The organism is Acidithiobacillus sp. IBUN Pt1247-S3, assembly GCF_041146875.1.
Taxonomy (GTDB): Bacteria; Pseudomonadota; Gammaproteobacteria; order Acidithiobacillales; family Acidithiobacillaceae; genus Igneacidithiobacillus.
In genome coordinates, this window is the sequence record NZ_JBFRXP010000002.1 from 148,376 (window position 1) to 194,557 (window position 46,182).

The 46,182-nt window shown below is 57.5% G+C and carries 52 protein-coding genes and 1 tRNA gene; 38 read left to right on the top strand and 15 right to left on the bottom strand.

The window, feature by feature from the left end; genetic code table 11:
- Positions 1–194: 194 nt before the first annotated feature.
- The 5 genes from AB4090_RS02660 to AB4090_RS02680 all read right to left on the bottom strand — a co-directional run bounded on the left by AB4090_RS02660 (position 195) and on the right by AB4090_RS02680 (position 3,638).
- Entirely contained in the window at positions 195–632 is a 438-nt protein-coding gene (locus tag AB4090_RS02660) for a hypothetical protein (protein ID WP_369572307.1), read from the bottom strand.
- A 277-nt stretch (positions 633–909) separates the two neighbouring features.
- Complete coding sequence (locus tag AB4090_RS02665; RefSeq protein ID WP_369572308.1) at positions 910–1,458, bottom strand: inclusion body family protein; 549 nt, start codon at positions 1,456–1,458, stop codon at positions 910–912.
- A gap of 387 nt (positions 1,459–1,845) precedes the next feature.
- A complete protein-coding gene (locus tag AB4090_RS02670; protein WP_369572309.1) occupies positions 1,846–2,190 on the bottom strand; it encodes a hypothetical protein in 345 nt (114 codons plus the stop codon).
- 395 nt (positions 2,191–2,585) lie between these two features.
- Positions 2,586–3,170, bottom strand: a complete 585-nt coding sequence (locus AB4090_RS02675; protein ID WP_369572310.1) for an acyl-homoserine-lactone synthase — start codon at positions 3,168–3,170, stop codon at positions 2,586–2,588.
- An 87-nt stretch (positions 3,171–3,257) separates the two neighbouring features.
- Positions 3,258–3,638, bottom strand: a complete 381-nt coding sequence (locus AB4090_RS02680; protein ID WP_369572311.1) for a DUF4902 domain-containing protein — start codon at positions 3,636–3,638, stop codon at positions 3,258–3,260.
- Between the two features lie 634 nt (positions 3,639–4,272).
- On the opposite strand from AB4090_RS02680, the gene rfbA reads away from it, so the two are divergent.
- The 4 genes from rfbA to rfbB are packed head-to-tail and all read left to right on the top strand — an operon-like array spanning position 4,273 to position 7,707.
- Complete coding sequence (rfbA, locus tag AB4090_RS02685; RefSeq protein ID WP_369572312.1) at positions 4,273–5,151, top strand: glucose-1-phosphate thymidylyltransferase RfbA; 879 nt, start codon at positions 4,273–4,275, stop codon at positions 5,149–5,151.
- Positions 5,151–5,699 (top strand): dTDP-4-dehydrorhamnose 3,5-epimerase, encoded by a 549-nt coding sequence (rfbC, locus tag AB4090_RS02690; protein ID WP_369572313.1) that lies wholly within the window; start codon positions 5,151–5,153, stop codon positions 5,697–5,699. Before rfbA ends, rfbC begins: the two co-directional genes overlap by 1 nt.
- A gap of 9 nt (positions 5,700–5,708) precedes the next feature.
- The gene (gene rfbD / locus AB4090_RS02695; protein WP_369572314.1) at positions 5,709–6,590 is read left to right on the top strand and encodes a dTDP-4-dehydrorhamnose reductase; all 882 of its coding nucleotides are present in this window, start codon (positions 5,709–5,711) and stop codon (positions 6,588–6,590) included.
- Positions 6,583–7,707, top strand: a complete 1,125-nt coding sequence (rfbB, locus tag AB4090_RS02700) for a dTDP-glucose 4,6-dehydratase (protein WP_369572315.1) — start codon at positions 6,583–6,585, stop codon at positions 7,705–7,707. The genes rfbD and rfbB overlap by 8 nt, the downstream gene beginning before the upstream one ends.
- Positions 7,708–7,838: 131 nt before the next feature.
- Here the strand turns inward: rfbB and AB4090_RS02705 are convergent, their stop codons facing one another.
- Positions 7,839–8,393: a YbhB/YbcL family Raf kinase inhibitor-like protein gene (locus AB4090_RS02705; protein WP_369572316.1), complete on the bottom strand. Its 555-nt coding sequence runs from the start codon at positions 8,391–8,393 to the stop codon at positions 7,839–7,841.
- 195 nt (positions 8,394–8,588) lie between these two features.
- On the opposite strand from AB4090_RS02705, the gene AB4090_RS02710 reads away from it, so the two are divergent.
- The 14 genes from AB4090_RS02710 (at position 8,589) to dcd (ending at position 20,456) form a co-directional block, all read left to right on the top strand.
- The gene (locus tag AB4090_RS02710; protein ID WP_369572317.1) at positions 8,589–9,485 is read left to right on the top strand and encodes a magnesium transporter CorA family protein; all 897 of its coding nucleotides are present in this window, start codon (positions 8,589–8,591) and stop codon (positions 9,483–9,485) included.
- Positions 9,482–10,417, top strand: coding sequence for a magnesium transporter CorA family protein (locus AB4090_RS02715; protein WP_369572318.1), 936 nt, complete (start codon positions 9,482–9,484; stop codon positions 10,415–10,417). Before AB4090_RS02710 ends, AB4090_RS02715 begins: the two co-directional genes overlap by 4 nt.
- The gene (locus AB4090_RS02720; RefSeq protein ID WP_369572319.1) at positions 10,408–11,364 is read left to right on the top strand and encodes a CorA family divalent cation transporter; all 957 of its coding nucleotides are present in this window, start codon (positions 10,408–10,410) and stop codon (positions 11,362–11,364) included. The genes AB4090_RS02715 and AB4090_RS02720 overlap by 10 nt, the downstream gene beginning before the upstream one ends.
- 9 nt (positions 11,365–11,373) lie before the next feature.
- A complete protein-coding gene (locus tag AB4090_RS02725) occupies positions 11,374–12,288 on the top strand; it encodes a CorA family divalent cation transporter (RefSeq protein WP_369572320.1) in 915 nt (304 codons plus the stop codon).
- 75 nt (positions 12,289–12,363) lie between these two features.
- Positions 12,364–12,600 (top strand): 50S ribosomal protein L28, encoded by a 237-nt coding sequence (rpmB, locus tag AB4090_RS02730; protein ID WP_369572321.1) that lies wholly within the window; start codon positions 12,364–12,366, stop codon positions 12,598–12,600.
- A 10-nt stretch (positions 12,601–12,610) separates the two neighbouring features.
- On the top strand, positions 12,611–12,766 hold the full coding sequence (gene rpmG / locus AB4090_RS02735) for a 50S ribosomal protein L33 (RefSeq protein ID WP_308389239.1): 156 nt from the start codon (positions 12,611–12,613) through the stop codon (positions 12,764–12,766).
- A 79-nt stretch (positions 12,767–12,845) separates the two neighbouring features.
- Entirely contained in the window at positions 12,846–13,880 is a 1,035-nt protein-coding gene (hrcA, locus tag AB4090_RS02740) for a heat-inducible transcriptional repressor HrcA (RefSeq protein ID WP_369572322.1), read from the top strand.
- Between the two features lie 55 nt (positions 13,881–13,935).
- Positions 13,936–14,457, top strand: coding sequence for a nucleotide exchange factor GrpE (gene grpE / locus AB4090_RS02745; protein ID WP_369572323.1), 522 nt, complete (start codon positions 13,936–13,938; stop codon positions 14,455–14,457).
- Positions 14,458–14,499: 42 nt separating this feature from the next.
- A complete protein-coding gene (dnaK, locus tag AB4090_RS02750) occupies positions 14,500–16,413 on the top strand; it encodes a molecular chaperone DnaK (RefSeq protein WP_369572324.1) in 1,914 nt (637 codons plus the stop codon).
- A 66-nt stretch (positions 16,414–16,479) separates the two neighbouring features.
- Positions 16,480–17,613, top strand: coding sequence for a molecular chaperone DnaJ (gene dnaJ / locus AB4090_RS02755; protein ID WP_369572325.1), 1,134 nt, complete (start codon positions 16,480–16,482; stop codon positions 17,611–17,613).
- Between the two features lies 1 nt (position 17,614).
- Positions 17,615–18,439, top strand: a complete 825-nt coding sequence (gene dapB / locus AB4090_RS02760) for a 4-hydroxy-tetrahydrodipicolinate reductase (protein ID WP_369572326.1) — start codon at positions 17,615–17,617, stop codon at positions 18,437–18,439.
- Positions 18,440–18,469: 30 nt separating this feature from the next.
- A complete protein-coding gene (locus tag AB4090_RS02765; RefSeq protein ID WP_369572327.1) occupies positions 18,470–18,775 on the top strand; it encodes an antibiotic biosynthesis monooxygenase in 306 nt (101 codons plus the stop codon).
- Positions 18,776–18,804: 29 nt separating this feature from the next.
- Positions 18,805–19,881 (top strand): iron-sulfur cluster carrier protein ApbC, encoded by a 1,077-nt coding sequence (apbC, locus tag AB4090_RS02770; protein WP_369572328.1) that lies wholly within the window; start codon positions 18,805–18,807, stop codon positions 19,879–19,881.
- An 8-nt stretch (positions 19,882–19,889) separates the two neighbouring features.
- Positions 19,890–20,456 (top strand): dCTP deaminase, encoded by a 567-nt coding sequence (dcd, locus tag AB4090_RS02775; protein ID WP_369572329.1) that lies wholly within the window; start codon positions 19,890–19,892, stop codon positions 20,454–20,456.
- A 10-nt stretch (positions 20,457–20,466) separates the two neighbouring features.
- Here dcd and AB4090_RS02780 read toward each other — a convergent pair whose 3' ends face one another.
- Genes AB4090_RS02780 through coaBC form a run of 3 tightly spaced genes read right to left on the bottom strand, consistent with a single transcriptional unit; the run spans position 20,467 to position 22,694 of the window.
- On the bottom strand, positions 20,467–21,027 hold the full coding sequence (locus tag AB4090_RS02780; RefSeq protein ID WP_369572330.1) for a YqhA family protein: 561 nt from the start codon (positions 21,025–21,027) through the stop codon (positions 20,467–20,469).
- Between the two features lie 8 nt (positions 21,028–21,035).
- On the bottom strand, positions 21,036–21,488 hold the full coding sequence (dut, locus tag AB4090_RS02785; protein ID WP_369572331.1) for a dUTP diphosphatase: 453 nt from the start codon (positions 21,486–21,488) through the stop codon (positions 21,036–21,038).
- Positions 21,489–22,694, bottom strand: coding sequence for a bifunctional phosphopantothenoylcysteine decarboxylase/phosphopantothenate--cysteine ligase CoaBC (coaBC, locus tag AB4090_RS02790; RefSeq protein ID WP_369572332.1), 1,206 nt, complete (start codon positions 22,692–22,694; stop codon positions 21,489–21,491).
- 56 nt (positions 22,695–22,750) lie between these two features.
- Between coaBC and radC the strand changes: the two genes are divergently transcribed.
- From radC to AB4090_RS02825, 7 genes are all read left to right on the top strand, one after another.
- Positions 22,751–23,425 carry a DNA repair protein RadC gene (gene radC, locus AB4090_RS02795; protein ID WP_369572333.1) on the top strand — a complete coding sequence of 225 codons (675 nt, stop codon included), beginning with the start codon at positions 22,751–22,753 and terminating at the stop codon, positions 23,423–23,425.
- A complete protein-coding gene (locus AB4090_RS02800) occupies positions 23,422–23,805 on the top strand; it encodes a diacylglycerol kinase (RefSeq protein ID WP_369572334.1) in 384 nt (127 codons plus the stop codon). The genes radC and AB4090_RS02800 overlap by 4 nt, the downstream gene beginning before the upstream one ends.
- A 42-nt stretch (positions 23,806–23,847) precedes the next feature.
- The gene (locus AB4090_RS02805) at positions 23,848–24,201 is read left to right on the top strand and encodes a hypothetical protein (protein WP_369572335.1); all 354 of its coding nucleotides are present in this window, start codon (positions 23,848–23,850) and stop codon (positions 24,199–24,201) included.
- A gap of 34 nt (positions 24,202–24,235) precedes the next feature.
- A complete protein-coding gene (locus AB4090_RS02810; protein WP_369572336.1) occupies positions 24,236–24,601 on the top strand; it encodes a YtxH domain-containing protein in 366 nt (121 codons plus the stop codon).
- A 96-nt stretch (positions 24,602–24,697) separates the two neighbouring features.
- On the top strand, positions 24,698–25,075 hold the full coding sequence (locus AB4090_RS02815) for a DsrE/DsrF/DrsH-like family protein (protein ID WP_369572337.1): 378 nt from the start codon (positions 24,698–24,700) through the stop codon (positions 25,073–25,075).
- Between the two features lie 9 nt (positions 25,076–25,084).
- Positions 25,085–25,642, top strand: a complete 558-nt coding sequence (locus AB4090_RS02820) for a hypoxanthine-guanine phosphoribosyltransferase (RefSeq protein ID WP_369572338.1) — start codon at positions 25,085–25,087, stop codon at positions 25,640–25,642.
- The gene (locus AB4090_RS02825; protein ID WP_369572339.1) at positions 25,635–26,480 is read left to right on the top strand and encodes an S-methyl-5'-thioinosine phosphorylase; all 846 of its coding nucleotides are present in this window, start codon (positions 25,635–25,637) and stop codon (positions 26,478–26,480) included. Before AB4090_RS02820 ends, AB4090_RS02825 begins: the two co-directional genes overlap by 8 nt.
- Positions 26,481–26,482: 2 nt before the next feature.
- Here AB4090_RS02825 and gorA read toward each other — a convergent pair whose 3' ends face one another.
- The 4 genes from gorA to mfd form a co-directional block, all read right to left on the bottom strand.
- Positions 26,483–27,841, bottom strand: coding sequence for a glutathione-disulfide reductase (gorA, locus tag AB4090_RS02830; RefSeq protein ID WP_369572340.1), 1,359 nt, complete (start codon positions 27,839–27,841; stop codon positions 26,483–26,485).
- Between the two features lie 55 nt (positions 27,842–27,896).
- Positions 27,897–28,640: a glutathione peroxidase gene (locus tag AB4090_RS02835; RefSeq protein ID WP_369572341.1), complete on the bottom strand. Its 744-nt coding sequence runs from the start codon at positions 28,638–28,640 to the stop codon at positions 27,897–27,899.
- Between the two features lie 85 nt (positions 28,641–28,725).
- Complete coding sequence (gene serB / locus AB4090_RS02840; RefSeq protein ID WP_369572342.1) at positions 28,726–29,838, bottom strand: phosphoserine phosphatase SerB; 1,113 nt, start codon at positions 29,836–29,838, stop codon at positions 28,726–28,728.
- 8 nt (positions 29,839–29,846) lie between these two features.
- Positions 29,847–33,290, bottom strand: a complete 3,444-nt coding sequence (gene mfd, locus AB4090_RS02845; RefSeq protein WP_369572343.1) for a transcription-repair coupling factor — start codon at positions 33,288–33,290, stop codon at positions 29,847–29,849.
- A 113-nt stretch (positions 33,291–33,403) separates the two neighbouring features.
- On the opposite strand from mfd, the gene ispD reads away from it, so the two are divergent.
- The 4 genes from ispD to AB4090_RS02865 all read left to right on the top strand — a co-directional run bounded on the left by ispD (position 33,404) and on the right by AB4090_RS02865 (position 36,177).
- Positions 33,404–34,111, top strand: a complete 708-nt coding sequence (ispD, locus tag AB4090_RS02850; protein ID WP_369572344.1) for a 2-C-methyl-D-erythritol 4-phosphate cytidylyltransferase — start codon at positions 33,404–33,406, stop codon at positions 34,109–34,111.
- A gap of 9 nt (positions 34,112–34,120) precedes the next feature.
- Positions 34,121–34,600, top strand: coding sequence for a 2-C-methyl-D-erythritol 2,4-cyclodiphosphate synthase (gene ispF, locus AB4090_RS02855; RefSeq protein WP_369572345.1), 480 nt, complete (start codon positions 34,121–34,123; stop codon positions 34,598–34,600).
- Positions 34,593–35,654 carry a tRNA pseudouridine(13) synthase TruD gene (truD, locus tag AB4090_RS02860; protein ID WP_369572346.1) on the top strand — a complete coding sequence of 354 codons (1,062 nt, stop codon included), beginning with the start codon at positions 34,593–34,595 and terminating at the stop codon, positions 35,652–35,654. The genes ispF and truD overlap by 8 nt, the downstream gene beginning before the upstream one ends.
- Before the next feature lie 82 nt (positions 35,655–35,736).
- Entirely contained in the window at positions 35,737–36,177 is a 441-nt protein-coding gene (locus AB4090_RS02865) for a heavy metal-responsive transcriptional regulator (protein ID WP_369572347.1), read from the top strand.
- Positions 36,178–36,189: 12 nt separating this feature from the next.
- Here AB4090_RS02865 and AB4090_RS02870 read toward each other — a convergent pair whose 3' ends face one another.
- A complete protein-coding gene (locus AB4090_RS02870; protein WP_369572348.1) occupies positions 36,190–36,585 on the bottom strand; it encodes a Smr/MutS family protein in 396 nt (131 codons plus the stop codon).
- Between AB4090_RS02870 and AB4090_RS02875 the strand changes: the two genes are divergently transcribed.
- Positions 36,570–36,737, top strand: a complete 168-nt coding sequence (locus tag AB4090_RS02875; RefSeq protein WP_369572349.1) for a hypothetical protein — start codon at positions 36,570–36,572, stop codon at positions 36,735–36,737. The genes AB4090_RS02870 and AB4090_RS02875 overlap by 16 nt on opposite strands.
- A 37-nt stretch (positions 36,738–36,774) precedes the next feature.
- On the opposite strand, the gene trxB is transcribed toward AB4090_RS02875, so the two are convergent.
- Positions 36,775–37,728, bottom strand: coding sequence for a thioredoxin-disulfide reductase (gene trxB / locus AB4090_RS02880; protein ID WP_369572350.1), 954 nt, complete (start codon positions 37,726–37,728; stop codon positions 36,775–36,777).
- Between the two features lie 193 nt (positions 37,729–37,921).
- Here trxB and AB4090_RS02885 point away from each other — a divergent pair, with 193 nt between their 5' ends.
- The 8 genes from AB4090_RS02885 (at position 37,922) to AB4090_RS02920 (ending at position 46,052) form a co-directional block, all read left to right on the top strand.
- Positions 37,922–40,243 carry a DNA translocase FtsK gene (locus AB4090_RS02885; protein ID WP_369572351.1) on the top strand — a complete coding sequence of 774 codons (2,322 nt, stop codon included), beginning with the start codon at positions 37,922–37,924 and terminating at the stop codon, positions 40,241–40,243.
- Positions 40,218–40,883 (top strand): outer membrane lipoprotein chaperone LolA, encoded by a 666-nt coding sequence (gene lolA / locus AB4090_RS02890; protein ID WP_369572352.1) that lies wholly within the window; start codon positions 40,218–40,220, stop codon positions 40,881–40,883. Before AB4090_RS02885 ends, lolA begins: the two co-directional genes overlap by 26 nt.
- Positions 40,884–40,895: 12 nt before the next feature.
- The gene (locus AB4090_RS02895) at positions 40,896–41,996 is read left to right on the top strand and encodes an OmpP1/FadL family transporter (protein WP_369572353.1); all 1,101 of its coding nucleotides are present in this window, start codon (positions 40,896–40,898) and stop codon (positions 41,994–41,996) included.
- A 9-nt stretch (positions 41,997–42,005) separates the two neighbouring features.
- Positions 42,006–43,298, top strand: a complete 1,293-nt coding sequence (locus AB4090_RS02900; RefSeq protein ID WP_369572354.1) for a replication-associated recombination protein A — start codon at positions 42,006–42,008, stop codon at positions 43,296–43,298.
- A gap of 3 nt (positions 43,299–43,301) precedes the next feature.
- Positions 43,302–44,576, top strand: coding sequence for a serine--tRNA ligase (gene serS, locus AB4090_RS02905; protein WP_369572355.1), 1,275 nt, complete (start codon positions 43,302–43,304; stop codon positions 44,574–44,576).
- Positions 44,566–44,811: a Rho-binding antiterminator gene (locus AB4090_RS02910; RefSeq protein WP_369572356.1), complete on the top strand. Its 246-nt coding sequence runs from the start codon at positions 44,566–44,568 to the stop codon at positions 44,809–44,811. The genes serS and AB4090_RS02910 overlap by 11 nt, the downstream gene beginning before the upstream one ends.
- Complete coding sequence (locus tag AB4090_RS02915; RefSeq protein WP_369572357.1) at positions 44,795–45,847, top strand: L,D-transpeptidase family protein; 1,053 nt, start codon at positions 44,795–44,797, stop codon at positions 45,845–45,847. The genes AB4090_RS02910 and AB4090_RS02915 overlap by 17 nt, the downstream gene beginning before the upstream one ends.
- Before the next feature lie 128 nt (positions 45,848–45,975).
- Positions 45,976–46,052 (top strand) — tRNA-Met (locus AB4090_RS02920).
- Positions 46,053–46,182 lie beyond the last annotated feature (130 nt).

A 46,182-nucleotide genomic window follows, 5' to 3' on the forward strand; every position in this document is an offset into this window, starting at 1 on the left:
TACGTTCTGCTGAGTAATGTTTCATCTCGATAATCCACTTTCCGCCCCCACCCTACGCCTGACTCCATTTCAGAGAGGCGACAACTACCCTGACACCGGGGGGACTCCTATTGCTCTCATAGTGAGGAAAACCCCCCACTATGGCACATCCATGCCGTTACGGGGTGGGGATTCCCATCCCATTGCTTACCAGACTACGACGGAATTTTGTCTTGCCCGATCACGAATATCGCGATGCCACGACTAGAGTTGTTTCCGAAGTCCTTGATAGACAAATTGTTTGAACCAGTAGCTTCTTGATCGGGATTGGTGTTGCTTTCCCGGATCAAATTAGTGAATGGAGGATTGCTGCTATATTCCAAGGTTGTAGTTACCTGGACCGTAAGTCCTGTCCCTGCACAATAAAAGTGCATAGTAGCGTTAATAGACGGAGTACTTTGCATAATATAGATGGCGGTGGGGTTCACACTAAAAAAACCATCCTGCTCAAACTCAACGTACCCAGGACCGCTGGCATCCTGAGCTGGAATGGTTGATGGCCATGCATCATCCAAATTTTCGCTATTTACAGAGTCAAGCGTCATCTTGTAGGGAGTGCAGTTATATATTTGAAAAGTCTGGTTAAACGACATTGTGTTTTCTCCTTTAAGTATGGCTGCGGTTTACCATTAAAAACGTACAGAAATGCTTGTTCTCAATATGGTTGTAAACATATCGTTGTTATGACAACAACATAACAGATTAAACCAGTAATGCTAGACAAATAATCATAGCAAAATCCATGGCTTGATGTCACTTCGCGCAACCTGCTCTTCGAAATGATCTGCAATACCATGAAATAAACATTTCTTACAACTGTTATCCTATCAGCCCATCGCCAGATGGCGATGGGCTTGTTGCATAGCAGGCTTACTTGACGCAGATACTCGGATCCCAGTAAAAATATCCGAACAACCTCTGGTTTTCCCCGTCCACTAGCTGATAGAGACCAAACTGGACGTAGAAATTTTCGGTACCCGACTGTTTCACCTTGGAATCGAAACTGGTGAAATTTTGGGGAACATTCAATACCGGTAGCCCGTTGGAAGTGTTCGTATCTGGCTGAGCTGCACCATTGCGCCGCACCAGATTAGGGACAAACTGGTTGAATACGCTATCGCCTTTCCAGTATTTTATGCCATAGACGACAACTGCATCGTCAGAGTTATCGTAAATTGAAACACCGGCGAAGGACACAAGATCACCTGGGAGAGCGGTGAATTGCAGGTCTGCGGTACCCTGATTTACGATCCCGCCACGTGGGTCAGTGCAGATCATGAACTGGCTGTTGTGATCAATACCAGTGGGGTTATTGGGATCCTTGCTGGGATTTTGATAGTGTACCTTGACGTAGTCAGTATCAATGACAATTAGGACGTTTATTTGCTCTGCACTGGATTCAAGTTCTGGAGATGACATATTATCAGATTCCTTTTAGTATGCTTCTGTTCGAGAATTTCCGTTGACACCTGTCCGACGGAGGCAGGTTATACAATGGCTTTCTGTTTACATGGAGCTACAGGCTCTGCAGCATGTAAAGTTTATCATTGGCCTATAATTTATTGGTACCTGACATGTTTAACAGGTGCCCAATCGTCGGTGGGATGATCTCCATTCCGGAGAATGGCGGTAACGGGAAGTGTGCGTTCCCCGTGGGGCACTTCGAATAACGGGATACGAGTTTATTTCATGCTCTGGTAGAGTTTATTATGACAGTGTTCGGTATATGCTCGGCGTACACCCCAACCATCAGCGGCTCGCGCCATTGGCGCGTCCGCTGGATGATTTTGTTAAGCCTAATTGGTATTAGCAAGAACCAATTATTGTTCCAGTATAAATTGCCGACCCGTTAAGATAGACAGTGGCTTTTAATCCGGTAGGGATAAACGCGCCACAGGTGCTGGCACATACTTTCAGTTCCGCACCTACAGGGATAGAAATAGGCGACGTAATGCATATATCTCCATAAATTGGGACGCTAAAGCAGATCTTATTTGTGGACGGATTGTAACTTGCACCGACACAAACAGACATTTTTAATGCTTTTAAATCTTTTAACTGTGCATGCGCAGCTGTTAACTGAGAAGATGGCCCATCAAAACCAGATACGGTAAAATCAGGAACCACGGATTGATTTGTTTCCTTACACATAACATTTCCTCCTCTGTTTGATCGCCGATGAAAGAAGATGAAGAGACTTGCGATCAGAGCCTCTCATCACAACCTAATTATGAAGCCCACAAAACAAAAGTACTGTTCGTGTATTCTTCTAGTTTGCATGTGTTGACTGGTTTTTAGGCATTATTTTCTTGTCTATGCGGAATAAAACGGCAAAGCAAATGACAGAAGCCAACTGCAGCCGTTAGAAATAATATAAGAAAACAAGGAAACTCCACGCTAACAATAATTTCCTGCGATCTTCCATCACTAGGTGCAAGCGCTAAATCAGCTTCTGCTATCACAAAGATTTGGCTTCATAGAAGCCAAAGCCATTAATGCCAGTAAAATAATACTTAAATGCGTTCGTGCGGTATTTGTCGACATTCTTAGCATGTAGAATGTGTATGCCAATTTTGGTTTTTTAGTTCAATCCAACAGGCAAATATTGGGTATCCGTCTATGATCATGGGCGGACCAGCACGATGTGAATTTATTCCGGATCGGGACAATAATCGTTCAACACCTATGGGTGACACCGTGATCAACCGTTTGGCGCCACGCGTGGCTGCACACCCAATAGATTCTTCCAGCAGTTTTCTGGCGACGGGCGAGGAGAACTGCCCCGATCTTGCGCTTTTTTTTTGGACATCTACTGCCGCAAAACGGGACAGTTCCCACACATCCGGGGAGTTAGGCGGCGGCAGTCCGTTGAGCAGTTGCGGAAACACCTCCCCGAGGAGATACGGTTTGGTGGTGGGCAGAAGGCGGGCGCAGCCGATGATGTTGGCGTGATCGTCTTCCGCCATGACATAGACTGTATCCGACCGGTCGAACTGATCTGCTTCTCTGCCACTTTCTGTGCGAAGATCCTCCCACCCCAGGTATTCTACAAACACCTGGTGGCGATATTCCGCCAGCCTCGAGTATTGCCCCTCTGCCAAGCCTTCTGCTGCTCCAGATACCAGTCGCATGACGCCCTCATCAAACAAACTCTGTCGGGGGCTAAATTAGCAGTACTCGAATTCTCGCAACACTGGCAAACCTGTCAGGTTGGCGGATCATTGGTATCTCTGAGTTATGATGCAGTGAACCACCCTCTGCCAGCTCAACGCATTGATGATCTTCTCCAGAATAGCCTCGGTTCTGGCTGGACCCAGATCGACATGCTGGTCATCCACGAACATGATGTTGCTCCGTGGCGCGCTCGTCCGCAGGTAGCGCAGCTCCCCGGACTCGCTGTCTAGCCGCCAGTCCCATCCCACTGTGATCACTGGAGGCTGATCGCTAACCCATTCGGTGTATCCGGCGATGCACGTTTGGGTTGCTCCCAAGGAGTGGTCTTTGTCTTCCTCTTGGTCGAGACCGGAAATCAGGTGAATAAGCGGGGTATTCACCATCTCCTCCGGCGTTATCCGGATATAGCCGTCTTGTGATAGCATCCTGGCTCCCCATGCATGCGGGTGCATTACTGTTTTTCCGTAGCAGTCCATCATAGTTCCCCAACAAGGTAAAACTAGAGGTTATCTGAACTATCATTAGTGTGATAATGTCAACTTTCGCAGGCCGAATGGTCAATTCGGCTACAATTCGTTGCTACCAGAGGCTATCGGAATGGAGACAGCATACCACTCGGAATGCGCAATGGTGTACAGATGGGAGATGAGGGCGAGATAGAGGCGGATAGAATGGGCGGCACGTGGAATGGGTAGCATGGCCGTGAGGAACGAGGAAGGCAGGGAAGGGGGATATCCCGGTAAATGGTTCTACAACGGAAAAAATGGCATTGATTATCAAGGGATATATTTTTTGCGAACATGCCGATTTGTAGAAGTCGTGATTTTGTAAAGCGGTTACGAAACAATGGGTAAGGTCTTACATATTGTTTAGAATGGGGTTCAGGTGGTCGGAGGTTCAAATCCTCTCGCCCCGACCAAAAAGTCTAAAATATCTGTTCCATCGCTCGCCAAGCTAACGATCATTCTGTCTACTCGCTCTAAATACCTAGACGCTGACAACGCAATTGGTTAGCCTTGCGCATCCGCCTCGGGCAGTCTCCGCGAAAGGACGAATCATATGCGCAAAGGCATCATTCTGGCGGGGGGGTCGGGCACGCGCCTGTATCCACTCACCCAGGTACTGAGCAAGCAGCTCATGCCCATCTACGACAAACCTCTCATTTATTATCCGCTGTCTACCCTGATGCTCGCTGGTATCCGGGAGTTTCTGGTGATTTCCACTCCTAACGACCTGCCGCATTTCCAGAAGCTGTTGGGCGATGGTTCGGCCTGGGGGCTAGATTTTCAGTATGCTGAGCAGCCACGCCCCGAGGGGCTGGCGCAGGCATTGATTATTGCCGAAGAGTTTTTGGCGGGGGCGCCTTCGGCACTAATTCTTGGCGATAACCTCTTCTATGGCCACGACCTGAGCGAGGGTCTCCAGGTAGTCAATCACCAATCAACGGGTGCGACAGTCTTTGCCTACCACGTCGCCAACCCGCGTGCCTACGGAGTGGTGGAATTTGATGCCAAGGGGCGGGCGGTGTCACTGGAGGAAAAACCGATCAAGCCGCGTTCCAGCTACGCCGTCACGGGACTGTATTTTTATGACTCGCGGGCCAGCCAGATGGCCCGCGAAATTCAGCCCTCCGCACGTGGCGAATTAGAGATTACGGAGTTGAATGCCCGCTACTTGGCGGCAGGGCAGTTGCAGGTGGAGATTCTCGGGCGTGGCACCGCTTGGCTGGATACGGGCACACACCAAGATTTGCTCAATGCCGGCGAATTTATCCGTACCTTAGAACAACGCCAGGGCCTGAAGGTAGCCTGCCCGGAGGAGATTGCTTGGCGCATGGGCTATATTGACGAAGAACAAATACGTCGCCTGGCGGAGCCGCTGCGCAAAAGTGGTTACGGCGAGTATCTCTTGCGCTGCCTGGAACTGGAGGAACGCTAATGGAATTGCAACGCTTGGCCATCCCCGAGGTCTGTCTGCTGACGCCTCGGGTCTTTGGCGATGCGCGCGGGTTTTTTCTGGAGAGCTGGAATCGCAAGACCTTTGCCGATCTCGGCTTGGATTTGGACTTTGTGCAGGACAACCACTCGCGCTCGGCGTCTGGGGTCTTGCGTGGCCTGCATTATCAAATCCAGCAGGCGCAGGGCAAACTGGTGCGGGTGGTAGAAGGGGAAGTCTTTGACGTGGCGGTGGACCTGCGCCAGAGCTCGCCAACTTTTGGCTGTTGGGTAGGCGCGACGCTGTCTGCCGAAAACCATCAGATGCTCTGGGTACCGCCAGGCTTTGCCCACGGCTTTGTGGTACTGAGCAAGTTTGCCCAGTTCCTCTACAAAACCACGGACTATTACCTGCCCGCTGCCGAGCGTTGCCTGCTTTGGAATGACCCGGCCCTGGGCATCGACTGGCCGATGCCGGTGGGAGAGGCGCCCCTGCTGGCGGCGAAGGATGCGGCCGGCCTGCCACTCGCGCAATGCGAATGTTTTGCGTGAGGAGGTAACATGCGCCAGGTTTGTATCCTGGGGGCAGGCGGGCAGTTGGGACAGGAGTTGCAGCGTCGCTGTCCGGCGGGAGTTAGCTTGCATGCTATTGATCGTGTCGCTGCCGATCTTACCCAGCCGGCGCAGATTCGCGCAGTGCTCGAGCGCCTGCAGCCCGACATCATCATCAACGCGGCTGCCTATACGGCGGTGGATCGTGCCGAGTCCGAGCCGGAGCTCGCCCATGCCGTTAACGCGGGAGCGCCCAGAGTGCTGGCGGAATGGGCACAAGGGCATGCTGCGCGCCTGCTGCAAGTATCGACGGACTTTGTCTTTGACGGCAGCCAGGGACGGCCCTATACCCCCGCCGATCCCATCGCCCCGCTGGGAGTCTATGGCGCAAGCAAGGCGGCGGGGGAAGAAAACATCCGTAACACACTTGGTGAAACCGCGCTCATCCTGCGCACCGCTTGGGTGTATAGCCAGTTTGGCAACAATTTTGTCAAGACCATGCTGCGCTTGATGGCGGAGCGCGAGAGTCTTTCCGTAGTGGGCGACCAGATCGGTACTCCCACCTGGGCGGGTGGCCTAGCAGCGGCCCTCTGGCGGGCTGTAGAGCAGCCAGAGTTTACCGGCACGCAGCACTGGACCGATGCCGGGGTAGCGTCTTGGTACGATTTTGCCGTGGCAATTCAGGAAGAGGGGCTGCAACATGGCCTGCTGGCGCGGCAAATCCCCATCCAGATGATTCCCGCTACAGCCTATCCCACGCCCGCCCAGCGCCCGGCCTGCGCGGTGTTGGATAAAACGGGCAGCTACGCGGCCTTAGGGGCAGCGCCGCACTGGCGCGTGCAGTTGCGACAGATGATGAGCGAATGGCAAGAAGGAATACACAATGGTTGAAAAATTGGCAGCGGCAAAGATGCGGCTTTTGGTGACCGGGGGCGCGGGCTTTATTGGTGCCAATTTCTGTCATTACTGGCGCTGTCGCTATCCCCAAGGCACGCTCGTAGTACTTGATGCCCTGACCTACGCTGGTAACCGCGCCAGCCTCTCGTCCCTAGAAGGGCAGGCTTGTACCTTTGTCGCCGGTGACATCAACGACACGCCCTTGGTTGAGAAACTGCTGCAGGAGCACGAGCTCAATACCATCGTGCATTTTGCCGCCGAGAGTCATGTCGATCGCTCCATTCACGATCCTGACGCCTTTCTGAACACCAACATCCTTGGCACCCATAGCCTGTTGCGCGCGGCGCGCAAGCAATGGCTGGACGGGCCGCAGGGAGTGATTCCGCATCGCTTTCACCACATTTCTACTGACGAGGTCTACGGCACCCTGGGGCCGCAAGATCCGGCGTTTCGGGAAGATACTCCCTATGCCCCCAACTCGCCTTATGCGGCGAGCAAGGCAGCTTCCGACCATCTCGTGCGTGCCTACCAGCACACCTACGGCCTGTGTACGACGACCAGTAACTGCTCCAACAACTATGGGCCGTATCACTTCCCGGAAAAGCTGATTCCCCTGGTCATTCTCAATATTTTGCATGGCCGCCCCTTGCCCATCTACGGTGACGGCCAGCAGATCCGTGACTGGCTCTTTGTCGAGGACCACTGTCAGGGGATTGCCCTGATTCTGGAGCAGGGCGTAGAGGGGGAGAACTACAACATTGGCGGCCACAATGAATGGGCGAACCTCGACATCGTGCGCTTGATTTGCCGTTTACTGGATGAAGCCTTTGCCGCAGACGCAACGCTAGCAGAACGCTACCCGCATGCCGCGCCCTCACAGGGAAAGCCAGCCGAGAGCCTGATTAGCTACGTTAAGGACCGTCCCGGTCATGACCGCCGCTATGCCATCGACGCCAGTAAGATTGGGCGTGAGCTGGGCTACACGCCGCAACACAGTTTTGAAGAGGGGATTCGCAAGACGGTGGACTGGTACCTGCAGAACACCGGCTGGTGGCAGCCCCTGCTCGGCGAACAGTATGCACAGTGGGTACAGAAGCAGTACGCGAGCTGAGGGTCGAGCCACTTATATTTTTCGCCACAGTAATCTGGTTCCATCATTGGGGCAGAGGGAAGGGCAAGCATAGTCTCCCCCGCCTAGGCCAAGCGGGAAAGCGGGTACGATGCGTTAGTGGAGCTGCTCGGTTATTGAGCCGGCTTGTCCGTATCCAACGCAAAATGCCCACTAAATTCGGCCCGATCAATCACATGGCCTAGGGGGTGAAACTCCACAGCTTGTGGATCGTCTGCTGGCGGTGGGGCGATATCGCCGGGATCGCGCTGCTTCCGCAGTTTTTCCTTGACCGCTGCCCAGCTTGCCCCTTCTGCAAGACCCAGGCTCGGCAAATCACAGGCCAGCAGGTGGAAGTCATAATACTGCAGCTCATGGTCGGGCGAAGCGACCGGAGGATGGTAGCTACTTGCGCCAAAATCATTTTTCCCCGTTTGGGCACCTTCGGGGATGGGCCCACCCTCGGGAATGCCGGAAGCTCTTGGCGGAATATCGTAGACCAGCCAGTGTACGCGTTGGCTGGCTGTGCCGCTGCGGTGCTCCATGAGCAATATCAGGCTCTTGGTGTGCTCCGGCAGATGCAGCCAACTAATGGGTGGGATCATGCCCTCGCCGGGCTGGGCAAAACGCTGGGGAATCCAGTCTTCTGGGTCGATACCGGTGCTGAATACTTTCATTTCGGCCGTCATCGTTATCTCCTTTGCTTTGGATGAAGGTACAGAAATAACCCTTTTTTTAGTGTAGACGATGCGTGTTGGTTCTGCGTCCCGCGCAGCAGGGCTTGGGCGGCCTGTTGCGGCTGCAGTACCGGAATCCCCGCCGCAGCTTCCACTGCCATCGCCGCCTGTGCTATAAACTCGCCGAATCGGCAGGGGTGACGACGTATGGCGAGTACGATCCTGAGAGACGCCGGGAGTGGCGTGGAACAACTCTGGTTTCACCAGCATGCGCCGAGCGTGGGGGCGTTGGATGCGCTGCTGCACAAACTTGATCTGCCCGACGATCTCTTTGAAGACCTTTTGATACCGGAGCAAAGCCCGCGTCTGGAGCGGGTGGGCTCTTTCCTCCTGCTGGTCATGCAGTTTCCCTGGCGCAGTGATGGCTCTGAAGGGGAGTGTGTGCTGCGCCCGTTCGCCTTGCTTTGGGGGGAGGGTCGTCTGTGGAGCTTTGCGGAAGTCGAGTGGCCCTTTCTTGGGCAATGGAACGCGCGCAAATTTGAAGACCCGCGCCAAACTCTGATCTGGATCTTGCAGGTTCTTGCATCGAGCTACCAGCACACGGTGGAACGACTGCGACGCGAGATTCTCGAAGTGGAGTCGCGTCTGGATGAAACGCAGCGCACCGAGGATTTTTATGAGCTACTGGCCGTGAGCAAGGCGCTCACCCGTTTTTATGTGACTCTGGCGAGCAACATCGTGGCAGTGTTCAAGGTCTCACGCAGTGCGGCGCTGCGCTGGGGGGATGAAAACCGCTCGGCGCTGAACCGCGCCATTGCCGACCTGCAGCACGCCCGCGATCGCGCCGAGATTAGTGCCAATACCGCGAATGACATGATGGACGCTTATGCTGGCATGGTGCAGATCAACATCAATCACGGCCTGAAAGTGCTGACCGTGATTGCCCTCGTTCTCTATGTGCCCAGCCTGGTTGCTACCGTTTTTGGCGTCAACGTGCCGCTATTGGAGCAAAGGAGTCACTGGACCGTGTGGGTGGCGATAGGTGTTGCCTTTCTGATTTCGATTGCCATGACCCTGCACTTCAAGCGTCGAGGATGGTTATGAAGAGTATGCGTGCAGCTCGCGTTATCGCCATTCGCGGCGAAGGACGCCGAACTTATCACTGGACCAGTGTTGTGGCTCCCGACGCCCAGCAGGTTGCCGAGCTTACCCAGCGTTTCCAGATTTACGAAGAATTCTTTCAGGATGTTCAGGACCTTGATGAACGCCCACGTCTGGAAAAAGAGGCCAACAACATCCTCGTGATCCTGAAGATTCCGGTCGCGCGCAGCGATCCGGATTCCGGTCGCCCGAGCTTTGCCGTGATCCCTCTAGGGATCGTTTTTGGCCGTGAGGAAATCCTGACCGTGAGTTCGGAAGAGTTGCCGCTGCTGCGCGCCATTGAGGCACAACTGTCGCAAGAAACCGACGAGCTCGACCCACGCTGGCTGACGGTGGAAATGATCCAGCGCATGGCACGCGCCTTTCTCGATGCCCTGCGGGTAATCAATGGCGAAATCGTCCATACCGAAGCGCGTCTGCATGACTCGCAGAGCAACGACGAATTCTTCAGTATGCTCAGCCTCAGCAAGATCCTCATCCGATTTACTTCGGCCCTGCGCGGTGACATCTCCGTTTTGCAACAACTGTTGCGCTTGCCGGTCATTACCCAGGATGAAGAGGACTCCGAAGACCTCGCCGATGCCCTGATCGACCTGCAGCAGGCACGCGACATGACGGAAATTTACACCTCCACCATCACCAACATGATGGACGCCTATGGTGGCGTGCTGCAGACCAACATCAGCAATACCCTGAAAGTGATCACCGGCTGGACGGTGATCATCGCCATTCCCGCTACTGTGGCCACTATTTACGGCATGAATGTACCCTTACCCATACAGAATTGGCCGTATGCCTGGCCAACACTCATGGGCGGGGGATTTTTTGTCTCCCTGCTCACGGTGCTGTGGTTTCGGAGTCGTCATTGGATCTGAACCCGTGGCTCTGGACGCGCTGGCGTACCCCTGCCGCGATGCCGGCGACAGTACCAGTGCGCGGTGCTTTTATTCTCGGCGCCGATGCGCAGGAGGGCTGGCGCGGTTATGCACAGGCCCTGGGCCTCTCTCCAGCCTGGTTTGTCGCGCCGCGCGCCGATGAACTGCTGGCCACTTACGGCGCGCGCCTGGAACAGCCGAGCAGTGGCGTGTGGCACCTGCATCTGCCCTACGTCTACGATTTGGCGGATGCCGAGCAGGGCGAGGAGCGCCTGATGGAGTCTGTGTTAGGGGTCATTGTTGGGCCGCAGAGCCTGTGGGTGCTTTCCCCCGGCGAAGGGCTGGAAGCAGTCTATCATGACGTAGAAGAAATGAGCGATCCGGATAGCCGTGAACAAGCCTTGTTACGCATGGTGTTGGTAGCTATCCACAGCCATGATATGGGCGCGCAACGGATCGTACAGCGACTCAAAGAGCTGCGCACGGCTTTGCGGAAGTCGATGACGAATCGTGAGTTGCGGGAAATCGTCAAACTCAATCGCAGTATGGGAGATCTGGTCGTGTCCTTGCGGGATCTCGGTCATACCTTACGCACTTGGCTCTGGGAGCTGGAAGAAACTGATCAGCTGCTGCCCATTGTCGAGGAATTGCAGGCCGAACTGCGGCGAGTAGAAGATGGCGTCACGCTGGTCTGGGAACGCTATACCTCGGTAACCAATTGTTACACCGGTATTGTACAGAACAATTCCCACTCGGTGATGAAGGTGATGACTCTGTGGCTGGCGCTATTGATGATCCCCATTGCCCTAATCATGCCCTTTCATATGGAAACCCATCTGCCCTTGGGGCACTGGCACTTCACTTGGTATTTTCTGCTCGCCTACGGCTTTGGTGCGTCCCTGTTTATGGCGTGGTGGGGACGGCGTCATGGCTTCTTCGACATCTGAGGGGACGGCATGCTAGAGCGAGTTCTAGGCGCCTTTCTTACCGGCAATGGTCGCAGCCGCGACTGGTTGCAGCTTCTTGCTCCCAGTGATGAAGAGCTAGAGCAGGCTGCTGCCAGTCTTGGGGTTCCCGAACCCTTCTTGCGGCGGCGTTTGGAAGATAAACCGGCGCGCCCCTTCGTACGCGAACACGGCTTTTTAGCCCTGCAATTTACCGTCCCGCACCACCATGCGCCGCATTCCAGTACCTTTGATTTGCTGCCCCTGACCGTGATTCTGGTACCTGGATATCTCGTTACCCTGAGCCAGGAGCCAGTGCGATTTCTAGACGAGCTGCTCGATCCTGCGGCACCACGCAAGCGCTGGGAGCTGGTCTTGCAAATCATTCACGAAATCGCTCGCCGCTACGTGCGCATGTCCCGCGACGTAGGACAGGAATTGGGGCAGATCGAGAAGGAGCTGCGTCGGGCACAACGGGTGAACATTATTTATCAGGCACTGGAGGTTAATGATCGCTTGCTCGACCTTGACCTGGGCCTTTTGCAACTGGAGCATTTGCTGGAAGAACTGCGTCCGTGGTTACCGAAAGACTCGGCGGATTTTCAGGAGTACTACGAAGACAGCCGCATCGAGCTGCGTCAGGCGCGCGAGCAGGTCGACACCGAGCAAGAAACCATCAACAGTCTGCTCAACGCCTACACTTACGTGGTGAACAACAACGTCAACAATATCTTCAAGTTCATGGCCGCCCTAATTATTTTGGCGACTATCCCACTCTTTATTCCTGGCGCCGCAGCCATGAATGTCCCCTTGGGACCGCTTCCGGATTCCCACTCTGCCTTCTACCTGATCACTGGTGGTCTGATTCTAGTGGAAGTTACCACGGGATTAATTTTCTACCGTATTGGCTGGCTGCGGCTGCGCTAAGGACGCGCTCCACCAGTAGCATTCCCCCGTCAAATCATGGTATAAAGCGCCTCTTTTCTGTGGGGGATAGTGGTTATGTCCAGAGTTTGCAAGGTTACGGGCAAGAAGCCCATGGCAGGGAACAATGTCTCCCATGCCAACAACAAGACGCGTCGGCGCTTTCTGCCGAATCTGCAATACAAGCGCTTTTGGGTCGCGAGCGAGAATCGTTGGGTACGGCTGCGGATCAGCACCCAGGCGATTCGTACCATCGACAAGAAGGGCATCGATGCGGTCCTGGCGGATCTGCGTGCTGCTGGCGAGAAGATCTGAGGACTGAACAATGCGTGACAAGATCAAGTTGGTTTCTACCGCGGGCACCGGGCACTTCTACACCACTACCAAGAATAAGAAGAACACCCCGGACAAGCTCGAGTTCGTCAAGTACGATCCCAAGGCGCGCAAGCACGTTGCCTATCGGGAAGACAAAATCAAGTAATTCTCTGGTCTCTTGGCACTCTCTGCGCTAGAGTGCCAAGAAGACGCCCGGAGTGGGCGTGTCCTGGAGGCAACACAAAATGGATGCGCGTGCCCGTCATTTACTGAAATCGCTTATTGAGCAGCACATCAGCAGCGGCCAGCCTGTGGGCAGCCGGCAGCTGGCGCGTGATGCCGGCTTGGCTATCAGTCCGGCCACTGTGCGCAACGTGATTGCCGATCTCGAAGATGAAGGTTACGTCATCTCGCCGCATACCTCGGCGGGGCGTATCCCCACGTCCAGCGGCTACCGATTTTTTGTTGACTCTCTCATCCATGTGGCACCGTTGTCTGGGTCTGCGCAGCGCGTGCTACTGCAACGCATCGGCGCGCGCGTGCCCGATGCCGAAGAGGTGTTGCATGCCGCCACCGAGGCCCTCTCGGAGATGACGCGCATGGTCGGCTTCATCCGCGTGCCCAAACGAGCGACGCAGACCTTGCGTCATGTCGATTTTATTGCCTTGCGCGAGCGTGAGGTCTTGGCCATCTTCGTTACCGACAAAGGCGAGGTCGAAAACCGCCTGATTCGCGTCGAGACGCCCTTGAGCGCTGCGGCGCTAACCCAGGCCGCGAATCGTTTCAATGCCAGTTATGGTGGACGTCCCCTGCAAGAGGTGATGGCTTTGCTCGACGAGGACCTGCGCCAGTCGCGGGCGGAGATGGACCATATCCTGCGCAATGCCATGGAGTTGGGCAAGGAGATGCTGGCGGCCGATCAGGAGCGCATGCTCATCGAGGGCGAATTACAACTGCTCGATTTGCCCGATTTTGCCGTCAATGAACGCTTGCGTGAGTTGCTTTCAGTGGTGCGGCAGAAGCGCGAGCTGGTCATGCTCCTTGATCAGAGTATGCGTGGCAGTGATGTGCGTCTCTTTATTGGCGGCGAGTCCGGTTTCGCGCCCTTGAGCGACTTCACCCTGATCTCTGCCCCCTACCAGATTGACGGCGAGCCGGTGGGGGTGATTGGCGTGCTCGGCCCCATGCGCATGCCTTATCAGGATATCATTCCCTTGGTAGATGGCACCGCACGTCTGCTCGGGCAGGCCCTTTCCCACAGCGAAATGATCTCCTCTTGAAATGGCAGCGGGTCCACCCCATCTAAGGGTTGGACGAAGCTTGAGGAAGTACCCAATGAGTGAAACAGAACAGCATCCACAGGCCACGGAGGCGCCAGCAGAAGAGGGTGCCGCGCTTGCAGAAACCGATTGGCAGGCACAGGCAGAGAAGTTCCGTAACGACTATTTGCGTTCCCTGGCCGACATGGAAAACCTGCGCAAACGCATGGAAAAGCAGATGGAAGATGCGCGCAACTATGCCGTCGAACGCTTTGCCCGCGAGTTGCTGCCAGTTGCCGATAGCCTGGAGATGGCCTTGGCAACGCCCAATGGCGAGGACGAGGCAATGACGCAGTTCCGCCAGGGAATTGAGAATACCTTGAATCTCTTTGTCGGTGCCCTGGGCAAGGCCGGGGTGCGGCCAGTGGAAGTTGAAAACGGCCGCTTTGACCCCAATCTGCATCAAGCGATTGCCATGGTAGAAGGTGAGGGTGAGCCGAACCGCGTTCTGGCAGTACACCAGAAAGGATATTTGATTCACGACCGTTTGTTGCGGCCCAGCATGGTGTCGGTCTCCAAGGCCGCCAAGCCGCAGTAACGATCGCGGGTATTGCAAATTTAACTTGTAGGAGATGGAATAATGGCTAAAGTTATTGGTATCGATTTGGGAACCACCAATTCCTGCGTCGCCGTCATGGAAGGTGACAAGGTCAAGGTGATCGAGAATAGTGAAGGTAAGCGCACTACGCCTTCCATTATCGCCTTCAGCGAAGACGGCGAAGTTCTGGTTGGCGAGTCCGCCAAGCGCCAGGCGGTGACCAACCCGGAAAACACCATCTACGAGGTCAAGCGCCTGATCGGTCGCAAGTTTGATGATGCAGAAGTGCAGAAAGACATGAAGCACGTCCCCTATAAAATCGTCAAATCCGATAATGGCGATGCCTGGGTAGAGGCGCGTGGCAAGAGCTATTCGCCGCAGCAGATTTCTGCTTATATTTTGCAGAAGATGAAAAAGACTGCCGAAGATTATCTCGGCGAGACGGTTACTGAGGTGGTGATTACCGTGCCCGCGTACTTCAACGACGCGCAGCGCCAGGCAACCAAGGATGCCGGTCGCATCGCCGGCCTGGAAGTAAAGCGCATCATTAACGAACCAACGGCAGCGGCCTTGGCTTTTGGTGAAGACAAAAACCCCGGCGACAGCAAAATTGCAGTCTATGATCTGGGTGGTGGCACCTTCGACGTGTCCATCATCGAAATTGCCGAAATGGACGGCGAGCATCAATTTGAAGTGCTCTCCACTAACGGTGATACCTTCCTCGGTGGCGGTGACTTTGATAACCGCATCATCAATTATCTGGCAGATTCCTTCAAAGCCGAGGCGGGGATTGACCTGCGCAGCGATCGTTTGGCCATGCAGCGTCTGAAGGAAGCAGCAGAGAAGGCAAAGATCGAGCTTTCCTCGTCCGCGCAGACCGACGTCAACTTGCCCTTTATCACTGCCGATCAGTCTGGTCCCAAGCATCTCAACATGAAACTGACCCGGGCCAAGCTGGAGTCCTTGGTGGAAGACCTGATCGATCGCAGCATGGCACCGTGCAAGGTGGCTATGACGGATGCCGCGCTCAGTTCCAGCCAGATTTCCGATGTGATTCTCGTGGGTGGACAGACCCGCATGCCCAAAGTGCAGGACAAGGTCAAGGAGTTCTTTGGCAAGGAGCCGCGTAAGGACGTCAACCCCGACGAGGCAGTGGCGATTGGTGCTGCAGTCCAGGGTGCTGTGCTTTCCGGTGACAAAAAAGATGTGTTGCTGATGGACGTTACGCCCTTGTCTCTCGGTATCGAGACCCTGGGTGGGGTAATGACGAAGCTGATCGAAAAGAACACCACGATTCCTACGCGTAAGTCGCAGGTTTTTTCGACCGCCGAAGATAATCAGTCGGCAGTGACGGTGCATGTGTTACAGGGCGAGCGGGAACTGGCACGCGACAACAAGTCTCTGGCGCGCTTTGATCTGACGGATATCCGTCCGGCGCCACGTGGTATGCCGCAGGTCGAGGTCACCTTCGACATCGACGCCAACGGCATCCTGCATGTCTCGGCCAAGGATAAGGAGACCAACAAGGAGCAGTCGATCAAGATTACCGCCAGCTCTGGTCTTTCCGAGGCAGAGATTCAGCGCATGATCAAGGAGGCCGAGGCCAACGCTGCCGACGACAAGAAGGCGCGTGCCCTGATCGAGGCGCGCAATGAGGCAGATGGCAGCGTGCATGGGGCGCGCAAGGCCCTTGGCGAACATACGTCGGCTCCGGCAGAGGTTCGCAGTAAGGTGGAAGGCGCTGTTAGCGCCGTGGAAGCGGCGGTGAAGGGCGAGGACCCCGAGGCGATCAAGGCGGCGGTTGCCACCCTGATGACCTCTATGTCAGAGCTCCTGCAGCACGCCTCCCCGGCCGGGCAAGCTGGGCCTGGTGATGCTGCGGGCGCTGGTGGTGCGGATCATGCCAAAGACGATGATGTGGTCGAAGCCGAGTTCGAGGAAGTCGACAAGAAGTAAGGCCGCGATCACCCCAGGAGGGCAGGGAAGCATCCCTGCCCTTGCCTGTTTCTGGAAATGGATGCGATGAGCAAACGCGATTACTACGAAATTCTGGAAGTCACCCGCACGGTGGATGACGGTGAGCTGAAAAAGTCTTACCGACGCTTGGCGATGCGTTATCACCCCGATCGCAACCCTGACGACCACACAGCGGAAGAGCGCTTCAAGGAACTCAGCGAAGCGTATGAGGTTTTGTCCGACCCGCAAAAGCGTCGCGCCTACGACCAGTTTGGTCACGCCGGTGTGCAGGGTGGTGGCGGAGGAGGTGCTGGCTTTGGTGGTTTCGGTGGAGCTGGCGGTTTTGGCGATATTTTTGGCGATATTTTCGAGCAATTCAGCCGCGGCGGCTTTGGCTTTCAGCAAGACGCCGGTCGCGGCAGCGACTTACGCTATCGCCTTGATCTGAGTCTGGAGGAAGCGGCGGCCGGCAAGACCGTTGAACTTGACATCCCCAGTTCGGTGGCCTGTGAGTCCTGCCATGGCACAGGGGCGGAAGCGGGGACTGATGTCGAGGACTGCCGTACTTGTGGCGGGCATGGACAAGTGCGTATGGCACAAGGTTTCTTCTCGGTTACACGCCCCTGCCCCAACTGCGGGGGAAGTGGCAAGGTGGTCAAGAATCCCTGCAAAACCTGCAAGGGCCAGGGACGAGTCAAGAAAAATCGGCAGGTAGAGGTCAAGATCCCCGCGGGTGTGGATACCGGAGATCGCATTCGCCTGAGCGGTGAGGGCGAGGCTGGTGAGCGCGGCGCATCACCCGGCGATTTGTATGTCGAGATCCAGGTGCGACCGCACAATCTCTTTGAGCGCGATGGTGATAACCTGCATTGCGCCGTGCCGGTAAGCTTTACTACCCTGGCTCTTGGCGGCGAACTCGAGGTTCCCACCCTGAGTGGTCGCGCCAAGATCCAGATTCCTGCTGGCACCCAGTCGGGTAAGGTTTTTCTGCTGCGCGGCAAGGGCATCCAAGGGGTGCGCAGCCGCATGACCGGTGATCTCCATTGTCGAGTACAGGTAGAGGTGCCCGTCAAACTCTCCGAACGGCAACGGGAACTCTTACAGGAATTCGCCGCCGAAACCGGAGAGGCGGCGCAGCATCCGCAGCAGGAGAGTTGGTGGGCCAAGGCCAAGGATTTTTTTGAGCGTATAGGGAGTTGAGATGACGATTCGCGTAGCGTTGGCCGCGGCAGCCGGCAAAATGGGCAAGGCGATTGTTGCCGCGCTGAGCGAGCAGTCCGATTTGCAACTGGTTGCCGCTCTGGGGCGCCCCGGGGCGTCTGCGCTCGGCGAAGATGTCGGTCGTCTCGCGGGGCTTGCGGAACTGGGCGTCCCGCTGTCTGCGCAACTGGCTGAGGCCCTGGCGCAGGCTGACGTCCTGATCGACTTCAGCCCGGCCGATGCCGCCCTCTGCCACCTACGTGCGGCGGCGCAAGTCCAGCGACCGGTGGTCTTGGGCAGCACCGGGTTCAGCGCCGATCAGCAAATGGAGTTGCAGGAATTGAGTCGCCAGATTCCTTTGCTTGCTGCACCCAACATGAGTGTGGGCATCAATGTCCTGCTGGCTCTCTTGCCGCGGGTGGTTGCCAGCATGGGCGAGGACTATGACATCGAGATCATCGAGGCGCATCATAGTCAAAAGCGCGATGCCCCATCGGGCACGGCCCTCGCCTTGGGACGCGCTGCGGCTGCGGGGCGCAATGCCGAGCTTGATGAGCTCGCCTGTTGGGATCGCAACGGTGTCTCCGGACCGCGCGGCAAGGGTAGCATCGGTTTTGCTACCCTGCGTGCCGCCGATGTGGTCGGCGAGCATAGTGTTTGGCTGGCTGGTGCCGGGGAGCGTCTGGAGCTTACCCATCGCGCCAGTAGCCGCCGCAATTTTGCTGAAGGCGCGTTGCGCGCGGCACGTTGGGTGCACGGGCGAGCGCCTGGTCTCTATGACATGCAAGACGTTCTTGGTCTGCACAGCGTAGCTGCCGTAGAATGACTGTATTAGCACAATCTTTTGGAGGCGACGATGCAATATGTAGTAGCCAACCGGGTGCCCGTAAAGCCAGATTTTCATAGCGAATTTGAAGAACGTTTCCGCAAGCGCGCCGGCGAGGTGGAAAAACAAGCGGGTTTTGTACGTATGGAGATCCTGCGTCCGGTCGACGATAACGGCGTCTATGTCGTGCTCACCCATTGGGCAGACAAGGCGGCCTTTGACTCCTGGTTGCGTAGTGATGACTTCAAGGCGGTACACAAAAATCCCTTGCCCAAGGAGGCCTTTGGTGAGGGCGGCGGGCTGGAGCAGCACGAGGTTATTATTGCCGCCGGCTGAGCCCGGGGCGAACGGAGAAGGCAATTGCCATGGCAGAGTTAGAAAAGCAGCAGGTAGAGCAGGCCCTGAGCAGCATTCACGACCCCTATCTCGGCAAGGATCTTGCCGCTGCCGGGGTCTTGAAAGCGGTGGAGGGGCAGCGCATACGGATTGAATTGCCCTATCCGGCGCAGGGTATCGCTGGCAAGTTTGGCGAAGAGATCGCGACAGCCGTCCAGAAAGTTACCGGCGTAAAAGCCGATGTTGAGGTGCAGCAGAATATTCGCACACATCAGGCGCAGCGTGGCGTCAAACTGCTGGATGGCATCAAAAACATCATCGCCGTTGCCTCGGGTAAGGGTGGCGTTGGCAAATCCACCACCTCCGTCAACCTGGCCTTGGCCCTCGCGCAAGAAGGCGCCACGGTAGGGATATTGGACGCCGACATTTATGGCCCCAGTCAGCCGCGCATGCTGGGCATCGAAGGCAAGCCGACCAGTAAGGATGGAAAAAAGATGGAGCCCATGGAGGGGCACGGCATCAAGGCCATGTCCATCGGCTTCCTGATCGATGAGGAAACCCCTATGGTCTGGCGTGGCCCGATGGTTATGCAGGCCCTGGAGCAACTGCTTTCGGACACTCGCTGGGGCGAACTTGACTACCTCGTCATCGACTTGCCGCCAGGCACCGGCGATACCCAGCTCACCCTGGCGCAAAAGGTGCCGGTCTCTGGTGCTGTCATCGTCACCACGCCACAGGATATCGCCCTTCTGGATGCCCGCAAGGGTTTGAAAATGTTTGAGAAGGTCGGTGTTCCCATCCTTGGCGTCATCGAGAATATGAGCTTCTACATTTGTCCCAAATGTGGCAATGAAGATGACATCTTTGGCCATGGCGGTGGTGCGGCGATGGCCGAGCAGTATGGGGTGGAGTTCCTGGGTGCGGTGCCCCTTGATCGTCGCATCCGCGATGAGGCCGATAATGGCGCGCCGACCGTGGTGGCCGCGCCGGACTCTCAGCTGGCCAAGATCTATCGCGAACTGGCACGGCATGTGGCTGGCCGCATTGCCTTGCAGGCAGTGGACCACAGCCGCAAATTCCCCAAGATTGTGATCGAGAACCGCTAGGAGCTGGGATGGCCATCAAGTCCGACCGCTGGATTCGGCAAATGGCCGAAGAACAGGGCATGATCGAACCCTTTTCGCCGCAGCAGGTGCGGCAGATCGAGGGGCAGCCAATCATCTCTTACGGGCTTTCCTCTTACGGCTACGACATTCGCTGTGCTGGTGAATTCAAGGTCTTCACCAATGTGCGCAGCGCCATTGTTGACCCTAAAAACTTCAGCGAAGACTCTTTTGTAGACTTCACCGGTGATACCTGCGTCATCCCCCCCAACTCCTTTGCCCTGGCGCGGACGGTGGAATATTTTCGCATCCCGCGCAATGTGCTCACCATCTGCCTAGGCAAATCCACCTACGCGCGCTGCGGCATCATTGTCAATGTCACCCCATTCGAGCCGGAATGGGAGGGCTATGTGACTCTGGAGTTCTCCAACACCACCCCACTACCGGCCAAGATCTACGCCAATGAAGGAGTGGCGCAGGTGCTGTTTTTCGAGTCCGACGAGGTCTGCGAGGTCTCTTACGCCGACCGCAAGGGCAAGTACCAGGGGCAGCACGGCGTTACCCTACCGCGCGCCTGACTTTCTGCTACTAATGCCCCTCGCCGCTGGCCTCGTTCTCGGCGCGGGCGTGGCTGCCCTTATGGGTAAGAAAGAGCGCCAGGGCGACCAGGGCGATACCGAGGGCCAGGTAGAGCAGATCCAGAAAGTTGTTCACATGCATCGACAGGGAGCGCTCAAAGAAGCTGACGATCAGGATCATCAGGATGACTTTGGCGAGGCGGTCCTTGAGATCGTCTAAACTGCGGATAAACAGCACGCGCGAGCCCTTGGATTCGCCTGCGACATCGATCTTGCTGATAAAGAGCTCATACAGGCCGAGAGAAAAGATTAGCAGGATAGTCGCCAGCAGGTAGCCATCGACAATGCTGACGGCGTGGGCGACCACTTCCAGATGAAACTCACTGCGTGCCGCGCTGGACAAGCTTGGGCTGGCATACTCGAAGATATGGCCGACCAGGTGCCAGGCGTCGACCGAGGTCATAAAAAATACCGCAAAGGCCACGAACATGCTGGCGATGACCGCCAGCAAAACAACAAAGCGGCTATTCCACAGCAGCCACTCAAATACCGCCTCAATTTTTTCGCCCATTCTGTGCCTCAGTGTTTTCCGGTGCTGCCAAAACCACCCTCGCCGCGCTCCGTCGCAACAAATTCTTCGACCACGTGCACTTGTGGGCGGAGCACTGGCACCAGGATCATCTGCGCTACCCTCTCGCCTACGGCAATCGTGAAGGGTTCCCGGCCGCGATTCCACAGGGAAACTTTGAGTGGCCCTTGGTAATCGGCATCAATGAGGCCAACTAGATTGCCTAGCACGAGTCCCTTATGCCCGAGTCCGGAGCGAGGAAGGAGCAGGGCGGCAACGCCGGGATCGCCGATGTGCATGGCGAAGCCCGCTGAAACCAGGGCCGCTTCTCCCGGAGCCAGGGTTAGGGGCGCGTCTATGCAGGCACGTAAGTCCATGCCCGCCGCGGCATCACTGGCGTAGTGGGGAAGGGGCCAGTCCTGGCCGAGGCGGGGGTCGAGGATGCGAATAGCGAGCTTTTCCATCTAGTTCCTTCCGTGCAAACAGGTGGCGAGATGATGCAACAGGGCGCGCGCCAGGTCGAGCTTGTTGCTGCGGGGCAGCTCCCAGCGCCGATCTGCGCAAAAGAGCACGGCGGCATTTTCTGTGCCGCCCATGGCACCGCTGCGCAGGTCATTGACGACGGCAAAATCCGCCCCCTTGGCACGTAATTTGGCTACGGCGCGCTCCTCGTCATTATGTGTCTCGGCGGCAAAGGCCAAAATATAGCGCGGGCGTTGTGGGTCGTCGTGCAGGCGGTGGACGATGTCTGGGTTGGCGAGCAGAAATAACTGCTCAGGTAGTTCGCCTTTGCTCTGTTTTTCCGCAGACGTTTTCGCTGGCCGATGATCAGCAACGGCAGCATTGGCCAGCAAGAGATCAATGCGCGCTGTCTGGACGATGCCCTGGCAGACTGCGAGCATCTCCTGCGCTGATTCGACTTCAATCCTCTCAACCCCAGTGGGGCAGGTCAGGGCGTTGGGGCCGCTGACTAGGGTCACTCGGGCGCCGCGTTCAGCAGCCGCCTGGGCAAGGGCATAGCCCTGGCGGCCGCTCGAACGATTGCTGAGCCCCCGCACCGGGTCCCAGGCCTCCCAGGTCGGCCCAGCAGTGACCAGCACATTCCAGCCTGCCCAGGGTTTGGGCGCGAGGGCTAGACGCAGTTGATCGACGACCTCGATCAGTTCCAGCAAGCGCCCGGCGCCGGTTTCGCCACAGGCGAGATCACCACTCTCAGGTCCAAAGAACGTCACCGCATCGTCACGCAATTGCCGTACATTGCGTTGTGTCGCGGTGTTCTCCCACATAGCGGTGTTCATCGCTGGCGCCAGGAAGAGAGGCGCGCGGCTGGCAAGCACGATGGTGCTTGGCAGGTCATCGGCGAGGCCCTGCGCCAGGCGTGCCAGGCCGCTCGCCGAAATCGGAGCGTAGAGCACCGCATCCGCCCAGCGCGCCAGCGCGATATGGTCCATCGCCGCCTCTTCGACGGGAGAGAACAGCGACTGGCGTACCGGCTGCCCACTCACTGCCTGCAGGGCCAGTGGCGCAACAAAATCGGCGGCGTGGCTGCTCAACGCCACGCGCAGTTCCGCCCCGCAGCCGCGCAGCAGGCGAATCAGCTCCGGGGTTTTGTAGGCGGCGATGCTGCCGCCAATCAACAGAAGAATTTTCTTGCCCGCCAGAGGGTCCATCTTGCCTCGCTTTCTATTACACTACAGGCAACTAGGATACGAAAAAGAGGGAGCGTATGGCTATCACCGATTGGCCTGCGGACGAGCGTCCGCGGGAGCGTTTGTTGGCAAAAGGGGCGGAGAGTCTTTCCGATGCGGAATTGTTGGCGATCTTTTTGCGGGTTGGTGTGCGCGGCAAAAGCGCCGTCGAGCTCGCGCGGGACCTCTTGCAGCGTTTCGGCGGCCTGCGCGGTTTGCTGACTGCACAGCGAGAGGCCTTTTGTGCCGAGCACGGACTCGGCAACGCCAAGTTTGCGCAGTTGCAGGCAGTTGTGGAGATGGCACGGCGGCACCTGGCCGAAAGCTGGAAGCGGGGCGAGGCCCTCGAATCGCCAAGCCGGGTAGCGGAGTACTTGCGCTCCAGCCTGCGCGATCGCGCACGGGAGGTCTTCGCCGTACTATTTCTCGATCAGCGACATCGCGTCCTGCGCTTTGAGGAGATGTTTCAGGGTACGATCGATAGCGCCAGCGTGCACATTCGCGAGGTCGCCAAGCGCGCCCTAGAACTCAATGCTGCCGCTCTGATCGTCGCGCACAATCATCCTTCGGGGGTCGCCGAACCCAGTGTTGCCGACCTCCAGCTCACCCGCCGCTTGGAGGAGGCCTTGCGCCTTTTTGATCTGCGCTTGCTGGATCACTTCATCATCGGTGATGGTGAGCCGCTTTCTCTGCGTGAGGCGGGTGGCTGGTGAAGAAAAATGTACCTCTCTGGCAGCGTGGACGCTATGCGCTCGCTGGTTTGGCGCGTGCCCTGCGCGGGGAGGCCAGCTTTCGTACGGAGATTGGTGCCAGTGTTTTGGGCGTCGCCCTGCTGTTAGTTACCCGCGCGCCAGTTCTGTGGTGGGCCATGCTCATTCTGCTCATGGCGGCAATTCTCGCAGCCGAGCTGCTCAATACGGCAATTGAAACTCTGGCTGATCGCGTCAATCCAGAGGTGGATCCGCTCATTGGTTATGCCAAGGACCTCGGTGCAGCAGCGGTATTTGTACTCAGCGTTGCCGCTATTCTCCTTGCCATTTGTTTGCTTTGGAGCTTTTTTCACGGAGCCGGCGGTTTTGCGCCTCCTCCCTGATCCGTTTATAGTGAGTATAGGAATTTTGGGATAACGCAATCTATGGGTATCAACGCGTCACTTACCATCATTGCGATCGCAGCGATCATCGGGCTATTAATTTTTGCGGTGGTCGCGGGGGTCATCGTACGCACCTTCCTGCGACTGGAGAGGGTGCTTGCGCGAATGGAGCAGGATTTTGCGCCATTGCTTTTCGACGTCAAAGTGATGCTCGTCGAGTTGCAAAAGATCGTGCGTGGTGGTGGCAAGCAGATGGAACGCGTCGAGTCGACCCTGCGTTATATTGATCGGGAGCTGCGTGCCAGTGTCGATACACTCACCGTTCCTATTCAGGAACTTGGACTGTGGGCGCGGGCCGTGCGTGCGGGATGGCGCTACTTTGCGCGCCGTCGATGACGCTCCCCATTTCAGCAACGTTTGGAGGGTACAGATGAAAAACTCAGCAGCAGGTTTTGTGATGGGCTTATTGGTTGGAGCAGCGGCCGGTGTTCTGTTGGCCCCGGCCAGTGGTGCGGAAACGCGCGACGACCTGCGCCGCAGTATGCAGCGCGGCAGGGAACAACTGCGAGAACTGGAAACTCTGGCGGAAGAGCGTATTACCCGGCTCATCGACGAGATTCAGGAGAAAACCCAGCAGTTGCTTGCGTCGGGTGGTGAGTTGATGGATGCCAAGCGCCAGGATTTGCAGGAAGCTATTCAAGTCGCGAAGCGGGCCTTGGCGGAAGAGCGCGAGATCATGCTGCGTTCGCGGCGCGAGCGGCAACTGGAAGCGGAAATCGACCAGTCCGAGGACTAAGCGCGCAGTTTTTTATGCGGTAATCAATCAAATCATGGTGCAAGGGGCTTCCAGCGTCGTTAAGATAGCGCCAGTTTTCTGTCAAGGAGTAGTACAATGGCTGATAAATTGCTGATGGTTATGGTCAACACCGATCCTTCCAATCCACAGGAACTGGGTGCACCTTTCTTCCAGGCCACGGTTGCCGCGGCGATGGACTTTGAGGTGGAAGTAGTTCTCACCGCCCGCGCTGGCGAACTGGCCAAGAAGGGTGTGGCTGACAAGATGTTTGTCATGCCGGGAAGCCCCAAGAGCGTCCACGATTTCATCAAGGATGCGCACGAGGCTGGCGTGAAGTTCTTCGTTTGCACCCCGACCCTGGAGTTGTGGGATTGTACGAAGGAAGACCTTATCCCCGAGGTGTCGGACGTGGTCGGTGGCGCCTATGTCATCGAACAGGCCATGGACGACGATGTCGTTACCTTTACGTATTAAGTTGACGTCATGACGCCGACCCATCTGGGACCCGCTGAACAGTTGTTCAGCGCGGAGGCGGTGCAAGCGGCCATCCAGCGGATGGCCGTTGCTATTAATGCGGATCTCGAACCACTGGTACCGCACCGCCCTGTCGTTGTGCTGTCCGTACTGTCGGGTGCCATTGTTGTCGTCGGGCAGTTACTTCCTCTTCTGCATTTTCCTCTGCACCTCGATTGTGTACAGGTGAGCCGCTATGGCGACAAGACCCGCGGTGGGGATTTGTTATGGCGCTTGACGCCGCGCGAGAATTTGCTTGATGCCACAGTACTCATCGTTGATGATATCCTCGATGAGGGGGTGACTCTGTTGGCTTTGCGGGACTATTGTTTTTCGCAAGGAGCGACGGCAGTGCGTATGGCAGTAATGGTGCGCAAGGATCGTGAGCGCCAGCAGGAAGTGCCCGTCGACTATATTGGTTTGGATGTGCCAGATCGTTTCGTCTTTGGCTTTGGCCTTGATGCCCGTGGCCTTGGGCGCAATGCGCCGGGAATATTTGCTCTGTTAGAGGAAGACGCCCATGGGTAGTGTTGGCATCATTGGTGGTAGTGGCCTAACCAAGTTGAAAAATCTGGAGATTCGTCATCGCCGTGTCATTCGCACTCCTTTCGGCGAGGCGTCCGGGCCTCTTACCTTTGGTGTGCTGAATGGGCGAGAGGTGATCTTCCTTGCTCGTCACGGCTATGGCCATACGATCCCCCCGCATCGGGTCAACTACCGCGCCAATATCTGGGCCTTGCATCACGTTGGTGTCAGCCATGTGGTCGCGGTCACTGCGGTGGGCGGAGTGACGAAGACAATGCAGTCCGGTCTCCTGGTCGCGCCGGACCAGCTCATCGATTACACCCACGGTCGGCCGAGCACCTTCTTTGAGGGTGGCGATGCGCAGCAGGTGATTCACATCGACTTTTCCGAGCCCTATTGCGTTAACGTCCGGCAACGTCTTTTGCAGGGGGCAAAGACGGCGGGAGTGGCCCTGCACGACGGCGGTACCTATGCCGCCACACAAGGACCGCGTCTGGAGACGGCAGCAGAAATCCGCCGCATTGAACGCGATGGCGGCGATCTTGTTGGCATGACTGGCTGCCCGGAAGCCGTGTTGGCACGCGAGATTGGCCTGTGCTACGCACCCCTGTCGCTGGTAGTGAATCCGGCGGCGGGCAAGTCCGCCGAGCCGATCACTATGGAAGGTATCGACGCGGTAATGCATGAGGGCATGGAGCGCGTCCGTTCGGTCCTTGCTGCCACGGTGCCGCTGCTGGCAGATTGCCCGCCTTGTGATTGTGGTATGGCGGTCGGACCCGAGGCCCTCAAGGCCTTGCATCAGGCGCCGCAGGCGCGCAGAAAGACTGCAGTTCAGGGCTAAACTCAACGCATCGTCACAAACTCTTCGCTACTCGTGGGGTGGATAGCGATAGTGTCGTCAAAATCCTGTTTGCGCGCCCCCATGCGAATGGCAACGGCAAAACCCTGTAACATCTCATCCACGCCGTCGCCAATGGCGTGTAGGCCGACGATGCGTTCGTCGTGGCCGACGGTCACCAGCTTCATGGCGGTGCGCTCGGGCTCCGTTGCGAAGGCGCGCAACAAGGGTACGAAGCGGGGCTGGTAACATTTTATCTGCTCGTCCCCGTAGCGTTCCCGCGCTTCGATTTCGCTCATGCCCACGGTTGCGATGGGCGGATGGCTAAAAATCACCGTCGGCGTGAGGCTGCTGTCCAGATGACGTTCGCTCTGCCCGCCGAAGATACGGTCGGCCAAGCGGCGGCCAGCGGCAATGGCTACTGGGGTCAGGGCCGGCGCGCGAGTGATGTCACCTACGGCATAGATGCCATCCACCGCAGTGTTCTGGTATGGGTCGACGGCAATATATCCGTCGCTGTCAACTTGGAGTCCCGCCTCTGCCAGCCCCAAATCCTGGGTCAGGGGGCGACGACCAATAGCCCAAACGACAGCGTCGAGGCCGCCAAGACAATCGCCCTGCACAAAATCCAGGCAAAATCCTCTATCTTCCCTGCGCAATTGTGTTACCTGGCGCTGGGCCAGGAGATTGATGCCTTGGACTTGCATAATCTCCATCAGATGCTCGCGGAGCATGGGTTCAAAGCCATTGAGAAAATGGTTGCGCCGCATTATCAGTGATACGTCGCTGCCGAGCGCGCGGAATACGCCGGCTAGTTCGACGGCAATATACCCAGCACCAACCACTGCTACCCGGCGCGGTTGTTGTTCGAGGGCAAAAAAACCATCGGAGTCGATGCCCAACTCGGCACCGGGGATTTCCGGCCAGATCGGAGTGCCACCAGTGGCCAGCAAAATCTTTGGCGCTTTGAGCAGGGTGGTGTTATCGACGCTGACCTGATCCTTGCCTTGCAGCCGACCGTGGCCGCGAAAAAGCTCTACCTTGTTGTTGTTCAGGCCTTCGGCATAGCGGCTGTTGAGCCTTTGGATATAGGCATCGCGTCGCTCTTTGAACTGGGCCCAGTCAAATTGCCAGGCTTCCCCAGTAAGCCCATAGCCGTGCGTCAGCTCGTGGCTTGTTGCCAAATGGGCGGCATTCCAGAAGAGCTTTTTGGGTACACAGCCCACATTGACGCAGGTACCGCCGAGCGGTCCCTCGGCTACTAGCGCCACTCGAGCGCCGTAGGAAGCGGCGCGGTTGGCGGTAGCGATACCGCCGCTGCCGCCACCGATGACGATTAAATCAAAGCTTGGTTTTATAGACATATAGCGGCTTCTCCAGGCGGCAGCACAGGGCTGCCGCTATCACCGTAACGAGCCTTTAGTTGGCGCCCAGGTGCTTGGCAAGATCATCAGCGCCACCGATGTGCTTGCCACCGATAAAGACCTGTGGCACCGTCGAACGCCCAGAAACAGCCCGCACCGTGCGCGAGCTAACCCCCGTGCCCATGCCGGTGTGGACTTCCTCATAGGCCATGTTGCGCTCCTGCAGCATGGCCTTGGCGCGTGCGCAGTGGGGGCAGCCTTCGCGGGTGAAAAGGGTGATGAATGCCGGGTCTTGGGCGTTGGGGTTGATGTAGCGCAGCATGGTGTCGGCATCCGAAACCTCGAAGGGGTCGCCAGGCTTGTCCGGTTCGATGAACATCTTCTCGACCACACCATCCTTCACTAACATCGAGTAGCGCCAGGAGCGCCGACCAAAGCCGAGGTCGGCCTTGTCCACCAACATGCCCATGCCCGCAGTAAATTCGCCGTTGCCGTCGGGAATAAGCCGCACATTTTCTACTGCCAGTTCCTTGGCCCAGGCCTCCATGACGAAGGCGTCATTCACCGAAATACAGAGAATGCTGTCAACACCATTTTCGCGTAGCACCGGAGCCAATTCGTTATAGCGCGGCAAATGGCTCGAAGAACAGGTGGGAGTAAAAGCGCCGGGCAGGGAAAAGACGACAACGGTTTTACCGGCAAAGAGTTCTTTTGTGCTGACGTCTTTCCACTGATTGTTTTCGCGGGTGCGAAAGGTGACTTGGGGTACGGCTTTTCCTTCCATATTGCTGAGTTTCATGTGCTCGTCCTTGCTTAGGCCATCACCATTGATGTTTTCCTATATTAGATTAAGTCTAATTATTGTGCAAGTGTTGTATGGGCTCTCAAGCAAGGCCAAGAATGCTCGCAGCGACTTCCAAGCCCCCCTGGCGGATTTGATAATTTGCCTGCGCACGCACGGCGGCTTTGGCGCGATAGGCGATCCCCACACCCGCCTTGCGCAACATGGGCAGATCATTGGCGCCATCGCCAATGGCAACGCAGTGGCTCGCATCGGTACCGGCGGCAATGGCGAGTAGGTCGAGGATGTCGGCCTTTGCTGCGGCATCGACAATGTCGCCGATGACCTCGCCTGTGATCTTGCCATCGCGAATGTCGAGCTGGTTGGCAAAGGCGTAATCCAGATCCAGTGCTTCCTGCACGTGGCGGGTAAACTGGGTAAAACCGCCCGATACCACGGCAGTTTCCATCCCCGCGCGCTTCGCCGCGGCAATTAGATCTCGCGCACCGGGACTGAATTGCAGGCGCTCGCGGATGACAGCATCAATGGCGCTCACGGGCGTGCCGGCGAGGAGGCGCACCCGCTCCTTTAGGGAACTGCGGAAGTCCAGCTCGCCAGACATAGAGCGCTCGGTGATGGCGGCTATCTTGCTCTTCAAACCCAGATGCGCACCGAGTTCGTCGATGCACTCGATAGCAATCAAGGTGGAGTCCATATCGCTGATCAGTAGCCGAAATTGCCCACCGGCCCAGTTAGGGGTCAAAGCGACATCGACGGGAAATTCTGCCAGCGCCTCTACCAGTTGGTGATTGGCGAGGGGAAGCGCAGCGGTCTCGCCCCAGATCTCGATGACCAGCTCGTTACCCTGGGCGAGCAAGACCCGCCCAGGCAGAAAGGTGCGTAATTGCAGGTTAGTCAGGGCGCGGCGCAGCACAGCGGGATTGAGGGTACCACGCAACACCAGGCGCAACGACTCTTCCGCCGCCATCGCCGGCCCCCAAAGGACCTCTCGTTTCTGCGCCAGACCCTGGCGCGCCAGTTCCTCGAGGAAGGGTTGCAGGCTCGCAAAATCCGCTGGCAGGCGCCAGCTTTGCAGCCAGGTACCTGCAATCTCGCGTTGTTCGATCTCGCCGGCAACGATCTGCGCCATGCTGGCAGGCAGAAGCATACGCCCCTGCGGGGCAGGGCTGAGGATGGCAAGACGGGTGGCGGGCATGATGACTCCTAGGGCGTGGCGGCGCTGAGATCTTCGATGAGGGTGAGGAGGGTCTCGCAGCGTTTCTGGCCATCGGGTAGGTCGCGGCGTATGCGCAGGCGATCCTGGCCTTCGAGCTGAAAGGTCTGCGATTCTTTCTGGATTTTTTGAATCAAACGATCGACAGGCAGCCGATGTTGTGCACTCAGGGTCAGGCGTGCCCCCTGTGGACCGGCATCAATGCCTGCGATGCCCAACTCTGCTGCCACGATGCGCAGTTGCGTCTGGCAGAGCAGGGTCTTGACGGCATCGGGTACGGGACCAAAGCGATCCACCATTTCCACCAGAATCTCGCCAATCCCCTCGATTTTGCGCAGGTTTGCCAGACGCTTGTAGAGTTGCAGACGCAATTGCACGTCGGGTAGGTAGTCGGAGGGAATCAGTGCCGGGGTGTTGAGATGGATCTGTGGCCCCTGCGCCTGTTTCTCCGCCAAGCTCTGCGGATCCTTGCCGGCGCGGATGGCAGCTACCGCATCATTCAACCATTCCATGAACAGGGTGAAGCCCACTTCATCCATATGTCCGCTCTGGGAATCTCCCAGGAGCTCGCCGGCACCACGAATTTCGAGATCGTGACTGGCCAGGGCAAAGCCGACGCCCAGCTCTTCCAGAGACTGGATGGCGTCTAGTCGGCGTTTGGCGTCGTCGGTCATGGCGCGCGGTTCGGGTGTAAAGAGATAGCAGTAGGCGCGTTGATGGCCACGTCCAACGCGGCCGCGCAGCTGATGCAACTGCGCCAGACCAAAGCGGTCGGCACGGTCGATGAGCATGGTATTGGCGTGCGGGTTGTCGATGCCGGACTCGACAATGGTGGTGCAGAGCAGGAGGTCAAATCGCTGGTGGTAGAAATCCAGCATTACGGCTTCCAGCTCTGCCTCCGGCATCTGTCCGTGGGCAATACGAATGCGCGCCTCTGGCAGCAGGCGTTGCAGCAGCTTGGCGCTGCGCTCGATGTCCTTGACCTCATTGTGCAGATAATAGATCTGGCCGCCGCGATGTAGCTCGCGCTGACAGGCCTCGCGAATGGTGTCTTCAGAGAATTCCTGCACGAAAGTGCGCACTGGTTGCCGGCGTTGCGGCGGCGTGGCGATCAGCGACAGGTCGCGCAACCCCGCCAGGGAAAGGTTCAAGGTGCGCGGGATAGGCGTGGCAGTGAGGGTAAGTACGTCTACTTCACTGCGCAAGGATTTGATTTTTTCCTTGTGGCGCACGCCAAAGCGGTGTTCCTCGTCAAGAATCAACAGTCCCAGGTCAGCAAATTTCACGTCGCCCTGTAGGAGACGGTGAGTGCCGATGAGGATCTGGATTTTGCCCGCTGCGGTATCCTCGACGATGGCGCTGCGCTCTTTACCCTTTTGGAAACGGGAAAGCACCGCAACGCGAATGGGTAGGCCAGCAAAGCGGTCGCGAAAATTCTCAAAATGCTGCTGAGCGAGGAGGGTGGTGGGCACCAGCACGACAACTTGGGCGCCACTGTTGGCCACCAGAAACGCAGCGCGCAGGGCTACCTCGGTCTTGCCAAAACCGACATCGCCGCAGACCAGGCGATCCATGGGGTGCAGACGCTGCAGGTCGTCCAGGACTGCGTCGATGGCCGCCTGCTGATCGGGAGTTTCTTCAAAAGGAAAACGCGAAACAAAATCCCAATAGCGATCGTCCGGTGCGAGAAAGCCGCGCCCGGACTGGGTGGCGCGGCGTGCATAGATGTCCAGCAGTTCGCTGGCGGCATCGATGGCCTTTTGCCGAGCTTTGGTCTTGGCCTTGCTCCAGCGCGCATTTCCCAGACGTGAAAGCTCGACCTCCTCACTATTGCCCACAAAGCGGCTGACGCGGTCCAGTTGTTCCACCGGAACATAGACCTTGGCATCACCAGCATAGGCAATGCTCATGTATTCGTTGACATCCCCCTGTGCGGCGAAAGGCGTGTCCAGCGCGAGAAATCTGCCAACTCCGTAGTCTTCATGGACCACTACGTCGCCCGGCTGTAGTTCGCCCAGATCGCGTAGCAGGTTTTCCATGCTCCGCTGCCGTGCGCGTCCGCCACGGCGCTGGGCAAAGACCCGATCGCCAAAGATTTGCGCTTCGGAAATCAGCGCCAGATCGATGCGCCCGCGCTGGCTGTGCAGTAGACCGCGTTCCAGTGGCGCAACCACCAGTCCCAGAGCGAAGTCTCCCGCGCTAAATTCGGGCCAGTTGTGAACGCGTTGGGCAGCAAAGCCGAGTCGTTGCAGATGTTCCCCCAGGGCCTCGGCGCGCCCGGCGGATTCCGCTGCGAGGACAACCCGTGCGCTGCCCGAGAGCTCTTGCAAAAAACGCTCAAGGCCGTGCAGGGGGTTTTCACTGTTCCCTTGCAAGGCGGGAGGTGTCAGGAAACCTTGGGTTTCGCCCCGGTTTTGGCTGCTGAGATGATAGTTTGGGTAAGCAGTAAGGCGCTCCTGCCACAATTCTTCGCTCAGTATCAGCTCGTCGGGACGCAGAATGGGATGCGAGCGATCACTACAGCGCTCGTCATAGCGCTCCTGCCAGTCCAGACGCAGGCGTTGCACAGCGCCCGCGAGGTCGGCTTCCTGCAATACGATGGTGTCTTTGGGCAGGTAATCGCCGATATCTCCGCACTGTTCGTAAAACAGTGGCAGATACTGCTCGGCACCCGCTGGAATGCTATTGCGACTTGCTGCACGGTAGACCTCTGCCTGTTGCGGATCGCCACTGAAGCGGGCGCGAAAGTTCGCGCGAAAGCGTTGTAGATCCTCATTGGCGACCGGGACCTCCCGTGCTGGCAAAAGCTCCACTCGCTCTACTTTTTCCAGACTCCTTTGGGTTTCCGGATCGAAAGCACGGATGCTGTCGATTTCGTCGCCGAAGAGTTCGATCCGATAGGGCACGAGGCTGCCACTGGGAAAGATATCGATAATCCCGCCACGCCAGGCGATCTCCCCCGCTTCCGACACCTCACTCACGCTCTGGTAACCAGCGTCGATGGCGCGCTGGCGGAACTCTTCGAGCTGTAAGCGCGCGCCTAGGTGGAGCCACAGCGCATGACGATCGAGATGACCGGGTGGCGGTAGACGCTGCAAAACCGCGCTGGCAGGAGCAATAATGAGTCCGCGCCACTGCGGCATGGCGGCCAGCGTTGCCAATCGTGCGGTGCTGATCTCTGCCGGTGGATTCATGCGATCGTAGGCTAGAACCTCACGATCAGGGAAAATGAGAGGCGCGGGTAATTCCGGCGCGAAGAATGTCCATTCCCTCTGCCATTCTTCAATCGTGCGGCTGACGCCGACAATCAGCAACAGCGGACGTTGCCACTGGCGTTGCAGGGACGCCGCCAACAAGGCCTGGGCGGCACCTGGAGTCGGGGGTAAGGTTTCGGTATTTCCGGGTTGAGGGACCAGTGACCCGAGCCAATCCATCAGCAAAATATGACATCCTCAACAAGGCAAGGCGACAGTCTATGCAGCAGCAACAAAAACTGCAAAAGTCGGGGCTACTCAGGTATGCTCTGACGGCAGCCAGGAGAGAGAGCATGGAACAAGTCTGGGCCTTGATTCCCGCCGGTGGGCGGGGCCAGCGATTTGGCGGGGCCGTTGCCAAACAATATCTGCAATTACTGGGTCGGCCGGTGCTGGCGCATGCATTGCACACTTTTTTGACGGAATCGAGTATTCGCGGCGTGCAACTCGTGCTACCTGGTGCTGATCTGGCCAGCGGGGCTTGGCGTGAGCTGCTCGGGCCACAGAATCAGACCTTCCTGCCGCCGGTAGTGGGCGGGGCCGAACGGCAAGACTCCGTGCGGTTGGGTTTGCGCGCCTTACTCGAACAAGGTGCTTTGCCTTATGACTGGGTGCTGGTACACGATGCTGCTCGCCCCTGTCTGCAGCGCGCCGACCTGCATGCCCTCCTGGATGTTTTGCCGAGAGCGCCCCAGGGTGCCCTGCTGGCCTTGCCCGTAGCCGATACCCTAAAACGCGCCGAGGGCGAGCATGCCGTGGCCACTGTCGAGCGCAGCACGCTTTGGCGCGCCCTTACGCCCCAGGCCTTTCCCATCGGTGCGCTGCTGGAGGCCCTCGATGATGCGCAGCAGCAGGGCGCGGCGGTAACCGATGAGGCCTCGGCCATGGAACGACGCGGCTGGCGTCCTCTCCTGGTGCAGGGGCACGCAGACAATCTCAAGATCACCTATCCCGAGGATTTACCCCTGGCTGCGGCCATTCTCGCGGCCCGTGAAGAGTAAAGGAAAATTATGGAGATGCGAATTGGGCAAGGCTTCGATGTACATGCACTGGTGGCTGACCGTCCCCTGATTCTTGGTGGCGTGCGGATACCGTACGAGCTGGGCCTGGCGGGGCATTCCGACGCTGATGTCCTCATCCACGCCATCTGCGATGCCTTGCTCGGCGCGCTGGCCCTAGGCGATATTGGCAAACATTTTCCCGATACCGACCCGCGTTTTGCCGGTGCTGATTCGCGCGTGCTACTTCGTCATTGCGCCGCTTTGCTCGCGCAAGAGGGTTATCGTGTCAGTAATGTCGATTCGACCCTGATCTGTCAGCGACCAAAACTGGCACCGTATATCCCGCAGATGTGCGAGAATCTCGCCGCTGATTTGCAGATTCCCATTGCTGCCCTGAGCGTCAAGGCGACCACAACGGAGCAGTTGGGCTTCACCGGTCGGGGCGAGGGCATCGCCGCTCAAGCCGTTTGTCTCGTGCAGCATGGCTGAGATCCCCGAACGGCGGTATCCGGCACTGGGGATTGACTATCCGGCGGCTACCTTTCATTCCACGCCCAGTAGCTTTTTGGTGGAGGAAGTCCTCCCCTTCACTGCCGATGGGGAAGGGGACCACGCTTGGCTTTGGGTCGAGAAGACCCAGCGCAATACGGAGGAAGTCGCCCGTCTCCTGGCGCGATTTACGGGCGTTCCGGCACGCGATGTTGGCTATGCCGGGCTCAAGGACTACCACGCCACGACCCGCCAGGCGTTTACGCTCCCGGTTGCCGGGCGCCCGGAGCCAGATTGGTCGACTCTGGATTTTGCTGGGGTACGGATCCTCGAAGTCTCCCGGCATCGTCGTAAATTGCGCCGTGGCGTGCATCGTGGCAACCGTTTTGCTATTCATCTGCAATCGACCGCAGACAGTAGCCACTGGGAAAGTGCCCTCGCGATTCTTGCCCGCCAGGGCTTTCCCAATTATTTTGGCGTACAACGCTTTGGCCGCGATAATCTGTCAGCGGCGGGAAAGATGTTGGCGGGACCGCGGCGCGGCCGCATCCCGCATCATCTGCGTGCTTTGTTCTGGTCGACGGCGCGCGCCGCGCTCTTCAATCTGGTTCTTGCCGAGCGAGTACGCCAGGAGAACTGGAACTGTATTCTGCCCGGCGAGATCGTCCAGTTGGCTGGGACGCATAGCCAGTTTCTGGCCAACGCCGAGGAGTTGGCCGAGTTACAGGCGCGTGCCGACACCTGGGACCTGCACCCCACCGGCCCACTGTCGGGCAAAGGCGATAGCCAGAGCAAAGGCCGGGTAGGCGAACTGGAAGCCGCAGTGCTCGCGGCCTGGCCGGGCACGGAAGGTTCCCCTGGCAACGGAGTAGCCTGGGCAGACTCCCTTGCTGCCCAAGGTTTGGATGCTGCCCGCCGCGCCTTGCGTTGTCGCCCAGAGGATCTGCAGGTTCACTTTCCGCAGGTAGGTGAAGTGCTCCTCAAATTCTTTCTGTCGCAAGGTTCCTATGCCACGGTGCTCCTGGAAGCTATCAGGGTGCAGACCGAAAAATGATCTGCGGCTCTTGTTCCAGACAAGTACATACTTTACGATAAACTACTATCAGATTGCATAGTAGAATACTAGGAAGGGAGTTATGAAAAACCACGTGACCATTGGGCGTTTGGCGCGCGAGGCTGGGCTGGCAGCAGAGACCCTGCGCTATTACGAAAGAATTGGGCTGATTCGGCCGATACAGCGGACACAATCCAACTACCGCTTGTATGATGGTGAAGCGGAGTCGCGTTTGCGTTTCATCCGTAGGGCGCAGAATTTGGGCTTCTCCCTTGCTGAGGTCAAGGAGTTGCTGGACATCAGTAGTCATCCAGAAAATGACATGGCTGCGGTGAAAGAGATTGCCGAGGGTAAGATTGTCGATATCGAGGAAAAGATCGCTGATTTACAGCGGATGCGCACGGCTCTGCAGAGCGTTAGTGAGCGCTGCCCCGGGCATGGCTCTGTAGACGGTTGCCCGATTTTGGCTTCACTCGCAGGATTGGATCGTATTGAGGAGTTACCCCTCACCCAGGCCCGGTAAGAGGGCGCCAGGCTAGCGGCGCAGGTCGCCGAGCAAGACCCGCAATGCCCCTGAGCCGCCCTCAGTCGGGCATGCTTGAATAAAGGCCAGCACCTCGCGATGGCGCTGTAGCCAGTGACCTACCAAGTGTTTGAGCACGGGTACCTGCCCAGGTGAACCGTGCCCTTTACCATGCACGACGCGCACGCAAGTCCAGCGGTGGCGGCGCGCCTCGGCAAGGAATTCGGCAACTGCCAAACGTGCCTCGTCTACCCGTAGACCATGTAGATCAAGGTCGGCCTGAATCCGCATTTTTCCCCGACGTAGGTCACGAAGCAGACGTTCTGGAAGGCCTGGGCGCAAATACACCCACTCATCCCCCGTCCACCAATCGCTTTCTTCTTTGCTGCCACGTGCTAGATCTGCCAATACCGCAAGCTCATCTGCTGTCGCGTGGCGCGCTTCGGGTGCTGGCGCTGGCGCGCGCGGTGGAAGAGGGGGAGCGGCGAGCGGCTGAACGTCATTCAGCGCCGCGCGAAACTCTGCCCGTTCCGTATCTGCAAGAAGAGGTTCGAGCTTAGCTCTTGCCCTCTTCCGAGGCGAGCGTCGTGGCACGCATCAGGCGCTGGCTTGCTCCAGCCAGCGCTCCGCATCCAGGGCGGCCATGCAGCCGGTGCCAGCGCTGGTCACCGCCTGCCGATACACATGATCCTGCACATCGCCAGCGCCAAATACGCCGGCAACGCTGGTCATGGTAGAGAATCCCTCGCGCCCACCCTTGGTGATTAAGTAGCCCGTCTCGTCCATCGTCAGCTGTCCCTGAAACAGTTGCGTGTTTGGCTGATGACCGATGGCGATGAAGGCGCCGGTCACGACAATCTCCTGGGTACTGTCATTCTCCATCGAGCGCAGTCGCAGTCCGGTCAGCCCACTGGCGTCTCCCAGCATTTCTGCCACTTGATGATTCCAGATAACCTTGACGTTTTCCTTGGCAAAGAGCTTGTCTTGTAAGATCTTTTCCGCCCGGAATTTGTCGCGCCGGTGAATGACGGTGACCGACTTGGCAATGTTGCTCAAATACAAGGCTTCCTCAACTGCGGTGTTGCCGCCGCCGACGACTGCCACGTCCTGATTCCGGTAGAAAAAACCATCGCAAGTGGCGCAAGCGGAAACCCCCTTGCCGCGATATTTCTCTTCGCTATTGAGGCCCAGATACTTGGCCGAAGCCCCGGTAGCAATGATCAATGCGTCACAGGTATAACTGGCCTGATCGCCGCGCAGACGAAAGGGGCGTTCACCTAGCTTGGCCTCGTGGATATGATCAAAAATGATCTCGGTGTCAAAACGACGAGCCTGTTTCTCCAACTCCGTCATCAGCTCAGGACCAAGAATGCCCTCAGCAGCACCCGGCCAGTTGTCGACATCGGTAGTTGTCATCAATTGACCACCTGGCTCCATTCCTTGGATGAGTACCGGCTGTAAGTTGGCTCGGGCCGCATAGATGGCAGCTGTGTAACCGGCGGGGCCGGAACCGAGAATGAGTAGGCGGGCGTGTTTGCTATCGTCTGCCATGACTGCTCCTGTCCAGTTAAGATGCCGCAAGTGTAGCATTCCTCCACGCGCCACGGCAGGGAGGCTGGGGCGCGTCTTGTCACCGCGCCGTACCTCGTTTCCGTCATGGATCTGTCTTGATATTGTAGAGTCTTTCTGCAAAAGTCTCCGCAATACCTTGACAAAAAAGGGGAACGTCGGATAGCTTGCGAGCATGTCGAAAGCACGTGGCGCAGCAGCATTGAATGGTTCGGCGCGGGTGGGTAAGCCGAACAAGAGCAATTATCCCTGGCGTAGGGAGCTCCTGCTCTTCGTTCTTTTTCTCTTCAGCCTTTTTGTGGCCATCTCCCTGATCAGCTTCCATCCCCTGGACCCGAGCTGGTTCAACAGCGGTCGAGGAGAGCCTACGCGCAATTGGGGCGGCGAAACGGGCGCCGAGCTGGCAGCTTTTCTGGTACAAATTCTGGGTATTGCGGCGTGGCTGCTGCCCTTTGCCCTCGTGGCCTTCTGCTGGAGCTGGTTGCAACGCTTGCATCGGCAGCGCCCTTTGCCGCGCCTACGGATCCTCGGCGGGATACTGTTTTTCCCGAGCTTTAGCGTGCTTTTGGCCTTGCTTTGGCCGTTGGCTTGGTGGCCAATCAAGGGCCAAAGCCCCGGAGGGATTGTGGGTTTTGGTCTGTCCGCCCTGCTCGCCCCGGTGATCGGTTCGGTTGGCGCAGGCTTGCTATTTTTCGCGGCCGCCCTGGTCAGTGTCGCGCTCCTCACCCGGTCCAGTCCCGCACAGTGGCTAAGCTATATTCAAGCGCCAAAGATACCGCATTTCAGTAGGCCCAAATTCCCTCATTTTTCTTTGCGCTTACCACGCCGACAGCGTAATTCGGCAACAACATCGGTGGCGCCAACTGCAACTAATACTGCGAATCTGCCAACAGCTCCCAAGACAACGGAACTAGAACGCCCGGTGTCGACGCCCAAGCAGGCCTCGCTGTTGCGCCCGAAGGCTGCGAAGATGGGTACAGAACAATTACCTTTGCCGGCTCCCGTTGGCCCCCCACGCGCTGATGGCTTGCCCGAATTGGCTCTGCTGGATGCAGCCGACGCAGATGATCCGGCCCTGGTCCCTTCCGCGGAAGAACTGGTGGCACGTTCCCGCTTCCTGGAAGAAAAATTTGCCGATTTTGGTGTCAGCGCCCAAGTGGTCGATGCGCATCCGGGCCCGGTCATTACGCGTTATGAGATCGAACCCGCAGCCGGAGTAAAAGTGAGTCAGGTCGCAGGCCTGAGCAAGGATCTGGCGCGTGTGCTCACTGCTCGGGTTCGTGTGGTCGAGGCGATCCCCGGTAAGGCCACCATGGGTATCGAGGTCCCTAATCCCAAACGACGTGTCGTGCGCTTGTCCGAGATCCTCGGCAGTTCGGCATTCTCCCACAGCAAAAGCCTGTTGACCCTGGCATTGGGACAGGACATTAGTGGTCAGCCAATCGTTGCTGATCTGGCGCGCATGCCCCATCTTCTAGTCGCGGGGACTACTGGCGCTGGCAAGTCCGTTGGCGTCAATGCCATGATTTTGAGCATTTTGTACAAGGCTACAGCGCAAGAAGTGCGCATGATCCTGGTCGATCCCAAAATGCTCGAGCTTTCGGTCTATGAGGGTATCCCCCATCTCCTGGCGCCCGTGGTCACCGATATGCAAGAGGCGGCCAATGCCTTGCGTTGGTGTGTTGCCGAGATGGAACGCCGTTATAAGTGGATGGCCCATGCTGGCGTGCGCAATCTCGCGGGCTACAATCAGAAACTGCGCGAGGCGGACGCGCGCGGTGAGACGCTGCCGGGGCCGGACAAAGACTTCAACGACGAGCCGATTGCTTTGCGGCCCCTGCCGGCCATCGTCGTCGTTATTGATGAATTTGCCGACTTGATGATGGTTGTTGGCAAGCAAGTGGAAACGCTGATTACCCGCTTGGCGCAGAAGGCGCGGGCGGCCGGTTTGCATCTGATCATGGCCACCCAGCGCCCGTCGGTCGACGTAATCACTGGCCTGATCAAGGCCAATATCCCCACGCGCATTGCCTTCCAGGTATCTTCGCGTATCGATTCCCGCACCATTCTCGATCAAATGGGTGCGGAAACCCTGCTCGGTCAGGGGGATATGCTCTACCTGCCGCCGGGCAGTGGCTACCCCTTGCGCGTACATGGTGCCTACGTTAGTGACGATGAGGTGCACCGCGTGGTCGAGAGTCTGCGTCAGTTGGGTGCGCCAGAATACGATGAAGATATTCTCTCCAGCTCTGCTGAGGATGGCGGCATAGGTGACGGCGGGGATAGTGGTGCAGAGAGCGACCCTCTTTATGATCAGGCCGTCGCCATTGTCACCAGTAGCCGCAAGGCCAGCATCTCCTATGTGCAGCGCCAGCTGAAAGTCGGTTATAATCGAGCTGCTCGAATGATCGAGGAAATGGAGAGGGTAGGCATCGTTGGTCCTCTACAAAGCAATGGTAGTCGAGAAGTATATGCTGCTGCCCCGCCGCGAGACTGATCGCGTGCGCCGTAGCGTTTCCGCCTTTCTGGCGATCTGTCTAGTCCTGGGCGCGAATTTGCCGGTACTGGCCGCCGACCCGAGCGCGCTTCTGGAAAAATTCTTCCAGTCCAGTAAAACGGTTACCGCCGATTTTCAGCAGGAAGTGCTCAATCATGGTGGCGTAGTCGAACAGAAAGCCAGCGGACAGCTCTGGATCGCACGCCCTGGTCGCTTTCGTTGGAATTACACGGGTAAGAATGGCCAGATGATTGTCTCTGATGGCCAACAGGTCTGGCTCTACGAACCTGCCTTGCAGCAAGTTACCGTACAACCTCTGGGTAAAGTCCTGGGCAGCACGCCTGCGGCACTCATTGCCGGGCGCAATGTGTTGCCTGAGGGTTTTCAAATCAGTGCTCTGCCGGATAAAAATGGCTTGCAATGGGTTCTGCTCAAACCCAAGAAGGGGCAGAGTCAGGGCTTTACATCCATACAGATGGGCTTTGATAACTCTGGTCAGTTGCGCGAAATGCTCATGCAAGATGCCTTTCAGCAGGAAACCGTGCTGCATTTCGAGCACGTTCGCGTGAATGTCCCCATTCCCAATAAAACTTTTCACTTTACTCCGCCAGCCGGGGTAGACGTTCTCAAAAATCCCTAGACTGGAGTAGTCATGCGTAAGACCCTGGTTTTTTTTGCCCTAAGCACGCTGATTGAATTCGCCGGCGTCAGTCTCGCTTCTGCCAATTCCTTTGCTGTGCCAACGGGGGCCGCTGCTTTATCCGAAGCTGGTGCCGTGGTGGCCGATGGGCAACCTATTAGTGACTACTCCTACAACCCTGCGGGTATGGCGTTTTTTTCCGGTAATCGAGCAGCCATCGAAATCTTGGCGCAACGTCCATCAATCAGCTACTCCGGCGCCGCTGGCAGCAGCGGAGCAGCGACCAATACCAGCATTCTTGCCGATCTGTATTACACGCATCGCTTCAACAGTATGCCCCTCGCGGTTGGCATCGGCGTTACCTCGCCTTACCTCTTACGCAGCGATTGGGCTGCGGATTCTCTGTATTCCGGTAGTCCCTACTTGCAAAATCAAGTGCGTGTCATCGATATCAATCCCAGCATTGCCTATCTCGTCCTCCCCGACCTCAGTGTTGCCGTAGGGCTGGATTATTATCAGAGCATCGGCGGGCGATTTGGCAATATTTCTGCTGATGGCGGTGGCGTAGGCGGACGCATTGGCTTGCTTTACAGCACCGAGGTCTACAATGTCGGACTCAGCTATATTTCTCCGGCCAGTCTCAGCGCCGGAGGCGGCAAGATCGAACTGCCGAGCAAGTTACAGGCCGGTTTTCGCTATCGCTGGACGCCTTCCTTTGCCACCGAGCTTGATGTCGATTGGACGAATTGGGCAAACACACAATTGCCGTATTACGGTAATCTGGGCTGGAAGTCAGCCTTAGCCTATCGCGTTGGATTGAGTTATCACCTGAGTCAGGATCTGGAAATTCGCGGTGGTATTGCCCACGAAGACAGCCCCGCAGGTGCCCAAGCCATCCAGTTGGCAACGCCGGCCACGGCATCCAATTTGGCATCTTTCGGTTTGGGGATTGGTCTCGGGCCGTGGCACTACGACATTGGTGCCAGTTATGCCCTCTCTGGAACTGCTGGCGGTGCGCCATTTGCCATTCCAGATTCTTCCAGTACCGTGCCTGGCGGGAGCTATAAGGCCAGTGCCTTCACCCTTGGTGTGGCTTTGGCCCGTAGTTTCTGAATGTCCTGAATGCCTGATCGACGTCCGCTGGCCGCACGCATGCGGCCGTCCAGCCTCGCAGAGTTCGTCGGTCAGCCGCAGCTTTTGGGCGAGCACGGCAGCCTGCGAACAGTGCTCGACGGCGCCCCGATTCCATCCATCATCCTTTGGGGTCCGCCAGGGTCTGGCAAAACGACCCTCGCCCGTCTCCTGGCAACACAATCTACAGTCGACTTCGTCACCCTTTCGGCCGTCGAAAGTGGCGTCAAAGAGCTGCGCGCGGTTGCCGAGAAGGCGCGGCAGGCCCGGGAGATCGGACTCGCAACGGCCCTTTTTGTGGACGAGATCCATCGCTTTAATCGGGCGCAGCAGGATGCCTTGTTGCCCTATGTAGAAGAGGGCATCTTCACCCTGATCGGTGCGACGACCGAAAACCCGAGCTTTGCTTTGGTCTCGGCCCTGTTGTCCCGGGCGCGTGTGCATGTCCTCCAGCCCCTGGAATCCACCGCGTTGCAAGAAATTCTCGACCGCGCATTGCGGGATAGCGAAAATGGTTTGGGTACGCATAGTCTGAGTCTTGCGCCCGATGCTCGATCGCTACTGATTGATGCAGCTGACGGTGACGCCCGACGCCTGCTCGGCATTCTCGAGCTGGCCGCCGACGGCACCCAGGATCGTGGCGAGATTGCCGAAGAGCAGGTGCAGCGCGCGATTGGCCAGAATTGGCGACAGTTCGACCGCAACGGAGAGCAGTTCTATGATCAGATCTCGGCCTTTCACAAATCCCTGCGTGGCTCCGATGCTGACGCCGCCCTCTACTGGCTCGCGCGTATGCTTGATGGCGGAGCCGATCCATTGTATCTAGCGCGCCGAATGGTGCGTATGGCCAGCGAAGATGTCGGCCTGGCCGACCCACGTGCCCTCAGCATCGCCATTGCCGCCCGCGATGCCTATGCCTTTCTTGGTAGTCCCGAAGGCGAGTTGGCCCTGGCCGAGGCGGCGGTATATCTGGCCAGTGCGCCCAAGAGCAACCGCATCGAACTTGCCTGGAACAATGTGCGCGCTCAGATACGACGGGAAAAGAGTCATCCCGTACCCCTGCATTTGCGCAATGCCCCCACTAAGCTTTTGCGAGAACTGGATTACGGCAAGGAATACCAATACGATCACGCCTTTCCCGACGCCATTGCGCCCAGCCAGCTGTATCTGCCGCAGGGAATGGCGAAGGCCAACTGGTACACCCCCACAGAACGGGGATTTGAGAAAACCATGGGCGAGCGCCTGGACTGGATTGCTGCCCATCGAAAAACCTCTGGAGACTGAAATATGCTCGACCCGAATTTACTACGCACCCAAACGGCTGATGTTGCTGCCGGACTTGCCCGGCGTGGCTTCGTTCTGGGTGTGGAGGCATTGCAGTCTCTCGATCAGCAGCGTAAAACCTTACAGGTCGATCTTGAGAGCCTGCGCAACGAGCGCAACATCCTCTCCAAGGCCATTGGTGTGGCGCGCCGAGATGGGCGGGATACCCAAACTGAGCAAGCACGGGCTGCAGAGGTCGCCGTCGCCGTCAGCGAACGAGAGAGCGAGCTGAGTGTTGTCCTGACCCAGTGGGAAGATTGGGTGCGCGGCATCCCCAATCTGCCCCAGGCAGACGTACCCGATGGCGCGGATGAAAGCGGTAATGTCTGTCTGCGTAGTTGGGGAGAGATTCCGAACTTCGACTTCTCGGTAAAAGACCATGTCGATGTAGGCGCAGAACTCGGTATTCTTGATTTTGCGGCGGGTGCCAAACTCGCTGGCGCGCGTTTCGTTGTCCTGCGTGGAGCGGGTGCTCGTTTGGAGCGAGCGTTGGCGCAATTCATGCTCGACCTCCATACCCAAGAGCACGGTTATGAGGAAATCGCACCGCCCTACCTCGCTAACCCGCAATCCTTGTTGGGCACCGGCCAGTTGCCTAAGTTTGAGGAAGACCTCTTCGCCTTGCGCAACGACGATTTTTACCTGATCCCCACCGCCGAAGTCCCGCTCACCAACCTGCTGCGCGATGAGATCATTACCGACCTGCCACAAAAATACTGCGCCTACACGCCCTGTTTTCGTCGGGAGGCAGGCTCTGCCGGGCGCGATACACGGGGCATGATCCGCCAGCATCAATTTGATAAGGTCGAGATCGTGCAGATCGTACGTCCAGAAGAATCAGCCGCGGCGCTCGAAGAGCTCACTGCCCATGCCGAAAAGGTCTTGCAGCTGTTAGAGCTTCCCTATCGCGTGATGCTGCTCTGTGCCGGCGACATGGGTTTTTCGGCAGCAAAGACCTACGACCTGGAGGTATGGTTGCCAAGTCAGAATTGCTATCGCGAAATCAGTTCTTGTAGCAATACCGAGAGCTTCCAGGCACGGCGTCTGCAACTGCGCTACCGCGACAGTGATGGCAAGCCACAGCTGGTCCATACCCTGAACGGCTCCGCCCTGGCAGTGGGCCGTACCCTGGTCGCCTTGCTCGAAAACCATCAGCAGGCCGATGGGCGCATTTACGTCCCTCTTGCCTTGCGCCCGTACTTGCGTGGCGAAGAATTTCTGGAAGTCCGTGGCGAATGATCCCTATGTCCCCATTTCCTGTGCATTGCACAGCGAGCTGGAGCTGGCTGCCATGCGCCGTCGCCCGGTGGCGCTTCATCTGAGCGATGATCATACATTGTCTGGGATCATTGCCGATGTCTGGACCGCGCGAGGGCGAGAGTGGTTGTTGCTCATCCCCAGCGCGGAGCGAACGGGCACCCATTTTTTGATTGATCTGATCGGTGTAGAGGGAGCAAATGAAGTTTTATTGTAAGAGATTGCTGGGAATCGCTGCGGCCATAACAGTCGCGCTACTGGCGGACACTGCGGCGCAGGCGGCAGAGTTTCCGCTGCCAGTAGCGGGTACCAACATGGTCGGGCAGCTGCAGGTAGTCATCGCTCGGCAACAAGACACCTTGCTGGATATCGCGCGTCACTATGACGTGGGCTACAACGAAATCCGCGAGGCCAACCCTGGCGTTGATCCTTGGCTACCGGGCACGGGTACACGCGTCGTTGTGCCAACTCGCTATATCCTCCCGCCGCCGCCGTGGCAGGGCATTGTCATCGACATTCCTGCGCGCCGTCTGTACTACTTCCCTGCGGGCAAAAAGGTGGTCTATACCTATCCCATCGGTATTTTCCGTCCGAAATGGCCGGATCCGTTGGGTAGCACGCGCATTATCGCCAAGGTCAAAAACCCCAGTTGGACAGTGCCTAAAAATATTCAGGAAGAGCACGCCAAGGCAGGCGAACCCATTCCTGCTTACTTCGCTCCAGGGCCAGACAACCCAATGGGCGAGCTGGCGTTGGAGACGGGATGGTCACAGATCTTTATCCATGGCACCAACAAGCCCTGGGGCGTGGGCATGCGCGTCAGCCATGGCTGCTTCCATGTGTATCCGGAAAACGAGGTCCAACTCTTCTCGATGGTGAAAGTGGGCACGCCGGTGCGCAGCATCGACGAACCCTACCTAGTAGGGAGTGACGGAGACGGCCATCTCTACTTGCAGGCCTTTGCGCCTATCGAGGCCTACAAGAGTGAGCTCTCGCCGCAACAACGTGCCGTCAATGCCATCGTCCAGTATCAAAGAGGCATGGCCACCTCGGTAGTGGTGAACTGGCAGCGCGTCATCAACCTCGTGCAAAAACCCAATACTGTACCTACCGGCATTGACGTGTCTGCGCCCAGTCTGGAGCAGGTAGTGACTGCGCTACCAGCGCAGTCCTATGCCTTCGCCCCCTACGGAGATGATGCAAATCAAGCGACTCCACCACCGGCGCACCAGGGATCGGCTGGCCCCAAATAAAGTGCTTGCAATGGGGGAGCGAGCTGGGTATAGTTCGCTCCTCGCCGCTGAGCGGTGAGAGTGAAAACGACGAAGAATAGCTGATACATTGCTTTCCAATCTGATTCACGCTAAGATGTAAGACCCGGTGCGGGGTGGAGCAGCCAGGCAGCTCGTCGGGCTCATAACCCGAAGGTCGTAGGTTCAAATCCTACCCCCGCTACCAACATGCAGTATGTTGTTTTGCTCTTTACCAACCGAGTGGAGATGTGTGGGGTTTAGGCCCTAAGCATTATGTAGGTGTTTGCTGGTGACTGGTAGGCGCGAGCCTGTTTAGTGGCTGGTAGATGTCTAGA

Bases quoted from the DNA above. Each gene is read 5' to 3' on its own strand.
- AB4090_RS02665 (WP_369572308.1), bottom strand. From the start codon at position 1,458: ATGTCATCTCCAGAACTTGAATCCAGTGCAGAGCAAATAAACGTCCTA.
- AB4090_RS02715 (WP_369572318.1), top strand. From the start codon at position 9,482: ATGAAGAGTATGCGTGCAGCTCGCGTTATCGCCATTCGCGGCGAAGGA.
- AB4090_RS02725 (WP_369572320.1), top strand. From the start codon at position 11,374: ATGCTAGAGCGAGTTCTAGGCGCCTTTCTTACCGGCAATGGTCGCAGC.
- rfbD (WP_369572314.1), top strand. From the start codon at position 5,709: ATGCGCCAGGTTTGTATCCTGGGGGCAGGCGGGCAGTTGGGACAGGAG.
- serS (WP_369572355.1), top strand. From the start codon at position 43,302: ATGCTCGACCCGAATTTACTACGCACCCAAACGGCTGATGTTGCTGCC.
- serB (WP_369572342.1), bottom strand. From the start codon at position 29,838: ATGCCCGCCACCCGTCTTGCCATCCTCAGCCCTGCCCCGCAGGGGCGT.
- grpE (WP_369572323.1), top strand. From the start codon at position 13,936: ATGAGTGAAACAGAACAGCATCCACAGGCCACGGAGGCGCCAGCAGAA.
- AB4090_RS02710 (WP_369572317.1), top strand. From the start codon at position 8,589: ATGGCGAGTACGATCCTGAGAGACGCCGGGAGTGGCGTGGAACAACTC.
- rfbC (WP_369572313.1), top strand. From the start codon at position 5,151: ATGGAATTGCAACGCTTGGCCATCCCCGAGGTCTGTCTGCTGACGCCT.
- AB4090_RS02895 (WP_369572353.1), top strand. From the start codon at position 40,896: ATGCGTAAGACCCTGGTTTTTTTTGCCCTAAGCACGCTGATTGAATTC.
- AB4090_RS02885 (WP_369572351.1), top strand. From the start codon at position 37,922: ATGTCGAAAGCACGTGGCGCAGCAGCATTGAATGGTTCGGCGCGGGTG.
- rfbA (WP_369572312.1), top strand. From the start codon at position 4,273: ATGCGCAAAGGCATCATTCTGGCGGGGGGGTCGGGCACGCGCCTGTAT.
- AB4090_RS02915 (WP_369572357.1), top strand. From the start codon at position 44,795: ATGAAGTTTTATTGTAAGAGATTGCTGGGAATCGCTGCGGCCATAACA.
- AB4090_RS02670 (WP_369572309.1), bottom strand. From the start codon at position 2,190: ATGTGTAAGGAAACAAATCAATCCGTGGTTCCTGATTTTACCGTATCT.
- AB4090_RS02765 (WP_369572327.1), top strand. From the start codon at position 18,470: ATGCAATATGTAGTAGCCAACCGGGTGCCCGTAAAGCCAGATTTTCAT.
- AB4090_RS02805 (WP_369572335.1), top strand. From the start codon at position 23,848: ATGGGTATCAACGCGTCACTTACCATCATTGCGATCGCAGCGATCATC.
- AB4090_RS02900 (WP_369572354.1), top strand. From the start codon at position 42,006: ATGCCTGATCGACGTCCGCTGGCCGCACGCATGCGGCCGTCCAGCCTC.
- truD (WP_369572346.1), top strand. From the start codon at position 34,593: ATGGCTGAGATCCCCGAACGGCGGTATCCGGCACTGGGGATTGACTAT.
- rpmG (WP_308389239.1), top strand. From the start codon at position 12,611: ATGCGTGACAAGATCAAGTTGGTTTCTACCGCGGGCACCGGGCACTTC.
- AB4090_RS02815 (WP_369572337.1), top strand. From the start codon at position 24,698: ATGGCTGATAAATTGCTGATGGTTATGGTCAACACCGATCCTTCCAAT.
- mfd (WP_369572343.1), bottom strand. From the start codon at position 33,290: ATGGATTGGCTCGGGTCACTGGTCCCTCAACCCGGAAATACCGAAACC.
- AB4090_RS02820 (WP_369572338.1), top strand. From the start codon at position 25,085: ATGACGCCGACCCATCTGGGACCCGCTGAACAGTTGTTCAGCGCGGAG.
- dcd (WP_369572329.1), top strand. From the start codon at position 19,890: ATGGCCATCAAGTCCGACCGCTGGATTCGGCAAATGGCCGAAGAACAG.
- lolA (WP_369572352.1), top strand. From the start codon at position 40,218: ATGCTGCTGCCCCGCCGCGAGACTGATCGCGTGCGCCGTAGCGTTTCC.
- dapB (WP_369572326.1), top strand. From the start codon at position 17,615: ATGACGATTCGCGTAGCGTTGGCCGCGGCAGCCGGCAAAATGGGCAAG.
- AB4090_RS02780 (WP_369572330.1), bottom strand. From the start codon at position 21,027: ATGGGCGAAAAAATTGAGGCGGTATTTGAGTGGCTGCTGTGGAATAGC.
- gorA (WP_369572340.1), bottom strand. From the start codon at position 27,841: ATGTCTATAAAACCAAGCTTTGATTTAATCGTCATCGGTGGCGGCAGC.
- rpmB (WP_369572321.1), top strand. From the start codon at position 12,364: ATGTCCAGAGTTTGCAAGGTTACGGGCAAGAAGCCCATGGCAGGGAAC.
- AB4090_RS02825 (WP_369572339.1), top strand. From the start codon at position 25,635: ATGGGTAGTGTTGGCATCATTGGTGGTAGTGGCCTAACCAAGTTGAAA.
- dut (WP_369572331.1), bottom strand. From the start codon at position 21,488: ATGGAAAAGCTCGCTATTCGCATCCTCGACCCCCGCCTCGGCCAGGAC.
- AB4090_RS02705 (WP_369572316.1), bottom strand. From the start codon at position 8,393: ATGACGGCCGAAATGAAAGTATTCAGCACCGGTATCGACCCAGAAGAC.
- ispF (WP_369572345.1), top strand. From the start codon at position 34,121: ATGGAGATGCGAATTGGGCAAGGCTTCGATGTACATGCACTGGTGGCT.
- dnaK (WP_369572324.1), top strand. From the start codon at position 14,500: ATGGCTAAAGTTATTGGTATCGATTTGGGAACCACCAATTCCTGCGTC.
- AB4090_RS02680 (WP_369572311.1), bottom strand. From the start codon at position 3,638: ATGCTATCACAAGACGGCTATATCCGGATAACGCCGGAGGAGATGGTG.
- radC (WP_369572333.1), top strand. From the start codon at position 22,751: ATGGCTATCACCGATTGGCCTGCGGACGAGCGTCCGCGGGAGCGTTTG.
- coaBC (WP_369572332.1), bottom strand. From the start codon at position 22,694: ATGGACCCTCTGGCGGGCAAGAAAATTCTTCTGTTGATTGGCGGCAGC.
- AB4090_RS02660 (WP_369572307.1), bottom strand. From the start codon at position 632: ATGTCGTTTAACCAGACTTTTCAAATATATAACTGCACTCCCTACAAG.
- apbC (WP_369572328.1), top strand. From the start codon at position 18,805: ATGGCAGAGTTAGAAAAGCAGCAGGTAGAGCAGGCCCTGAGCAGCATT.
- rfbB (WP_369572315.1), top strand. From the start codon at position 6,583: ATGGTTGAAAAATTGGCAGCGGCAAAGATGCGGCTTTTGGTGACCGGG.
- hrcA (WP_369572322.1), top strand. From the start codon at position 12,846: ATGGATGCGCGTGCCCGTCATTTACTGAAATCGCTTATTGAGCAGCAC.
- AB4090_RS02810 (WP_369572336.1), top strand. From the start codon at position 24,236: ATGAAAAACTCAGCAGCAGGTTTTGTGATGGGCTTATTGGTTGGAGCA.
- dnaJ (WP_369572325.1), top strand. From the start codon at position 16,480: ATGAGCAAACGCGATTACTACGAAATTCTGGAAGTCACCCGCACGGTG.
- AB4090_RS02865 (WP_369572347.1), top strand. From the start codon at position 35,737: ATGAAAAACCACGTGACCATTGGGCGTTTGGCGCGCGAGGCTGGGCTG.
- trxB (WP_369572350.1), bottom strand. From the start codon at position 37,728: ATGGCAGACGATAGCAAACACGCCCGCCTACTCATTCTCGGTTCCGGC.
- AB4090_RS02835 (WP_369572341.1), bottom strand. From the start codon at position 28,640: ATGAAACTCAGCAATATGGAAGGAAAAGCCGTACCCCAAGTCACCTTT.
- ispD (WP_369572344.1), top strand. From the start codon at position 33,404: ATGGAACAAGTCTGGGCCTTGATTCCCGCCGGTGGGCGGGGCCAGCGA.
- AB4090_RS02675 (WP_369572310.1), bottom strand. From the start codon at position 3,170: ATGCGACTGGTATCTGGAGCAGCAGAAGGCTTGGCAGAGGGGCAATAC.